General features: G+C 70.5%; 53 protein-coding genes and 3 pseudogenes (2 of these 56 running past the window's edge). 24 read left to right on the forward strand and 32 right to left on the reverse strand.

What is annotated here, in order from left to right:
* Together AB0411_RS12980 and AB0411_RS12985 are read right to left on the reverse strand one after the other, a co-directional pair.
* Positions 1-661 carry the 5' portion of an SDR family oxidoreductase gene (locus AB0411_RS12980; RefSeq protein WP_366417324.1) on the reverse strand. 83 nt of this gene lie to the left of the window's left edge, so 661 of the gene's 744 nt are visible here — the first part of the coding sequence; its start codon is at positions 659-661; its stop codon lies off the left edge, out of view.
* 168 nt (positions 662-829) lie between these two features.
* Positions 830-1,660, reverse strand: coding sequence for a LysR family transcriptional regulator (locus tag AB0411_RS12985; protein WP_366417325.1), 831 nt, complete (start codon positions 1,658-1,660; stop codon positions 830-832).
* Positions 1,661-2,047: 387 nt separating this feature from the next.
* Between AB0411_RS12985 and AB0411_RS12990 the strand changes: the two genes are divergently transcribed.
* A complete protein-coding gene (locus AB0411_RS12990; RefSeq protein ID WP_366417326.1) occupies positions 2,048-2,743 on the forward strand; it encodes an SDR family oxidoreductase in 696 nt (231 codons plus the stop codon).
* 38 nt (positions 2,744-2,781) lie between these two features.
* On the opposite strand, the gene AB0411_RS12995 is transcribed toward AB0411_RS12990, so the two are convergent.
* From AB0411_RS12995 to AB0411_RS13005, 3 genes and pseudogenes are all read right to left on the reverse strand, one after another.
* On the reverse strand, positions 2,782-3,465 hold the full coding sequence (locus tag AB0411_RS12995; protein ID WP_366417327.1) for a hypothetical protein: 684 nt from the start codon (positions 3,463-3,465) through the stop codon (positions 2,782-2,784).
* A gap of 29 nt (positions 3,466-3,494) precedes the next feature.
* Positions 3,495-3,836, reverse strand: a pseudogene (locus AB0411_RS13000) (transposase); the annotation flags it as partial.
* Between the two features lie 9 nt (positions 3,837-3,845).
* Positions 3,846-4,349: a hypothetical protein gene (locus AB0411_RS13005; RefSeq protein WP_366417328.1), complete on the reverse strand. Its 504-nt coding sequence runs from the start codon at positions 4,347-4,349 to the stop codon at positions 3,846-3,848.
* A gap of 306 nt (positions 4,350-4,655) precedes the next feature.
* Here AB0411_RS13005 and AB0411_RS13010 point away from each other — a divergent pair, with 306 nt between their 5' ends.
* Positions 4,656-5,399, forward strand: coding sequence for an FG-GAP repeat domain-containing protein (locus tag AB0411_RS13010; protein WP_366417329.1), 744 nt, complete (start codon positions 4,656-4,658; stop codon positions 5,397-5,399).
* A gap of 332 nt (positions 5,400-5,731) precedes the next feature.
* The gene (locus tag AB0411_RS13015; protein WP_366417330.1) at positions 5,732-6,610 is read left to right on the forward strand and encodes an alpha/beta fold hydrolase; all 879 of its coding nucleotides are present in this window, start codon (positions 5,732-5,734) and stop codon (positions 6,608-6,610) included.
* A gap of 30 nt (positions 6,611-6,640) precedes the next feature.
* On the opposite strand, the gene AB0411_RS13020 is transcribed toward AB0411_RS13015, so the two are convergent.
* The 8 genes from AB0411_RS13020 to AB0411_RS13055 all read right to left on the reverse strand — a co-directional run bounded on the left by AB0411_RS13020 (position 6,641) and on the right by AB0411_RS13055 (position 19,001).
* Positions 6,641-7,990: a M1 family metallopeptidase gene (locus tag AB0411_RS13020; RefSeq protein ID WP_366417331.1), complete on the reverse strand. Its 1,350-nt coding sequence runs from the start codon at positions 7,988-7,990 to the stop codon at positions 6,641-6,643.
* A gap of 52 nt (positions 7,991-8,042) precedes the next feature.
* Positions 8,043-11,930, reverse strand: a complete 3,888-nt coding sequence (locus AB0411_RS13025; protein WP_437041917.1) for a Pls/PosA family non-ribosomal peptide synthetase — start codon at positions 11,928-11,930, stop codon at positions 8,043-8,045.
* A 485-nt stretch (positions 11,931-12,415) separates the two neighbouring features.
* A complete protein-coding gene (locus AB0411_RS13030; protein WP_366417333.1) occupies positions 12,416-13,702 on the reverse strand; it encodes a PucR family transcriptional regulator in 1,287 nt (428 codons plus the stop codon).
* Between the two features lie 205 nt (positions 13,703-13,907).
* Positions 13,908-15,692 (reverse strand): bifunctional 3-(3-hydroxy-phenyl)propionate/3-hydroxycinnamic acid hydroxylase, encoded by a 1,785-nt coding sequence (locus tag AB0411_RS13035; RefSeq protein WP_366417334.1) that lies wholly within the window; start codon positions 15,690-15,692, stop codon positions 13,908-13,910.
* Positions 15,693-15,720: 28 nt separating this feature from the next.
* A complete protein-coding gene (locus tag AB0411_RS13040) occupies positions 15,721-16,641 on the reverse strand; it encodes a VOC family protein (RefSeq protein WP_366417335.1) in 921 nt (306 codons plus the stop codon).
* A gap of 38 nt (positions 16,642-16,679) precedes the next feature.
* Positions 16,680-17,552 (reverse strand): fumarylacetoacetate hydrolase family protein, encoded by an 873-nt coding sequence (locus tag AB0411_RS13045; protein WP_366417336.1) that lies wholly within the window; start codon positions 17,550-17,552, stop codon positions 16,680-16,682.
* A 115-nt stretch (positions 17,553-17,667) separates the two neighbouring features.
* Complete coding sequence (locus tag AB0411_RS13050) at positions 17,668-18,081, reverse strand: lipocalin-like domain-containing protein (protein ID WP_366417337.1); 414 nt, start codon at positions 18,079-18,081, stop codon at positions 17,668-17,670.
* 338 nt (positions 18,082-18,419) lie between these two features.
* Positions 18,420-19,001 carry a MarR family winged helix-turn-helix transcriptional regulator gene (locus tag AB0411_RS13055; protein WP_366417338.1) on the reverse strand — a complete coding sequence of 194 codons (582 nt, stop codon included), beginning with the start codon at positions 18,999-19,001 and terminating at the stop codon, positions 18,420-18,422.
* Here AB0411_RS13055 and AB0411_RS13060 point away from each other — a divergent pair.
* The gene (locus AB0411_RS13060; RefSeq protein WP_366417339.1) at positions 18,988-19,602 is read left to right on the forward strand and encodes a UbiX family flavin prenyltransferase; all 615 of its coding nucleotides are present in this window, start codon (positions 18,988-18,990) and stop codon (positions 19,600-19,602) included. The two genes, AB0411_RS13055 and AB0411_RS13060, sit on opposite strands and share 14 nt — an antisense overlap.
* A gap of 65 nt (positions 19,603-19,667) precedes the next feature.
* The gene (locus tag AB0411_RS13065) at positions 19,668-21,131 is read left to right on the forward strand and encodes a UbiD family decarboxylase (protein ID WP_366417340.1); all 1,464 of its coding nucleotides are present in this window, start codon (positions 19,668-19,670) and stop codon (positions 21,129-21,131) included.
* Positions 21,132-21,403: 272 nt separating this feature from the next.
* Here AB0411_RS13065 and AB0411_RS13070 read toward each other — a convergent pair whose 3' ends face one another.
* From AB0411_RS13070 to AB0411_RS13085, 4 genes are all read right to left on the reverse strand, one after another.
* Positions 21,404-21,655: a hypothetical protein gene (locus tag AB0411_RS13070; protein WP_366417341.1), complete on the reverse strand. Its 252-nt coding sequence runs from the start codon at positions 21,653-21,655 to the stop codon at positions 21,404-21,406.
* A 111-nt stretch (positions 21,656-21,766) separates the two neighbouring features.
* A complete protein-coding gene (locus AB0411_RS13075) occupies positions 21,767-22,285 on the reverse strand; it encodes a DinB family protein (protein WP_366417342.1) in 519 nt (172 codons plus the stop codon).
* A 119-nt stretch (positions 22,286-22,404) separates the two neighbouring features.
* Positions 22,405-22,935 (reverse strand): DedA family protein, encoded by a 531-nt coding sequence (locus tag AB0411_RS13080; protein WP_366417343.1) that lies wholly within the window; start codon positions 22,933-22,935, stop codon positions 22,405-22,407.
* A gap of 22 nt (positions 22,936-22,957) precedes the next feature.
* The gene (locus AB0411_RS13085) at positions 22,958-23,566 is read right to left on the reverse strand and encodes a class I SAM-dependent methyltransferase (RefSeq protein WP_366417344.1); all 609 of its coding nucleotides are present in this window, start codon (positions 23,564-23,566) and stop codon (positions 22,958-22,960) included.
* Positions 23,567-24,563: 997 nt separating this feature from the next.
* On the opposite strand from AB0411_RS13085, the gene AB0411_RS13090 reads away from it, so the two are divergent.
* From AB0411_RS13090 to AB0411_RS13105, 4 genes are all read left to right on the forward strand, one after another.
* The gene (locus AB0411_RS13090; RefSeq protein WP_366417345.1) at positions 24,564-25,466 is read left to right on the forward strand and encodes an FG-GAP repeat domain-containing protein; all 903 of its coding nucleotides are present in this window, start codon (positions 24,564-24,566) and stop codon (positions 25,464-25,466) included.
* A gap of 104 nt (positions 25,467-25,570) precedes the next feature.
* Positions 25,571-25,696 (forward strand): hypothetical protein, encoded by a 126-nt coding sequence (locus AB0411_RS13095; RefSeq protein WP_366417346.1) that lies wholly within the window; start codon positions 25,571-25,573, stop codon positions 25,694-25,696.
* A 121-nt stretch (positions 25,697-25,817) separates the two neighbouring features.
* Positions 25,818-26,099 (forward strand): hypothetical protein, encoded by a 282-nt coding sequence (locus tag AB0411_RS13100; protein WP_366417347.1) that lies wholly within the window; start codon positions 25,818-25,820, stop codon positions 26,097-26,099.
* Positions 26,100-26,488: 389 nt separating this feature from the next.
* Positions 26,489-27,148 carry a YceI family protein gene (locus AB0411_RS13105; RefSeq protein WP_366417348.1) on the forward strand — a complete coding sequence of 220 codons (660 nt, stop codon included), beginning with the start codon at positions 26,489-26,491 and terminating at the stop codon, positions 27,146-27,148.
* Positions 27,149-27,331: 183 nt separating this feature from the next.
* Here the strand turns inward: AB0411_RS13105 and AB0411_RS13110 are convergent, their stop codons facing one another.
* Both AB0411_RS13110 and AB0411_RS13115 read right to left on the reverse strand, forming a co-directional pair.
* Complete coding sequence (locus AB0411_RS13110) at positions 27,332-27,712, reverse strand: hypothetical protein (RefSeq protein ID WP_403147771.1); 381 nt, start codon at positions 27,710-27,712, stop codon at positions 27,332-27,334.
* A 410-nt stretch (positions 27,713-28,122) separates the two neighbouring features.
* Positions 28,123-28,413 (reverse strand): annotated as a pseudogene (locus tag AB0411_RS13115) (ATP-binding cassette domain-containing protein); the annotation flags it as partial.
* 286 nt (positions 28,414-28,699) lie between these two features.
* Here AB0411_RS13115 and AB0411_RS13120 point away from each other — a divergent pair.
* Complete coding sequence (locus AB0411_RS13120; RefSeq protein WP_366417350.1) at positions 28,700-28,924, forward strand: hypothetical protein; 225 nt, start codon at positions 28,700-28,702, stop codon at positions 28,922-28,924.
* Complete coding sequence (locus AB0411_RS13125; protein WP_366417351.1) at positions 28,917-30,005, forward strand: response regulator; 1,089 nt, start codon at positions 28,917-28,919, stop codon at positions 30,003-30,005. The genes AB0411_RS13120 and AB0411_RS13125 overlap by 8 nt, the downstream gene beginning before the upstream one ends.
* A 651-nt stretch (positions 30,006-30,656) precedes the next feature.
* Here AB0411_RS13125 and AB0411_RS13130 read toward each other — a convergent pair.
* The gene (locus AB0411_RS13130) at positions 30,657-31,190 is read right to left on the reverse strand and encodes a DUF1648 domain-containing protein (RefSeq protein ID WP_366417352.1); all 534 of its coding nucleotides are present in this window, start codon (positions 31,188-31,190) and stop codon (positions 30,657-30,659) included.
* 321 nt (positions 31,191-31,511) lie between these two features.
* Here AB0411_RS13130 and AB0411_RS13135 point away from each other — a divergent pair, with 321 nt between their 5' ends.
* The 3 genes and pseudogenes from AB0411_RS13135 to AB0411_RS13145 form a co-directional block, all read left to right on the forward strand.
* Positions 31,512-33,377: an NAD-binding protein gene (locus AB0411_RS13135; RefSeq protein WP_366417353.1), complete on the forward strand. Its 1,866-nt coding sequence runs from the start codon at positions 31,512-31,514 to the stop codon at positions 33,375-33,377.
* 417 nt (positions 33,378-33,794) lie between these two features.
* Positions 33,795-34,883: a magnesium/cobalt transporter CorA gene (gene corA, locus AB0411_RS13140; RefSeq protein ID WP_366417412.1), complete on the forward strand. Its 1,089-nt coding sequence runs from the start codon at positions 33,795-33,797 to the stop codon at positions 34,881-34,883.
* A gap of 7 nt (positions 34,884-34,890) precedes the next feature.
* Positions 34,891-35,098: pseudogene (locus AB0411_RS13145) on the forward strand (cation transporter); the annotation flags it as partial.
* Between the two features lie 197 nt (positions 35,099-35,295).
* Here AB0411_RS13145 and AB0411_RS13150 read toward each other — a convergent pair.
* Positions 35,296-35,856: a universal stress protein gene (locus AB0411_RS13150; RefSeq protein ID WP_366417354.1), complete on the reverse strand. Its 561-nt coding sequence runs from the start codon at positions 35,854-35,856 to the stop codon at positions 35,296-35,298.
* 556 nt (positions 35,857-36,412) lie between these two features.
* A complete protein-coding gene (locus AB0411_RS13160; protein ID WP_366417355.1) occupies positions 36,413-37,081 on the reverse strand; it encodes a DUF4097 family beta strand repeat-containing protein in 669 nt (222 codons plus the stop codon).
* Positions 37,082-37,302: 221 nt separating this feature from the next.
* On the opposite strand from AB0411_RS13160, the gene AB0411_RS13165 reads away from it, so the two are divergent.
* A complete protein-coding gene (locus tag AB0411_RS13165) occupies positions 37,303-38,058 on the forward strand; it encodes a GbsR/MarR family transcriptional regulator (RefSeq protein ID WP_366417356.1) in 756 nt (251 codons plus the stop codon).
* 239 nt (positions 38,059-38,297) lie between these two features.
* Here AB0411_RS13165 and AB0411_RS13170 read toward each other — a convergent pair whose 3' ends face one another.
* A complete protein-coding gene (locus AB0411_RS13170; protein ID WP_366417357.1) occupies positions 38,298-38,888 on the reverse strand; it encodes a TetR/AcrR family transcriptional regulator in 591 nt (196 codons plus the stop codon).
* Between the two features lie 306 nt (positions 38,889-39,194).
* Between AB0411_RS13170 and AB0411_RS13175 the strand changes: the two genes are divergently transcribed.
* Positions 39,195-40,172, forward strand: a complete 978-nt coding sequence (locus AB0411_RS13175) for an alpha/beta hydrolase family protein (protein ID WP_366417358.1) — start codon at positions 39,195-39,197, stop codon at positions 40,170-40,172.
* A gap of 140 nt (positions 40,173-40,312) precedes the next feature.
* Entirely contained in the window at positions 40,313-41,257 is a 945-nt protein-coding gene (locus tag AB0411_RS13180) for an NAD-dependent epimerase/dehydratase family protein (RefSeq protein WP_366417359.1), read from the forward strand.
* Positions 41,258-41,528: 271 nt separating this feature from the next.
* Here the strand turns inward: AB0411_RS13180 and AB0411_RS13185 are convergent, their stop codons facing one another.
* Complete coding sequence (locus AB0411_RS13185; protein WP_366417360.1) at positions 41,529-41,894, reverse strand: GNAT family N-acetyltransferase; 366 nt, start codon at positions 41,892-41,894, stop codon at positions 41,529-41,531.
* A 193-nt stretch (positions 41,895-42,087) separates the two neighbouring features.
* Here AB0411_RS13185 and AB0411_RS13190 point away from each other — a divergent pair, with 193 nt between their 5' ends.
* Positions 42,088-42,939, forward strand: a complete 852-nt coding sequence (locus AB0411_RS13190; protein WP_366417361.1) for an RCC1 domain-containing protein — start codon at positions 42,088-42,090, stop codon at positions 42,937-42,939.
* Positions 42,940-43,356: 417 nt separating this feature from the next.
* Here AB0411_RS13190 and AB0411_RS13195 read toward each other — a convergent pair whose 3' ends face one another.
* Positions 43,357-44,130 carry an MSMEG_1061 family FMN-dependent PPOX-type flavoprotein gene (locus AB0411_RS13195; RefSeq protein ID WP_366417362.1) on the reverse strand — a complete coding sequence of 258 codons (774 nt, stop codon included), beginning with the start codon at positions 44,128-44,130 and terminating at the stop codon, positions 43,357-43,359.
* A gap of 58 nt (positions 44,131-44,188) precedes the next feature.
* Positions 44,189-45,181, reverse strand: coding sequence for a PDR/VanB family oxidoreductase (locus tag AB0411_RS13200; RefSeq protein WP_366417363.1), 993 nt, complete (start codon positions 45,179-45,181; stop codon positions 44,189-44,191).
* A gap of 95 nt (positions 45,182-45,276) precedes the next feature.
* On the opposite strand from AB0411_RS13200, the gene AB0411_RS13205 reads away from it, so the two are divergent.
* The 3 genes from AB0411_RS13205 to AB0411_RS13215 all read left to right on the forward strand — a co-directional run bounded on the left by AB0411_RS13205 (position 45,277) and on the right by AB0411_RS13215 (position 47,608).
* On the forward strand, positions 45,277-45,966 hold the full coding sequence (locus AB0411_RS13205; protein WP_366417364.1) for a TetR/AcrR family transcriptional regulator C-terminal domain-containing protein: 690 nt from the start codon (positions 45,277-45,279) through the stop codon (positions 45,964-45,966).
* Positions 45,967-46,183: 217 nt separating this feature from the next.
* On the forward strand, positions 46,184-46,858 hold the full coding sequence (locus AB0411_RS13210) for a PepSY domain-containing protein (protein WP_366417365.1): 675 nt from the start codon (positions 46,184-46,186) through the stop codon (positions 46,856-46,858).
* A 306-nt stretch (positions 46,859-47,164) separates the two neighbouring features.
* Positions 47,165-47,608, forward strand: a complete 444-nt coding sequence (locus AB0411_RS13215) for a hypothetical protein (protein ID WP_366417366.1) — start codon at positions 47,165-47,167, stop codon at positions 47,606-47,608.
* A gap of 78 nt (positions 47,609-47,686) precedes the next feature.
* Here AB0411_RS13215 and AB0411_RS13220 read toward each other — a convergent pair whose 3' ends face one another.
* Positions 47,687-48,088: a RidA family protein gene (locus AB0411_RS13220; RefSeq protein ID WP_366417367.1), complete on the reverse strand. Its 402-nt coding sequence runs from the start codon at positions 48,086-48,088 to the stop codon at positions 47,687-47,689.
* A gap of 101 nt (positions 48,089-48,189) precedes the next feature.
* Here AB0411_RS13220 and AB0411_RS13225 point away from each other — a divergent pair, with 101 nt between their 5' ends.
* Both AB0411_RS13225 and AB0411_RS13230 read left to right on the forward strand, forming a co-directional pair.
* Positions 48,190-48,573, forward strand: a complete 384-nt coding sequence (locus AB0411_RS13225; protein ID WP_366417368.1) for a winged helix-turn-helix transcriptional regulator — start codon at positions 48,190-48,192, stop codon at positions 48,571-48,573.
* A gap of 309 nt (positions 48,574-48,882) precedes the next feature.
* Positions 48,883-49,281: a nuclear transport factor 2 family protein gene (locus AB0411_RS13230; RefSeq protein ID WP_366417369.1), complete on the forward strand. Its 399-nt coding sequence runs from the start codon at positions 48,883-48,885 to the stop codon at positions 49,279-49,281.
* 191 nt (positions 49,282-49,472) lie between these two features.
* Here the strand turns inward: AB0411_RS13230 and AB0411_RS13235 are convergent, their stop codons facing one another.
* Positions 49,473-50,480 carry an ArsR/SmtB family transcription factor gene (locus AB0411_RS13235; protein ID WP_366417370.1) on the reverse strand — a complete coding sequence of 336 codons (1,008 nt, stop codon included), beginning with the start codon at positions 50,478-50,480 and terminating at the stop codon, positions 49,473-49,475.
* Positions 50,481-50,547: 67 nt separating this feature from the next.
* Here AB0411_RS13235 and AB0411_RS13240 point away from each other — a divergent pair, with 67 nt between their 5' ends.
* Positions 50,548-51,771, forward strand: a complete 1,224-nt coding sequence (locus AB0411_RS13240; protein ID WP_366417371.1) for an MFS transporter — start codon at positions 50,548-50,550, stop codon at positions 51,769-51,771.
* Positions 51,772-51,963: 192 nt separating this feature from the next.
* Here AB0411_RS13240 and AB0411_RS13245 read toward each other — a convergent pair whose 3' ends face one another.
* The 4 genes from AB0411_RS13245 to AB0411_RS13260 all read right to left on the reverse strand — a co-directional run.
* A complete protein-coding gene (locus tag AB0411_RS13245) occupies positions 51,964-52,791 on the reverse strand; it encodes an SCO6745 family protein (RefSeq protein WP_366417372.1) in 828 nt (275 codons plus the stop codon).
* A 388-nt stretch (positions 52,792-53,179) separates the two neighbouring features.
* Positions 53,180-54,571, reverse strand: coding sequence for a PP2C family protein-serine/threonine phosphatase (locus AB0411_RS13250; RefSeq protein ID WP_366417373.1), 1,392 nt, complete (start codon positions 54,569-54,571; stop codon positions 53,180-53,182).
* Between the two features lie 270 nt (positions 54,572-54,841).
* Positions 54,842-54,976 carry a hypothetical protein gene (locus tag AB0411_RS13255; RefSeq protein WP_366417374.1) on the reverse strand — a complete coding sequence of 45 codons (135 nt, stop codon included), beginning with the start codon at positions 54,974-54,976 and terminating at the stop codon, positions 54,842-54,844.
* A gap of 13 nt (positions 54,977-54,989) precedes the next feature.
* Positions 54,990-55,001, reverse strand: the 3' end of a protein-coding gene (locus tag AB0411_RS13260) for a hypothetical protein (protein ID WP_366417375.1). The gene runs 153 nt beyond the window's last position; 12 of the gene's 165 nt are visible here — the last part of the coding sequence; the start codon falls outside the window, past its right edge — the gene reads right to left on this strand; it ends in the stop codon at positions 54,990-54,992.

The raw sequence follows: 55,001 nt of genomic DNA on the forward strand, positions 1-55,001 counted from the left end.
CCACCAACTGCTCGGCGGAGATCATCGGGCCCGCCGCGTCGGCGCCGCCGGGGCGGTCGTCCCAGAACGGCGTCCGCACCCGGCCCGGCGCGATGAGCGTCGTGCCGACCCCGTAACCGGTCGTCAGCATGCGGACGTTCTCCGCCAGTCCGGTCACCGCGAACTTCGTCATCGAGTACAGGTTGCCGGGCGTGTTCTTGACCCCCGCGACACTCCCGACCAGCACGATCCGGCCCTGCGACGCCTTCAGCGCCGGGAGCGCCGCCCGCACCAGCAGTGCGGGACCCAGGACGTTGGTGAGCACCATGCCCCGCCACTCCTCGGGGTCGCCGGTCTCGACGGTGCCGTTGGTCGCGTACCCGGCGTTGGCGATCGCGCAGTCCAGCCGCCCGAACACCCGCACGGTCTCCTCGACCGCCGACGACACCTGCTCCCAGTCCGCCGCGTCCCCCTCGAACGTCAGCAGCCGGTCGCCCGCGCCCTCCTCCGCCGCGGCCTCGGCCAGCACGGCCAGCTTCTTCGCGCTGCGCCCGGTCGCCGCGACCCGGTGGCCGAGGCCCAGCAGGCGGCGCACGGTCTCCGCCCCGATCCCGCTCGACCCGCCGGTGACGAAGGTGACGGGCGCTTCGCTGCTCTCGTTGGACGCGTTCTCGTGGGACATGGTCTCCCCGTATGCCGGTGCGGTGCGCGCGGATGTGCGGCGCCGTCGCTGCCCCGACGCTAGATCGTCCCGGCCCGCGCGTCCATGCCATTGCCGATCACGGGCACGGGCGGGGTCCCCCAGCGGCCACCCCAGTTCCTCCGCGGCTGCCTGCTCGTGGCCCCCGGCTCACTCCTTCTCCGCATCGGCGGAGGGACGGCGCAGGGTTGCGGTGGCGATGTCCAGGAAGTCCCGTACGGGTCCCGTGCAGTTGCTCTCCGGTACCGCCAGGCAGGTCTCGACGGGCAGGGCATCGGTGAGGGGCAGGTGGACGAGGTCGGGGCGGGAGTAGGAGGTCATGACCGTGAGGGGGACGAGCGCGATGCCCTGCCCGGAGGCGATGAGCTCGAACTTCTCCTCCAGAGAGGACGTCCGTCGCGTCCTGACGTCGAGGATCGGCTCACCGTCGAGATCCGCCGACGTGAGTGTGCGACGGCCGGCCAGCGGATGCGTCACGGGCAGGCACGCGACCTTGGTCTCGTGGCCGATCGGGACGGTGCGCAGCCCCGAATCGTCGAAGGGGCGCCGGAGGTACCCGACGTGCGCGCGGCCGTCGCGAAGCGGCGCGTCCTGCTCCCACCAGCGCAGCGGGAAGACATCGATCTCGACCTCGGGGTGGCTCGCCGTGAACGCCCGGATCGCTTCCGACACATGCAGGCCGGGCGAGAAGGCGATGACCAGCCGCTGCTCGCCCCGCTCGGCCTCGTGCACGCGTCGCAGCGCCGTGTCCACCACCGTGGTGATCCGCTGCGCCTCGTCGTACAACTGCCGCCCCGCAGGCGTCAGTTCCACGTTGCGCGTGGTCCGTGTGAACAGCAGGCAGCCCAGCTCCTGCTCGAACGCGCGGATCTGCCGGCTGAGGACCGGCTGCGCGATGAACAACGCCTGTGCGGCCCGGCCGAATTGCCGATGCTCGGCCACCGCGACGAAGTAGCGGAGCTTTCGCAGATCCAAGTCCATGCCTGGAAGGTATCAATCTGCTCGAAAGGGTATTGGACGCACGGCCGAACCCCTCGGAGACTTGAAGCATGATCGTCCTCGCCACTCCGGTGGGCGGGCGGCAGCGACAGCCGGAGCCTGCTCCCTTGGTGGCGGGAGGCTGCTCCCTTCCGGAGGCCCTGACCAGCTGAACGCGGCCCGCTGCGGCGCAACTCCGGTCCGATGCGGCCCCGCTGCGACGCAATTGCGCGGCGGTGCAACTGCGCTGCGGTGCAACTGCGCTGTGCGGCATCCCCGCTGCGGCAGTTGCTCCGCGAGGCGACCGACCCACCGCGCGGCGAACGATCACCGACCTGCGACGGCCGTGAGCCATGCCTCGCGACCGCCTGTGACCACGATGGGAATCACATGACCGACACCCGCAAGACCGCCCTCGTCGTCGGGGCCTCCCGGACCCTGGGCCTCGGGCTCGTTTCCGAGTACCTCCGCCGCGGCTGGGACGTCATCGGTACGGTGCGCGGCAGCCGGCGCACCGGCCTCCACGACCTGGCCGACGCCTCCGAAGGACGGCTGACCATCGAGACGTTGGAGATGACCGAGCCCGAGCAGATCTCGGCTCTGCGCGACCGCCTGACACAGCGCACCCTCGACCTGCTCTTCGTCAACGCCGCCATCACCCGCGGCGACCTCCCGATCGGCGAGGTCCCGACGGACATGTTCACCGAGGTCATGACCACCAACGCGCTCAGCCCGATGCGCGTCGTGGAGTCCCTCCGCCCGCTGGTCGCGCCGACCGGGACCATCGGCATCATGTCCTCCGACCAGGGCAGCATCGCCCTGAACACCCGCGGCGGGCAGGACCTGTACCGAGCCAGCAAGTCCGCGCTGAACCAGCTGATGCGCAGCTACGCCGCCCGCTATGCCGAGGACGGGCGCACGTTCCTGCTCGTCGACCCGGGCTGGGTGCGCACCGAACTCGGGGGACCCGGCGCCGAGCTCAGCGTGGAGGAGAGCATTCCCGGCGTGGCCGAGACGATCGAGCGCCACCGGGGAAAGACCGGTCTCCACTTTGTCGATTACGAGGGGCAGGTCGTGCCCTGGTAGACGCCGTGACGGGGCCCGCTGGGGCATGGCGGCGACTGCTACGTGGAAGGTCGTCCTGACAACCCCAGCACGTCCATCAGATGGTGCTGGGTGTGGGCGTGTGCCTCCTGAGCATTGAGTGTTCCTACATCCAGGCTCAGAACGTGCCATGGGGTCTGTGCCAGGAGACGACAGGTCAGGTCAGCCTCGAAGCGGAGATGTGCGGCGGCGGACGGGAGGTCATGAACAGCCCGAGTACCAGGGGAGCCAGCGAGCTTCCGCACGTACCAGTCTTCCCAGGCATTGCCTTCTCGCTCAACTGCGCGCCGCAGTGCCGCCTCCGGATTATCGTGGACGTATACCACGGTGACCTGGGCCGGCACCACGGCTCGGGCCAGCTCTTCCATGACGTGGACGAGAGCCCCCTCGTCGTGGCCCCATGCCACAAGGGACGGAATGAACGGCAGAAGGGCATCCGTCACCAGGTAGTCCTTGCCCGCCGCGAGTGATTCCGCGACGTAGGCACGAGTGCACTCGACTAAGGTCGCAGGCCGGACGGCGGTAGCCCCACCAGCGAACTCTTCAGCCACGGGCCGGAAGGCCGACCGTGTGAGAATGTCGGCCTCTTCGAAGTGGTCGACCGATGCGCCGACGCTGGTAAGCCACTGGGCCACCGCACCGCACAGGGTGGACTTGCCGACGCCAGGGCTACTACCGATGACGGAGATGAGGTGCATAGTCATGGCGGCAGTCTCGCACCCGTGCGAGGCCTTCACCCGGTGAGCCGTCGGTAGTTGATGAGGGCTGCGGCGATGCCGACGAAGGCGAGGAAGTGTGCGGCCTCGTGTTCGTAACGGCGGTGCAGACGTCGGCAGCCGGCCAGCCAGGAGACGGTCCTCTCGACCACCCGGCGATGGCGGCCCGGCCGCTGTGAGGACTCGATACCCTTACGGGCGATGCGGTGGCGGATGCCACGCTCTCGGAGCCATCTGCGCAGGTGGTCGTGGTCGTACCCGTTGTCGGCGTGGAGTTCGGCCGGGCGCCGGCGGCGTGGGCCGTGACGGGAGCGGATGGGTGGGATGCCGCGGACGAGCGGCTGAAGACCAAGGCTGTCGTCCCTGTGTCAGGGAACCCATCGCGTGCACTTCGTGACCCCGCCACCGTGACCGCAGGCGCGGAACTGGCGGTGGCTGCCGCCGCTCTGCGCGTACGCGACCGCCACGGTGTGCTGGTCCGAACCGCGGTGGACGGTGGCGGAACACCGGTGCCGGCGGCCGCCCAGGCCGGCGTCCGCCCAGTCCAGCCGGACCGTGTCACGAGCGCTCGCACCGGTGATCAGCGCCCAGAGGTAGATCCGGCCGCCACGCCGACCGTCGCGCAGCGACACCGTGGCCCGGCCGACGCGGGTGGAGGTGACCGTTTCCAGGTGGGAGAGGGTGGTCGGGTTGGTGCTGCTCCCACAGGTCAGGCCGGCCCGTGCCGGCGCGGCACCTCCAGCCGGCGGCACACCTGGCGGAGCTGCTGCCGCCGCTTCGACGGGCGCCGGGCCGAGCAGCAGCAGAGTGCCGGCCGCGACTCCCACCGTGAGGCGCCTGAACGTCGTCGTCCCGAGCGTGAACGAGAACACCGCATCCTCCCGAAACCGCGAACGGCCCGAACCAGCCGAACCAACTGGCAGGCACAGAAGGCTAATTGAGTACGGGCGGGAACCTCTACGGCGTGTGGATGAGCATGAGGTGCATCCGGGGGCGCTCACCCCCGTCCCTGGGCCCCGGGTGAGCCGCCTGATGCGGGGAGGAGGGTGAGGGGCTGCCTGCGCCGTCCTGCCCTCCCTCCTGCGCGCGTCACGGTTGTGTAATACAGCGATCCGGGCATGAACGCGGGGGACGGCGCCGGCATCTCACCTGGCAGCAACGACATGAGGAGTTCGCAGATGCTTCGCAAGCGCTTAGGTCTGATCGCCGCGCCGATCGCGGCTGTCGCCGTGTCCCTGACTGTGGCCGGTTCCCCGGCCGGTGCGGCCGGGTTGCCCGCCTCGGGCGGCACGGGACAGTCCGGCAAGGCGGCCAAGCCGGCCCCGTGCCTGGCCGGTGCCACGACGCTGGTCGGCGACCTCGATGGTGACGGTCACGCGGACAAGGTCAGCAACCCGGGTCTGACCGGTACCAAGATGACGGTCCAGTGGGGGTCCGGGAACGGTTCGTTCGGCAAGCCGTACGCCGTCCGTGCCCTTCTCGGCGCGAAGAAGGGGGAGGTCGCGTCCGCCGCGGTCGCCGACTTCCAGCGCGACGGCACTCTGGACATGGTCGTCAACATCGTCAAGCCGGCCGACGGCGACGACCCCTCGACGGCGCGCGTGGCGCAGTACCGTCCCGGTCCCCTCAAGCGGGCGAACCTGGCCTCCGCGAAGGCCCGGCACTCCGACATCGGCGATCACGGCGAGGCGCAGCAGCTCCGGATCGCCAACTACGGCGGTGACGCGTACCCGGACCTCGCGATCCTCAACAACTCCGGTGACGGAGGGCTGGACCGGGACGTGCGCCTGACGAAGCCGGGCAGCGGTCCGGGGAACTTCGACTACGACCTGCAGGTGAAGTACGGCGAGTTCGGCACCACTTCCGAGCCGCCGGCCATGCCCGGCGACGGCTGGAAGCACTTCTACAAGCCCTGCTCCTGACCACGTCGGCGTGACCGGCCCCCTTCGGTGGGCCGGTCCCGGCCCCTGATCCGAGCGGGCCGAACGGATGGCGCCTGACGGGCAGAAGCCCGGGTCGGGCGCCTTTCTTTGCGCTCTTGGCAGAAACGCGGCTGCGTCGCCGAGTACGGCACGAGCACGTCTCTTCGTCAGCGTTGCGCTTGAACCCGGCGGAGCAAGTTCTCGTTGCCGCTGCTGGTCGGACGGAGGGGCTGTCCACCGCGACATCGCTCGGATGGGCGGCAGAGGCGCGCCCGCTTGCTGGAGCGAAAACCCTTTATCGGCAGTGCGGTTGGCCCCTCATAATGGCGATCATGGCTGCTGTCCACGTCGACGATCCCGGGCGGGTCGGTGCGTGCAGGCTTTCTGACGGGCGGTTGCTCGGATGGGCCGAGTGGGGGCCGGCGGACGGGGTCCCCGTGGTGTTGTGTCCGGGAGCGGGGACGAGCCGGTGGCTGGGTTTCGGTGCGGGTGTCGTGCCGGCGCTGGGGGTACGTCTGGTCTCTGTGGACCGGCCGGGGCTTGGCGTCTCCAGTCCTGAACCCGGCCGGGGTTTCTCCGACTTCGCCGGTGACGTCGGGCAACTCTGTGTGCTGCGGGGACTGGGGCGACCGGCTGTGGTGGGGAACTCGCAAGGTGCGCCGTTCGCGCTGGCCTGCGCCGAGGCGGGTGTCGCCTCCGCTCTGGCGGTGGTCTCCGCTGCGGACGAGGTCGCCGCGCCGGAGTTCGCTGCCGTCCTCCCGGCCGACCTGCGTGGTCTCGTCGAGCGGGCCGCGGATGACCCGGCAGGTGCCGAGGCGTTCTTCGCGGGTTTCCGTGCGGAGGCGATGTGGCGCATGGTCATGGGCGGGAGCCCTGCGTGTGACCGCGCGGTGTACCAGGACGACGGGTTCGCGGCTGCCTACCGCAGGGCCCTGGACGAGGGCTTCGTGCAGGGTGCGGCCGGCTACGCCCGGGACACGGTCCTGGCCATGCGGCGCTGGCCGTTCGCCCTCGACGAGATCGCCGTGCCGGTCGACATCTGGTACGGGGAGGAGGACAGCAGCCACTCTCCCGACCACGGAGCGTGGCTCGCCACCCGTGTTCCCGGCGCTCGTCACCATGTCGTACCGGGCGCCGGCGGCTCGCTGTTGTGGACACACGCCGAGGCGATCCTCACCGCGCTCCTGGAGAGGGGCGCCGGGGACACGTAGCCGGTCACACCGCCAAAGCGGGTACGCCACTCAGTTGCGGCCGGGCAGCGGAGGCAAGGAAGGCTTTCGCAGCCATGCGTCGAAGAGTTCGTCCAGGGGAGCCGTCGCGTAGTGCTGGGCGTGTGCGGTGAAGTCGGTGGTGTTCACGGTGCCGTGGCGGTGGAGGGTGGCCCAGTCCCTGAGCATGGGGAAGAAGGCGTGGTCGCCGAGGGCGCAGCGCAGTGCATGGACCGTCAGTCCGCCCCGCTCGTAGAGGCGGTCGTCGAACATCAGCTGTTGGCCCGGGTCGGCCGGCAGCAGGTCCTGTGGGAGGTCGGCCAGCAGGTGGTGCGCGGCGGCGGCGTGGGCGGCCGCCGTTCGGCCTCCGGTGTGTTCCGACCACAGCCACTCGGCGTACTTGGCGAAGCCCTCGTTGAGCCAGATGTGCTGCCAGTCGGCGACCGAGACGCTGTTGCCGAACCACTGGTGGGCCAGTTCATGGGCGATCAGACGTTCCCAGGTGCGGGCGCCGTCGAGGTGGTTGGTGCCGAAGGTGGCCATGCCCTGGGCCTCCACCGGGACCTCCAGCTCCTCGTCGGCGATCACGACCGTGTACTCCCCGAAGGGGTACGGCCCGAAGACCTCCTCGAAGAACTGCATCATGCAGGTCTGCCGGGCGAAGTCCTCGGTGAACTCGGCTAGCAGCCGTGCGGGCAGGTAGGCGGTCTGCGGCACCGGCGAATGCCGTGCGTCCGCCGGGTCCGGGTCGGTGAGCGGCACGGCCGTGTACTTGCCGAGGGAGACGGTCACCAGGTAGGTGGAGGTGGGGGCGGGCTGCTCGTACACCCAGGTGGTGCTGCTGGCCCGGGTGGTGCGGGTGAGCAGTCGGCCGCCGGCGACCGCGGTGTACGGGGACGGTGTGGTGATCGCCAGCCGGTACGCGGCCTTGTCGGCCGGCCGGTCGTTGCAGGGGTACCAGGACGGCGCGCCGACCGGCTGGCTGGCCACCAGCGCGCCGTCGGTCAGCTCCTCCCAGCCCAGGCCGCCCCACGGGCTGCGCACCGGCTCGGGGTTGCCGGTGTAGCGCACCTCGACGGTGAAGGCGGTGCCCGGGGCGAGCGCCTTCGCGGGGCGGATCCGCAGCTTGCCCGCCCGGTGGGTGTGGCGCACGGGCCGGCCGTCCAGCAGCACCCGCTGGATCCTGAACGCGGCCAGGTCGAGTGCGATGTCCTCCAGTGGCGCGGGGCCTGCCTGCGCGCTGAGCCGGGCCGAGCCGCTGAGCCGGTTGGACACGGGCCGGTAGTCGAGGTCGAGCGCGTAGTGGTGAACCCGGTAGCGGGGATCCCCGTGATCCGGGAAGTACGGATCGGGGCCGGGAGCGGAAGCCTGCCGGGGGTTCACCGGTCTCCCTCCCTCCTGGCGCCAGCGGGCCGGTGGCGCATCGTCGCGTGCCTCATTCTCGCCAGGCCGCGATCGGGTTGCCCAGCCACCGGGTGTCGTCCGGGACGGTTTCCGCGCCCATGGCCAACGACGCCGGCCCGAGGGTGCTGCGCGCCCCGAGGGTGCTGCCGGGCAGCACGATGCCGCCGGGGCCGAGTGTGGCGCCCTCGCGGAGCACCACGGTGTTCATCCGGATGATGCGGTCGTGAAAGAGGTGGGTCTGCAGCACACAGCCCCGGTTGACGCTCACCCCGTTTTCCAGGGCGACCAGGTCGGCTTCCGGCAGCCAGTACGTTTCACACCACACCCCCCGGCCGACGGTGGCTCCCTGGGCCCGCAGCCAGAGGCTCATCAGCGGCGTGCCCGGAACCGCACCGATCAGCCACGGCACGGCCAGCACCTCGACGAACGTGTCGGCCAGCTCCGTACGCCAGACGAAGCCGCTCCAGAGCGGGTGCTCCGAGGGGCTGAACCGGCCCACCAGCAGCCATTTGGCGGCGAGGGACACCCCGCAGGCGACGATCCCCGCGGCCAGCAGCACCGGGCCGGCCAGCAGCGCCGCCACCGCCGGCGAGCTGTGTGCGGCCAGGCCGGCCAGCGCGGCCACCGTCAGCAGGCCGAGGGCAGCGGAGAGCAGCACCGGCAGCAGCCGGCACCCTTCGACCAGTCCCCGGGCCCAGACCAGCCGGGCAGGCGGATCGTAGGTCTGGCGAGGGTCCGCGGTGCCGGCCGAGCGCGGCAGGCGCATGGGCGGCATGCCGAGGTACGAACCGTCCTTCTTCGCCTTCTTCGGAGCCGCTGACAGCACCCCCACCAGCCCTCGCGCCGGGACGGCCCGCCCGGGCGCGATCATGCCGGAGTTGCCGAGGAAGGCCCGCTCGCCGATCTCGGCCTCGCCGATCCGCAGCCAACCGCCGCCCAGTTCGTACGGGGCGACCAGGGTGTCATCGGCCAGAAAGGCCCCGTCGCGCACGGTGGTGAGACCCGGCAGCGCCAGCACCGTGGAGATCTCGGCCCGCCTGCCGACCCTCATGCCCAGCATGCGCAGCCAGACGGGGGTGACGAGGCCGGCATAGAGCGGGAAGAGCGTGTCCCGGGCCAGGTCCATGAGCTGGCTGACGGTCCAGGCCTGCCAGCCGATCCGGCCGTGCAGCGGATACCAGCCGGGGCGCAGACCACGGCCCAGCAACCGGACGGCGACGATCAGCAGCGCGGCGTAGGTCAGCCCGAAGGCCAGGGTGGCGGGCATCAGCGCGACCAGTGCCCCGCGTACGGCGTCGCCGAGGCCGTCCCCGGCGTGGACGAAGCAGCCCGCCACCGCCAGTGCCGGCAACACCGCCGGCAGCCGCAGCAGCCCGAGTCCCGGGCCGCTCACTCCGTAGAGCGCCGCCCAGCGGGCCCGGCGCGGGGCACGCCGCTTGGGCCAGCGCCGTTCGGCCCTGCCCAGCTTGACGGCGGGCGCACCGCCCCAGCTCTGGCCGGTCGGCACCCGGGTGGTGACGACGGAACCGGGGGCGACCTGGGCCCGCTTGCCCACGCGGGCGCCGGGGAAGAGCGTGCTGCGGACGCCGACCACCGCGCCGGAGCCGACCTTCACCGCACCGACCACCAGCCGGTCCCCGTCCAGCCAGTAGCCGGACAGGTCCACCTCCGGCTCGACGGCACACCCGCGGCCCAGCTTGAGCATCCCGGTGACCGGCGGCAGGGCGTGCAGATCGACGTCCGGGCCGATACGGGCGCCCAGCGCACGGCCGTATCGGACCAGCCAGGCCCCGGACAGGCAGCCGACCCCGCTCAGCTCGGCGAGCCGCTCCGCGGTCCACAGCCGCAGATGCACGTTTCCGCCGCGGGGGTAGCTGCCCGGCCGCAGCCCCCGCAGCAGCAGCCGCGCCCCACCGGCCGCCGTCGCCAGCCTGCCCGGCGGGCTGAAGAGCAGCAGACCGCCGGCCGCCACCCACCACCAAGAGGCCGTCGGTGCCCAGGGGTAGCTGCCGCACCACGCCAGGACATTGCCCAGGGCCAGCAGCCCGAGCGTCCAGCGCAGCCCGGCCAGGGTGAAGAGTGGCAGGAGCAGCAGCAGTTGCACGAGGCCGGCTCGGGCCGGGACGGGCGTCACCCGGCGGGTGCCGTCGTGCTCGTCCCGCGTGGAACGCTCCAGCAGCCGGGCCAGCTTGCGCAGGGTGGGTTGCCGGTAGATGTCGCGGACGGCGGCGGCCGGGTAGCGGACGCGGAGCAGGGTGGCGAGCTGGGCGGCGGCGAGGCTGCCGCCGCCGATCGCGAAGAAGTCGTCCCGGGCGCCGGTGACCGGCACACCGAGGATCTCGTACCACTGCTCGGCCAGCCACGCCTCGGTGCCGGTGAGCTGGTCGTCCGGTCCCGGGGTGCCGGGGCCGGGGCCTGCCGTCCGCGGCAGCGGCCAGGGCAGCGCGGCCCGGTCCACCTTGCCGGAGGTGCGGGTCGGCAAGGCGTCGACGGGGGCGAGCAACGGCACCAGGGCGGCGGGCAACTGGGCGCGCAGCCGCTCGACGGACTTCGTCCGGTCCCAGCCGTCCTGGGTCACCACATAGCCGACCAGCAGGGGATTGCCGCCGCGTGCCGTCCGGACGGCGGCCGCGGCGCCGCTCACGCCCGGCAGCGCCTGGAGCGCCGCGTCCACCTCGCCGAGCTCGATCCGCCGCCCGCCGAGCTTGATCTGCTCGTCGTCGCGCCCCAGGAAGACCAGCCCGTCCGGCTCGGCCCGTACGAGGTCACCGGTGCGGTAGGCCCGGGGCCAGCCGAGCGACTCCAGCGGTCCGTATTTCTCCGCGTCGTTGTCGCGGTCCAGGTAACGCGCCAGCCCGGCGCCGCCGATGACCAGTTGGCCGCTGCCGCCCATGGCGACCGGCGCACCGGCCCCGTCCACCACGGCCAGCTCCCAGCCGTCCAGCGGCAGGCCGATCCGGACCGGTCCCTCGCCGGTCAGCAGCGCGGCACAGGTGACCACCGTCGCCTCGGTCGGACCGTAGGTGTTCCAGACCTCCCGCCCCTCGGTGACCAGCCGCTCCACCAATTCGGGCGGACACGGCTCGCCACCGAAGACCAGCAGCCGCACCTCGTTGAGGGCCTCGGCCGGCCACAGCGCGGCGAGCGTGGGGACCGTGGACACGACCGTGATGTCCTGCTCGGCGAGCCACGGGCCGAGGCCGGCGCCGTCACGCACCCGGGAACGCGGCACGGGCACCAGACAGGCGCCGTGCCGCCAGGCGAGCCACATCTCCTCGCACGAGGCGTCGAAGGCCACCGAGAGACCCGCCAACACCCGGTCGCCCGGGCCGATCGGCTCCTCCTGGAGGAAGAGCGCCGCCTCGGCATCGACGAAGGCCGCCGCGTTGCGGTGGGTGACGGCGACGCCCTTGGGCCTGCCGGTGGAACCGGAAGTGAAGATGATCCAGGCGTCGTCCGCGGGGCCCGGGCGGCACGGAGCGCCGGTGGCGCCGTTGCCCGTCAGGGCGAGCCGCTGTCCGGCCTCCAGAACGGCGCTCACCGCCGCCTGACCGAACACCAGGTCCGCCCGCTCGTCCGGGTCCTCGGCGTCCACCGGTACATACGCCGCACCCGCCGCGAGCACCGCCAGGATGCAGACGTAGAGGTCATTGGTGCCGGACGGCAACCGCACCCCCACCCGGTCGCCCACCCCGATCCCGGCCGCCGCCAGCCCGCGCCGCAGCGCATCGACCTCACCCGCGAGTTCCCGATAGCTCAGCGTGGCCCGTCCGTCGTCCAGGGCCGGCTCGTGCGGGTGGGCCAGAACGGTGGCGTCCAGGACGTCCATGAGCGTCCGCGGGACGGGAGCCGGGCGCCCGCCGAACACGGCGGGAGGGCCGTCGGCGCGCTCGCCGACGGGATCCTGTCCCCGCACCATGCGCCCCGACACCAGGTCAACCATGTGCTCCCCGTCCTTCGTGCCCGCTTCCACCGCCAGGGCCGCGGCGGGGGCCGGGTGGCGTGCACCTCGTGGCGCGTGGCTGTGCCTGCCCCGCCGCGACACAGCACGCCATGGACCGACCGCGTGAAGGGGGCACAGGTCCACTCGCCCATCCATGCGAATATCCGGCATTGCGTGATACTCGGCGAGGATTATGGGCAAAAGGGTTGTTTTCTATCTGTGGTCGTGTGCTGTGACCGCCTGCCGGCCTCCCTGCCGTCCTCCCTACGGCAGGCCGCTGTGCCCCTCCCTGCGGCAGGCCGCAGGCGGGTCACCCGTTCCCACTGGCCGATCCGCAGACGTCCGGGCAGCCTTGAGGGCGCCGCGAAGATGCCGAGCGCCGTTGCCCCGCGCCGTGGACGTAGCGATCCGGGGCGCCTACCGCCGGGGCCGCCGCCGGGCGCCCCGCACCGCCGGGGTCCTCACCCGAGCAGGGCGCGGGCGATCTCCAGGGCGAGACGCAGTTCCAGGGTGCTGCCTGTGGTGGTGGCTGTGGGCAGGAGCTCCTCGGCGCGTTTGACGCGGTAGGTGACGGTGTTGCGGGCCACGTGCAGAGCACCGGCGGCGGCCCGCAGGCTGCGTCCTTCTGCGAGGTACACCCGCAGGGTGTTGCGCAGCTCCCGTAGCCGGGCGCCGTCGGAGGCCAGGGGGCCGAGGAGGTCGTGTACGAACCAGCGGGCGTGTTCGGGGTCGGCGGTGGCCAGGGCCACCAGGCGGGCTTCGCGGTAGTCGGTCAGCCAGTCGCCGGGAGCGAGCCGGGCGACGCGTTGCGCCTCGCGTGCCCCGTAGTGGCTGCGGCGCATGCCTGACGTGCCGTGGGCGGGTGGGCCGAGGGCGACGTGCACCCCCGGGGAGCGGCCGGTCCCGGACCGTGCGCGGTCGGGGAGGCCGGTGAGGTCGTCGGGGGCGTGCAGCCACAGCCAGGCGAGGGTCCCGGTGGCGGGGATCATGAGGGGCCGGCCGGTGCCGATCGTGCGGGCCAGCGCGGTCGCCGTGTGCTGCAGCCGCTCCGCGGCGGGCAGCGGGTCTTCGGTGTCGTCGCACCACAGCACGGCGGCCAGGTGCGTGCGGGTGACGTCGTAGCGCAGCCGCCGGGTCGCGGCCTCCGGTTCCACCGGGCGGGCGGCCAGCAGGTCGTCGATCGTCCGGCGGCGGGCCGCTTCGTCGCTGCCGCGCCACCGGTCGCGTTCGGCGATGTAGGACTCGGCCATCAGGCTGGCGTGGGTGTCGGCGTGGGTGAAGAGTTCCTCGGTGATCCGGCGCAGCTCGGTGAGGCGTTCGCCGGCCGGTACGTACTGCTCGACGGCCGAGGTCAGTTCCTGGGTGAGCCTGGCGTGGCCGAGCCGCACTCCGCGCAGGACCCGGTCGAGTCCGACGCCCCGGCGTGCGAACTCGCGGCAGCCCTCCAGGGCTTCGTCGGGCAGCGCGCCTCCCTCGCCGCCGGCCTCGGTGAGCAGTAGCCGCAGGGCCGCCAGGACCGTCGACTCGGTGGAGCGACGCAGGGTGGCCAGGGGCGCGGGGCCGCCGCCGTGTTCGGGAACCTGTTCCAGGACCTCCGCGGCCATGGTGTCGGCGGTCTGTACTGCCCACCGGACGGGGCCGGGGCCGAGGACGGCGGTCATGGCGGTCACGGCGGCCGGGGACAGCGCCGGCTCGTGGTGCGGGTGGTCCCGGTCCGGCTTGAGCTGCCGGAGCCACTGCCGTGTCATGAGCGCCTCCTTTCGTTATCCATGGTGCCGGGGTCGATGGCCGCGCCGCTTCCGGCTCACCCGACCCACCCCTATCACCCCCCACCCCTGTCAACGGTCCCTGCCGTCCGCCGGGGAGCGGCTCTCCGCCGGGGCCGGCTCTCGGCCGGGCCGGCCCTCCCTCCCGGTGCGGACGGGAGGGAGGAACGAGCGGAAGGGGGCAGCCTCACCAGCCGGGCGACACCGCAGCGGGTGCCACGCGCTCCTGGGATGCCACGAGCTCCTGCCGCAACGCCGCGACCAGGCCGGCCGCCTCCGCTGTGCAGGGCGCACCGCCGAAGACGTAGTGGTCCGGACGCAGCAGCAGGGCCTTTTGGCCGCAGCGCTCCAGGTGGGAGCGGTAGGTGCCGTCGAGGTCGACGACATCGGCCGGCCCGTTCGCCGTGGGGTCGCCGGTGACCCGCAGAAGGCGGATGCCGAGCCGCTCGCACCAGCCGAGGGTGTCGTCGTCGAGAACGGCCCGTGGGTCCTCGGTGGCGAGCAGGGCGAAGCCGGTGCCGACGGTCTGGTCGAAGAGCCCGGTGCGGCCGCGGAAGCGCACCCGGCCCTGGCAGCCGAGCTGTCCCGCCGGGGCCCTGGGGGTCCCGTCCGCCGCCTGCCGCAACAGCCCTCCGGTGAGGCTCTGCGGGGGCATGTCCGCCAGTGGGTCGCGACCCGCCCGCCGGTCGGCGCGCATCCGCGCGTCGCGCAGGGTGGCGGCCGCGGGGTCGGGTTCGCAGATGATGCCGCCCAGGAAGACGGAGAGCTCGATGGCGTGACGCAGGTGCTGGGAGCGTTCCGTGGTGTAGGAGTCCAGCAGGGTCGCGCCGGCTTCGCCGCGCAGTACGAGGTCCAGTTTCCAGGTGAGATTGGCGGCGTCGCGGATGCCCGAGCACATGCCCTGGCCGGCGAACGGCGGCATCTGGTGCGCGGCGTCACCGGCCAGGAGCAGACGGCCCTCGCGCCAGCTCTCGGCCCAGCGGGCGCGGAAGGTGTAGACGGTGTGCCTCTCCAGGGTGGCGTTGCCCGGGTGCAGGTCCCAGCCGGCCAGCAGCCGCCAGGCGTTCTCCGCGCTGCCGAACTCCGCGGCCGATTCGCCGGGCAGCAGCATGAACTCCCAGCGGCGCCGGCCCGGACCGCCGGAGACGGCGGTGGTGGGGCGGCGGGGATCGCAGAGCTGGAGGTTGCGCGGTGCGAAGACGCGGTCCGCCTCGTGCGGGAGGACGTCCAGCACCAGCCAGTCGTGCTGGAAGCCGCGGTCGGTCAGCGTGGTCGTCATCCGGGAGCGGACGAAGCTGTTGGCGCCGTCGCAGCCGACGACGTACTGCGCGCGCAGTGTGCGGCGCCTGCGGACACCGCCGCGGAGCACCGGCTCGTCCCCGGCGCTCTCGGCGACGGTCAGCGAGACCCCGGCCGCGTCCTCGGCCAGGTCCGCGGCCTCCCAGCCGCGCAGCACGTCGACTCCCGCGGTGCGGTGGGCCTGCGCCTCCAGGGCGCCCTCCAACTGCGGCTGGGTGAAGAGGTTCATCGCGGGCCAGCCGGAGGCTCCGGTGTCCTCGAACGCCAGCCGCAGCAGCGTCTCGCCGTCGGCGTTGCGCCATTCGTAGTCCGCGGCCGGCTCGCTGAACGCGGGTAGTTCGTCCGCCAGGCCCAGCGCGGCCAGGATGCGGGCGACCTCGTGGTCGAAGACCACCGCCCGCGGCAGCGGATAGGGCCGCGGCCAGCGCTCGACGAGTCCGACCCGCCACCCCCGGGCCCCGAGCTGTATCGCAGTGGTGAGCCCGACGGGCCCGGCACCGACGACCAGCACGTCGTAGGTGCCATCGCCGTCCGACCCGGCAGCGCCCGCAAGAGGGCCGGAGCCGGTAACCGGGCCGGAGCCGGCAACCGGGACGGGGCCGTCCGCCGGGGCGGAGCCGTCGGCCGGGTCCGCCCCGCCACCCGCTGCGCAGTCCGTGTGGTTCTCGTTCATGGTGGGTGTCCTCCTGCCGTACGGGTCGTCAGCTCGCGTCATGGGCGCCGGTCATCAGCGCGGCGAGATCCTCGGGTTCTAGGAAGGAGGGCGGGACCGGCGGGCCCCAGCTGTAGAGGGAGCGGGCGTCCTCCCACACCCGGGGCGTCCACAGTTGGTCGTCGACGATGCAGTCCATGTCGGCGAAGTACTCGGAGAAGGTGCCGGCCGGGTCCTTGAGGTACCAGAAGAAGTTCGAGCCGACGTGGTGGCGGCCCAGGCCCCAGACATGGCGTTCGGGGTGGCCCTCCAGCATGCGCGTCGCGCCGCGCCCGACCTCGTCGACGTCGTCGACCTGCCAGGAGGAGTGGTGCAGGAAGGGGAGCGGGGCCTGCTGCACCAGGACGTTGTGGTGGTCGGTCGAGCACCGCAGGAAGGCGGCGCCCGGGACCAGGTCGCTGACCTTGAAGCCGAGGCCGTCGGTGAAGAACCGCTGTGAGGCCGCCTGGTCGGTCGACCCCAGCACCACATGCCCCAGGCGGCGCGGCCGGACGGCGTCCTCGCGCAGGACCGCCGGGGCCCGTCCGTCGGGCCGCTCCGCACGGCCGGGCCCGTTGTACGGCACGGGCGCGGCGGCCGGCTGCACGAGACGGGGCCGGACCTCGACGGTGACGGTCACGTCCGTGCCGGGATCGACCGCGCGCAGGCGGTGCCCGGCGCGGACGTACGGCATCTCCAGGCGGTCCAGGGCAGCGCCGATCCGCCCGAGGTCGTCGGCATCATCGGCCGCGACGACCAGTTCGTCCAGCCGACGGCGGGCGGCGTGCACGATCTTCAACTGCTCACCCCCGTCGGCCGAGGCGAAGCGCCCGCGGCCCAGGGCGGTGAGTCCGAAGTCGGCGTAGTAGTCGTGGGTGGCGTCCACGTGGGGCACGCCCATGGTGATCCGGGCGAGACGGTGCAAGGGCATGACGGCTCCTTCGAAGCAGGGGACGGGAAGGCCGGAGGTCAGACGCCGGGGCCGTCGGGGTAACCCGGGCCGGCGACCAGCCGGTTGCGGAGGGCGCCGATGCCGTCGATCCAACTGTGCAGCTCCTCCCCGGGAGCCAGGAACCGGCGCGGAGTACGGGCGCCGCCCACACCGGCGGGGGTACCGGTGAAGACCAGGTCACCGGGCAGCAGCGGGCAGACGGCGGAGAGCCACGCGATCTGCTCCGCGAGCGGGAAGACCATCCGGCCGGTACGCGACTCCTGCATCGTCGCGCCGTCGACGGCACAGCCGAGCGCCAGGTCATCGGGGTCGGCGAACTCGTCGGGCGTGACCATGACCGGCCCGGTCGGACTGAACCCGGGGAACGACTTGCCGAGCGCGAACTGCGGTGCCGGGCGCTGCAGTTGGATGCGACGCTCCGAGAGATCCTGCCCCAGGGTGAGACCGGCGACATGCTGCCAGGCGTCCGCCGCACGCACCCGGTGGGCACGGGTCCCGATGACCGCGACCAGCTCGACCTCCCAGTCCACCATCGCACTGGGCAGCTCCACCGTGTCGTACGGACCGGCCAGCGAGGTCGGGTACTTGGTGAAGACAGCCGGCCGAGCAGGGGTGTCGAGGGCGGACTCCTCGATGTGGTCCGCGTAGTTCAGCGCGACCGCGAACACCTGGCGCGGACGCGGTACGGGGGCGCCGAGCCGGCGTTCCTCCAGCGGCATCCGCTCGGCGTCCTGCGCGGCGGGTGTCCGCGCCCAGGCGGTGAACTCCTCCCAGCGGTCGAATACGGCCTGCGGGTCGGACGGGAAGCGACCGTCACTGGCCTTCTCGACGTCGACCACCCCCTCCTCGTGGACAAGTACCAGACGATTGCCGAGATTTGCTGTGCGCATGGCGCACCACCTCCAGGAGGAAGAGGGAAGGGGGGAAGGGGAAGAAACGGAAAGCCACGTGCCGCGGGCTCAGCGGCGGTGGGTGCGCGAGGAACGGCCCCCGGCGTCTGCGGAGTCAGCCCCGCACCCTGCGCCACCGCAGGTGCTGACGAGCGCCGTCGTCCGTGGCGGCCGTCAGCACCAACGCGTCCGGCTCGCTGTGGACGGTGCGTTCCAGGGTGACGCCCACCCACGGCCCGTAGTGGCTCGCGAGAACGTGATGCCGCACCGAACCGTCCGGCATACGCTCCCAGCGCCCGGCATACGCCACGGTCCCGCCGGACACCCCCGCCTCGCTGAGGGCTTCCGGCTGCGCCGCGGCCCGGCCGACGACCGCCGGGTCGCTCGTCAGCAGTGCGCTCATCCAGCCGTCCCGGGCATACAGCAGCACCCCGCCGGGCCGGTCACCCAGCGGCCGGGACTCCTTTCCCGCCCGCTCGACCGAGCAGTCCACCAGACGCCAGCCGCCGATGATCTCGTCCACGTTCACATATGCCTCACAGATTCCGTTCCGGACGAGTCCGGCCGGACCGAGCGCACGAAGGCACCACAAAGCAGCACCCGGCCCGACCGGACCGCGGGTGACCGAAGCCGCCCATGTGCTCAGCCAACCGCGGCGCCCGCCTGCCGGCCTCGGCCTGCGAGACCAAAGAACCGGGCCGCTTTTGCGTTCAGTGGTCGCTTCGCGGGGCCGGTGGAGCCGGCAGGGCAGGTGGTATCGGCAGGGCAGGTGGTGCCGGCAGGGCAGGTGGTGCCGACGCTGCGAGATGAAGCAGGGCGAGGAGGGGCGAGGCCGGGCGAGGCGATGCGGCGGAACGTCCCGGCCGTTCAGGCCGAACTCTGTCCGGCACCGCTGATCCACCGCAAGGACTCCATCAGCACGGCGCGATGTGCATCCGGCAGACCGCCGACGACGGCTGCGTCGACCGCTTCGCCGAGGGGACGGATCCGGTCCAGTGTGGCGTTGCCGTCGCCGGTGAGCGTCAGGAGTTTGCGTCGGCGGTTCGCGGGGTCGACCTCGCGGGCGAGCAGGCCCCGGAGTTCCAGGCGGTGGACGAGGGGAGCCAGGGTGGCCAGGTCGATCCCGGTCATTTCGCCGAGCCGGGACTGGTCGATGCCCGGGCACTCGTGGACGGTCAGCAGCACGGCGTACTGCGGCGGCGTGACGTCCCCGACGGCTTCCTGCCACTTCGCGGAGTAGCTCTGCAGGGCGCGACGCAGCAGGTGCAGAGGAGAGCCCGCGAGGTAGGGGGGTGTCTGCGGCGTGGCGATGACGGCCTCCGGGTTTCGTGTGGCAAGCGCGGGCCTTGATTCTGCCAGCCTACTGTGTATCTTCGTGTACGAATGATTCGTGTACGAATGAAGGGTGGGGATCGTGCGGCGACTGGTCGTGGGGATGACGGGTGCCACGGGCGCGATCCTGGGCATCCGGTTGCTCCAGGAACTCCAGCAGCAGCCCGACGTGGAGACCCACCTCGTGATGAGTCGCTGGGCCCGCGCCACCATCGAGCTGGAGACCGACTGGACGGCGCGCGAAGTGACCCGCCTCGCCGATGTCGTGCACGGGCCGGAGGACCAGGCGGCGTCGATCTCCAGCGGTTCGTTCCGCACCGACGGCATGGTCGTCGTGCCCTGCAGCGCGAAGACCCTCGCCGCGATCCGGGCCGGCTACGGCAGCGACCTCGTCAGCCGTGCGGCGGACGTCCACCTCAAGGAGCAACGGCGGCTGGTCCTGGTGGTGCGGGAGACCCCGCTGTCGACCATCCACCTGGAGAACATGCTCGCCCTGTCCAGGATGGGCGTCAGCCTGCTCCCGCCCGTGCCGGCCTTCTACCACCGGCCCGCGAGCGTGGACGACGTGGTCGATCACATCGTCGCGCGCGTGCTGGACCAGTTCGGCCTGGACAGCCGCCGGGCGGTCCGCTGGGAGGGCCCCGCCACCGCCCGTACCCGTCACGCCCGGCCCCTCACCCAGCCCGACAGCGCGGCCCCCGACCGGGCGGTGGGCTGAGCCACGCAAGCCCCCGTCGTGGCGCCCCCTCAGCGCCTCGACGGCGCGGAAAGAAAGGAACCCCCATGGCCCGTATCAAGGACCTGCGCGCCTACCTCGCCGCCCTCGACGCCCTCGGCGACCTGCGCACCGTCGACCGGCTCGTCGATCCCGACCTGGAGGTCGGCGCGATCATCCGCCGCTCCTACGAAACCGTCGCCCCCGCGCCCCTGTTCACCCACATCAAGGGCACGGCACCCGGTTTCCGGCTGCTGGGCGCTCCCGGCGCCCTGAGTTCCGCTCCCGGCCGTCCACTCGCCCGCATCGCGCTCTCCCTCGGGCTCGACTCCACCGCGAGCGCCCGCGAGATCGTCGACGTCCTCGCCGAGGCCCGCACGCGTGAGCCGCTCCCGCCCATGCTGGTCGACAGCGCACCTTGCAAGCAGAACATCCTGCTCGGCGAGGATGCCTCCCTGGCGCGGTTCCCGACCCCGTTGCTGCACGACGGCGACGGCGGCCCGTACGTCAACACCTGGGGCACCATCGTCGCCCGCACTCCGGACGGGTCGTTCACCAACTGGTCCATCGCCCGGATCATGAGGGTCGACGACACCCACATGACCGGCCTGGTGCTGCACCCCCAGCACCTCGCCCAGGTGTGGCAGCAGTGGGCCGACCGCGGCGAGCCGATGCCGTTCGCCCTGGTCCAGGGCGGTGAGCCCGCCCTGCCCTTCATCTCCGGGATGCCCCTGCCGGACGGCGTGGAAGAGGCCGGCTACCTCGGGGCCCTGCTCGGCGAGCCACTGGAACTGGTCCCGTGCGAGACCGTGGACCTTCAGGTGCCGGCGAGCGCCGAGATCGTCATCGAGGGGCACCTGTCCGTGGCACGCACCGGCGTCGAGGGCCCGATGGGCGAGTTCGCGGGCTACCGCCCGAGCGAGACCTCGCTGCAGCCCGTCTACACCATCGAGGCCATCACCCACCGCGACAACCCCATCTGGCCGACCGTGGTCGAAGGCGAACCCGTCGACGAGTACCACACGGCCACCGGCCTCACCCTGGCCGCCGAGGTCCTGACCGCGCTGCGTGCGGCGGGCCTGCCCATCACCTCCGCCTGGGAACCCTTCGCCGGTGCCTCGCACCTCCTGGTGGTCAGCGTCGCCACCGACTGGCGCGACACGCTTCCCGGCCTCTCCACCGCAGACCTCACCCAGCGGATCACCGACGTCATCGCCACCCAGCGCTTCGAACCCCTGATACCCCGCATCTTCGTCCTCGACGACGACGTGGACGCCTCCGACACCGGCGAACTGATGTGGGCGCTCGCCACCCGGGTGCACCCCACCGGCCGGCGGATCGTACGCGAGGGCACGGTGCTGCCCCTGCTCGCCGTGTACACGCCTGAGGAACGGCACACCTCGAACGGGCCGAAGGTCACCTACGACGCCCTGCTCCCCTCCGCCGAGGAGGGCCGCGAACCCCGCAGCTCCTTCCGGTTCATCTTCCCGAAGGAAGTCCAACAGCGGGTGCTGGACCACTGGAACGACTGACCCCGACCGGCCGGCACCTCCGGCTCGGCACACCTCACCGAGCCGGACGAGCACACCAACACGGCGCCGGCTCACACGCAGCCCCCCGTCCCTGTCGAGGGCCGTCCTGTTCCTCGACAGGGACCTGCCGTTGGCGGTGAGGCAACGCCAGCGGCGACGACCGGGCCTTCCTGCCCGGCTCTGCGAAGTCCCGCGGAAAGCGGACTCAGCCGCGCACCCCGCGGACCGCCCCACGACCTTGCCCGCGCCCACCACGAGGACCCCCGTCACCCTCACCGTGGAGAAGGAATCCGGGGTCTGCCGGCCGCCGTGATGTCGTACACGAAGGCCGGGTTGAAGGACTCCTGCCGATGCAGGACCCATGCCAGCGGCAGTGCGAAGACCGCCTCGGCGCAGGCGCTCCAGACCGCCAGTGCACGCGTCCACACCCGCACCGCCCGGATCGCGTCGAGCGTCACGAGGCCGACGAGCCCGGCCAGGACCGGCCAGATCCAGCCCGACCAGAGGCCCGGGGTCGAGCACATCGAGGCGGACGCCGCCGTCGGTCCGGTCCGGTCCCGGACGACCGTGCCGGTGAGGGGCTCACCGGGCGCTCTCGTAGGGCGATGGCCGGACGGGCGGGAGACTCTGCGTGCCTATTCGCCGATGCTGCCGTCAGCGAGTTCGCGGGCGATGTCGAGGTGGCCGGCGTGCCGCGCGTACTCCTGGAGCAGATGGAACAGGATCCAGCCCAGCGCGGGCCGTTCCTCCCCCGGCAGCACTTTTCCACCGAGGGTGGCGGCACGGTCCTCCCAGGATGCTCCGGCAACGATGGCCCGGGAGCGGTCGCACTGCTCCCTGAAGAATGCTCTGACCTCTTCGGAGGTCTCCTCCGGGCCCACCCGCCACTTGCCGCCGCGGCATTCCATATCACCCCAGGGCTCTCTTACCGTCTCGCCGGAAAAGCCCCACTGGAGCCACCGCATCTCGACATGAGCCAGATGCTTGAGCATCTCCAGCGGTGCCCACCCCGAGGGAACCCGACTGCGACGCAACTCCTCGTCGGACAGACCGTCGAGCTTGCGCAGCACCGTGTCGCGGTAGAAGTCGAGGTACTCCGCCATCAGTTCGTCCGGAGCGGAGAGGGACATGGGCGGTTCTTCCATGAATTCCATAGGGCACTCCACTATCACGTAGAGCCGGTGTGGCTCGTGGACCTGTCGCACACACCACTATGTGTCCGGCACATGGCGCGCGGTCCATATCGGACGGTCGACACCGCGACTCCGGCCGGCTACGAGCCCCCGATCGCGGAGATGTGCTGGACGGAGAGGGCTGCCGTGTAGCCCGCGCCGCTTTCGACGCTCGCCCACGCAACCGAGGCCAGGGCGCTGTAGGGGGCGATGCGGCGGTAGGGCAGGCCGGTGACCCCCGCCATGTGTGGGGCAAGGGTCCGCATGACAGGGACAAATCGGAAGAGCAGGAGGGTCTGGCCGGCACGCTTTTCCATAAGGGTTTCGGCCCGTTGCCAGGCGGCGGCAGGAATGCGGCGGCCGACCTTTCCGGTTCGCAGGCGCCTGCCCAGTAGGTGGCCGGTTCGGTGGCCAAGCGCGTCGCCCACCATGACGGCACCGGCGGCGACCGCGATGACCCACAGCAGGTTCATGCTGCCCGTACGGGCCAGGGCTCCCGCGGTGAGCATGAGAGCGAGCGTGGGGACGACGGCCCCCACCAGCAATATGGATTCCGCCACGATGGCCGCGGCCAGCACCGTGTAGGCGGGAGCGGGGGGAATCTGGCCGAGCAGACTGGTGAGGGCGTTCATTGCGGCCTCTCCGGCTGGACGGTCAGCACGCCGCAGAGGCGACAGCATCGATCGGCCGACGCAGTTGCCACACCTCTGCCGGTGGGAGATTTCCCCACACGGTCCAACGGCCGATCGCGTAGTGGTGGTGGTACCGGTTCAGTAGGCCTTTGACGTCGCGTTGACGGCGGGCCTCCGGGCGGGAAGTCAGTAAGGCGCGTACCCAGCGACTGCCGCAATAGGAAAAGTAGGTGAGGGTGCCCCCGGGGCGGAGCAGGTCCAGGTAGCGCCCCATGATTTCCTCGACCTGCTGGGGAGGGAAGTTGGAGAACGGCAGGCCGGAGACGATCACGTCATAGCGGCAGTCGGTGGCGAGCTCCTCGACGAAGAGGTTGTGGACGCGCACCTGCTCCGGTGTTTCCCGCATGTTCGGGTGGCTGCGCACCAGGTGACGCAGATGTGCGGCAAAGTGAGGGTTGGCTTCTACGATGTCCAGTCGGCCTCCACCAGGCACCAGGGGGAGCAGGACTCGGGTGACCGAGCCGGTACCCGCGCCCACTTCCAGGACGTTCGAACGCTGCGACGCTCGTTCCAGCAACGGGGCGGCCAACAGGCTGGCCAGCGACTTGCTGCTGGGGGCGATGGAACCCACCGTGCGATGGTTCCGTATCGATTCGACCAAGAAGGTCCACCCTCCGGCCGCAGGCTGAGTCCGGGCACGGGGAGGAGCAGTGATGTCATTCATGAAGAAAGGGAATTCCTGAGGGGTGCGGAGCGGTCGGGTAGGTCAAACGCCCTTCGAGGGCAAGGGAACGGGTCGTGACGGCAGGGTTCGGGGCAGGGGAGTGTGCTCAGGCGGAAATGCCGGTGGGCCGTGGCTGCTCAGCAATGAGCTTCGGGTCCCCGCAACAGGGGGGTGGCCGTGGTGAATTGTGGTCAGCGCACCTAGGTGCGAGGGCGTGTACAGGTCGGCCACGAAGCGAGGGCTTCGCGGGGGCGGTTCGCATCGCGGACCCGTCATGCCACGACGGCCCGCAGGACACCCGGGGGATCCGGAACAACTGCCGTGCAGAACATGGGGACTCCGGGCATCGGGACGGTGGATCGACCTGCCCATCCTCGAATGCACAAGTCGGCGCCGTCCTCCCCCACAGGGACTCAACGCCGGACGGTACCGCAGTGCCACATCGGCTCCGGCGTCATCCTCTGGAAGGACGGCTGAGGGGAGCGCCGAGGCCCAGCGGGGGAGGGCGTGGGCGGGGTGGTGAGTGGGAGAGCGCCGACGGGTTGGTGGCAGGCGGGGTTTTGGGCGCCGTGCTGAGCAGGGGGCTGGGGCACTCGTGTCGCTTCGGGCTCCGTCGCGCGGGCCGCGCTCCGGGGGATGCGGATGCCCGGGCACCACGAAACTCGCCGCCCTAGGGGATGAGGGGCTGGTGCGGCTTTCTGAGATCCGGCCCGAGTCATCACCAAGGGCGGCTATTCCCCACGGGGTTGCCGTCCTTTTGCGTTGCCCGGGCGGAATTCAGCATTCCACGGCCCACCGCAAAAACCACTGGGACAGATGTGCAAAGATCCGGACAATGATGCGAGCGCTCCCCACGCCTATGCGGAGCGCACCGCCTGATTCCGCATACCTCATGGAGTCATACGTGACCCAGTCCTCCCGGCGGGCCCGCGCCCTGTCGCGTCTCGTCACCACGGCGATTGCCGTCGTCCTGGTCGGTGCCACCGCCGATGCCGCTCTGGCCGCCGCTCCCGCGGCGACCGGTCCGGTGAAGAACGTCGCCCGGAGCGCCGCCGCGGCCGGGCGGCACAAGCCCACCCCGGCCGCGCCGTTCTTCCTCCTCTCCGGGATCCTGCCGTCGGGCCAGATGTACGTCTACATGCCCGACGGGAAGGGCGGCTTCGACGAACGGTCGGGCGCCTTCGCCTGGCCGCACTTCAGGTTCGGGGTGTCGATCGACCCCGATCTGACCGGCTACCAGGACGGTGCGTACCACGTCATGAACGACGGCGCGCTGAATCTCTGGCGCAAGGGGCGTCTCAAGAAGGTGGCCTCCGGCTGGGGTCGGTACAACGTCGTCTTCTCCCCCGGGACCCTGGGCGGCGCCAAGCACCCCGACCTGCTGGCCCGCGACAAGCAGGGTGTCCTGTGGCGCTTTTCGACCAAGGCGGACGGCTCGCTGGCACCGCGCGTCAAGGTCGGCTCCGGCTGGAACCAGTTCACCCAGATCGCCGGCCAGGGCGACCTGACCGGCGACCGCAAGCCGGACATCGTCGCCCGCGACAAGCAGGGCGTCCTCTGGCTGTACAAGGGCACGGGCGATCTGCGGAAGCCGTTCGCCTCCCGCCTGAAGGTGGGTGCCGGCTGGAACCAGTTCAACAAGCTGGTGGCCATGGGTGACGTCGTCGGCGACGGCCACAGCGACCTCCTCGCCCGCGACGCCAAGGGCGACCTGTGGCTGTACAACGGCACGGGCAAGGCATCGGCGCCGTTCAAGTCCCGGGTGAAGGTCGGCTCCGGCTTCAACCAGTACCGCGAACTGTTCTGACCATCCTTACGGGGCGAGGTGTCGCGCTACGTCCAGTAGCGCGACACAGGACCTCTCACCTCTACGCGGCCCGTCCTCTGGCAAGCCGTCTCAGCCTGTGCCGGTTGGCCATGAGGACATCCGTGGCCGCCACCGACCGCTCGACCACCGCAGCCAGGCACCAGCGGTTCTGCTTCATGCCCGACGATGACGACGACTTCGAGCGGGAACGTGCGGCGGACGGAGTGTGATCTCGCATGGACCGCTCCCCCTCCCGCGACGACGCCGAGAGCGTCCGTAGCCCCCCTGCACCTCCCAGCCCCTGATGGCGAGGCGGTGGCGGGACGGTCGCGTCCTGCTCGCGGGGGCCGAGTGAGCGACGGCCGACGGACAGGACTGCTCGACGAAATCGCCGACGGAGGCTTCCGCCTGCTGGTCACCGAGGAGTCCCTCGCCCTGCTGAATCCAGCCTCGCTCGCCGCCCCGGGCGTCACGGTCATCGCCTTCGATCCCTGCGCGGCCGGAGCCGTCGCCTCGCGGGTGAGGTGGACCCAGGGCCCTCCTCCTCGGTTGCCGGACGAACTCGCCCCAGCCCCCGCGGTCCAGAACAGGGCGATCATGCGTGGAGCCAGCTGGACCGCATTGCTGCGGTGACGATGCCGCGTCACTGCTCGAGTCGGTCGAGGCCTCGTTCGAGGGTGTTGCGCTGCTCGTAGATTTCCGGGTCGAAGGCAGGCGCCCCCCGGCCCCTGGTTCCCCGACACAGCCGATGACCTTGCTGGTCCGCCGGGACGGGGATCAGCGTCCGGATACTGCACGTGCGCACGTGCGCAGGTGGTCGCGGAACGGGCGGGAGGCGTACGCGTCATCCGTGGATCCCGCCGATCACGGACTTCCGACCGGGCTTTTCATATTCGTGTTGATCCTGTGGATCTTTGCAGTCGGGGACATGGAATCCGGACGAGGGCGCCCATCTCACTGGGGAACCTGTGTCTGTGCCGTGATAGCACGGAGTAATTCGATTCGAGGGAGGCTACGACCGCATGGGTATCTTCAGCCGTCGCCAGAGCGCGACTATCGAGCCGACGCAGGCGGTTGGCCCCCGTACGTCCGCCCCGGCGGCCGACGGCACCGGAGTCCCGCTCGACCCCGCACTTCGTGCCCTGACCGGGCAATGGACCATCGACCGTCCGCACAGCCGCATCGGATTCTCCGTGCGCCATGCGATGGTTACGACGGTGCGGGGCGCTTTCACCGATTACGACAGCGCGCTGTATTTCGACGGCGCCCAGCCTTCCCAGTCCCGGGCCGAACTCGTCATTCGGGTCGCCAGCGTCGACACGGGCGTGGAGCAGCGGGACGCACACCTCATAGGCACCGACTTCTTCGACGCGCAGCGCTACCCGGAGATGGTGTTCCGCAGCACCTCCACGATCCACGAGGGCGCAGAGAGCTTCCGCATGACAGGGGATCTGACCATCCGTGGCAACACCCGGCCGGTCGAGCTGCAACTCGCCTACCTCGGCTCGGTGGTGGACCCGTTCGGCTATGAGCGAGCCGGGTTTGACGCCACCACCACCATCGACCGCACCGATTGGGGCTTGGTCTACAACCAATGCCTGGAGGCGGGCGGCGCCATGGTGAGCGAGAGGGTACGGCTGCAGTTCGACATCTCCGCGATCCGGTCCGTGCCCCCGGCGTAGTTGCCCGGAGGGGCCCTCCCGGCGTTCCGTACGCCCTGCCCCGCTCGCTCGACGAGGCGCGCGAACTCCGCGGGGCGATCGCCGTTTCCGCCCCGGTCCCGGCGCGGTCACGGCCGCACAGCCCTCCGGCCCCGGCTCGCGCCAGGGCCGGAGGGGCCGGGAGGGGCCCGAGTCAGCGTCGGATCACAGCTTCTGCTTGCCGCCGCCACCGACGTGCTGCATGTTGTTGCTGGTCTTGTTCTCGGCTCCGGTGGTGCCGCCGGCGTCGTCGTTGGTGTTGCCGTTGACGTTGGTCGGGCTACCGCTGTTGCTGTTGTTGCCGGACAGGTGGACGTTCTGCGAGTTGCGGACATTGCCGCTGTTCAGCGGGCCGTTGATGCAGATCCTCGCCCGGTTGCGGCAGCTGAAGCCGGCGTGGAAGCTCGCCACGGTGTCGCTGTTCCACACCCCGTCCCCACGGCCGCCGAACAGTCCGCCGCCGTCCCACGCCTGGGCGGGCGAGGCACCACCGGCAGCCAGGAGCAGACCGCAAGCTCCTGCGATCACCAAATTGACGCGTGGCATGTTCTTCACTGTGTGCTCCTGGACCTCGCAGTTGGTACCTTGCGCCTTGCTACCGGCCGTGCGCCCCTGCACCAAGCCTGAGCAACGGCCCGTCCCGTGTATTCACTCGTACCGATCAGCGAATTCACCGTGACAGCCCTCCGGCTCGTTCCCCGCGGCTGCCGTCCGACGCCGGGTGTCGCAGCCACGCCGTCGGCTGCTGCGGCGAAGGCTCAGCCTCAACGGGCAGCTGGACCAAGGCTGGAAGCAACCCTGCCGCCGACATCGCCGAACTCCGCCGGACTCTGACGAACTCCGCCGTGAGTGCACCCGTTTGGGAGGTCGGCCTGCGGCACTCACGCGACGCGGCGCCTCACGACGAACACGGCGAGAGCGGCCGTGAGCAGCGGCCAGAGCGTGTCCACGATCCCTTCGTCCACCCGGTTCCGTGCGATGCCGTTGCTGCGGGCCAGAGCGGACAGGTGGGCCGCGGCGCTGCGTCCGCCGTGGACCTGTCCGGCGTCGAGGAGGGCGCCCGCGTGGCGCAGTCCGCGCGGACGGCGGTGGAACGGGGCGCCGCGGACGATGGCGGCGCCGGTGGTGGGCGCGTCCAGACCGAGGGGCATCCGCAGCGTGGTGGACTTGCCTGCCCCGTTGGGGCCGAGGAATCCGGTGACCAGGCCCGGCCGCGCCAAATATGGCCTCGGAGAGACGATTGTCAACCGACACGGAGGAACCGAGTTCGCGCATACGTTCGTGTCGCCCACGTTGCGCGGCAACACGACGCCAACGCCATGGGACCTCAGGGCTGTGAGCTGCATGAAGGACGGGTGTCACGCGTGGGTGACCGTGGGCAGCGCACAACTTGGATGCTCTGCACGGGCGTTCCCGACATGCAACGGTGCTGCTGCCCTCCATGCTGTGTGCCAACCGTTCGGCAATCGGCTGCACGGGTGAAACCTCCCGCCCTGCGCGGGGCGGATGGATGGAGATGCCGTGGATCGGCCCTTGCTATCGCTCAGAACGACGTTGGTGTTCCTGCTGGCCGTGCTCGGTGGGACGGTCGCGGCGCTGCTGTCCTGGACGGCCGGCGAAGGCGTTCCGCAGAGCGTGCTCGTCGGGCTCGCCGCAGCAGGCGCGGCGGTGTCGTTCTTCAACCGGCTCATCGTCGCCGAGTCCGAACGAGGCCAGGCCGAGGCGGTCCAGCACCAGGAGGGTACGGAGCGTGGGTGAATTGCGGCCGCTGGGGAGTGATCTTCCGGAGGAGTCGCGGGCACTTGCCCAGGCGCTCCGGGAGCTGTTCGAGGGCCTGGAGGTGTCGGTGCGTCGCTATGCGGCTCGGCGCCGCCGTGACCCCGGCACGCTCTCGCGCTACCTCAACGGCACACGGTTACCTCCGTGGAGAGTCGTCACCGATCTGCTCGCCGACCTAGCCGAGCATCGAGGCACGGCGGTGACGAGTGATGCCGTGGAACTCGTGCGCGAACTCTACAGGTCTGCGGTCGACGCCTGTTCGATGCCGAAACATGCCGTGGAGGTCTTGGAGGAGCAGCTTGCCGATGCGGACCGGGTGTCCCGGCGCTCCAGCGTACGTGGAGATGTGTTGGGCGATGCTCTGCTGGACCGCACGCACCGCATCGCCGACTTGGAAGTGCGGCTGGGACAGCTGGAGGCGGATTGGAAAGTCGAACGCGCCCGCGCCGACCAGCTTGCGGCGGCCCACCCCGACCTTACTCAGCTGCTGGAAGAGCGTGACGCTCTGCAGCAGCAGGTGTTCCAGCTGGGGGAGGAGCTCCAGACGGTGAGGGAGCAGCGCGCGGCCGCCGAAGCCCGTTGCGAGCTGCTGGAGCGGCAGCTTGAAGCTGTCGAGTTGCCGACCGTCGCGCTTCCGACTGCGACAGACACGAGAATGCCCAAGATTCTCGTAGTGGACGACCAGTCCGACAACCTCCTTGCGATGACCGCGGTGCTGGCAACGCTCGACCAGGAGCTCGTTACGGTGAGATCTGGCCGGGATGCGCTCAAAGCTCTGCTGGACCACGACGACTTCGCGGTCATCATCTTGGACGTGCAGATGCCGGAGATGGACGGCTACGAGACCGCCGCCCAGATCAAGCGCCGTGCCCGCAACCGCGACGTCCCCATCATCTTCCTCACCGCCATGGGCACCGACCCTGAGCACACCGCCCGAGGGTACGCCGCCGGCGCGGTCGACTACATCAGCAAGCCCTTCGACCCTTGGGCGCTGCGAGCCAAGGTCGCGGTCTTCACTGCGATCTACCTCGAACGTCGCCTACGCGCGCCATCACCGTGACGCCTTGCATCTGCGCGCCCAAAGCGGCGATCTCCGTGTGCTGCTGACGTCCTGAACCAGACGTTCGATCTTGTGGGCATCATGCGCGCGGATCGCTTCGAGGGCGTCACCGATCTCGTACTCCTCGACGATCCGCTGCGCTCCGGCCTTCACCGCCGGGTGCGTGGCTGCCCCCTGCCTCGCGCCGGAGATGAGGCGCTGGGCGCCGGCTTTGACCTTGCTGCCCCTGAGTCGGACCGGGGGAGGGGACGCGTCGGACTCTCCGGTGTACTCGGGCCCCAGGTTCTACGGTTGCGCAGTAGAACCCGCGGGATCCCGTGCCTCGCTTTTCCTTGTCCCAAGGTCCCTCAGCGGCCGGGGTGCTCTCCCACCGCGAACCGGTACGAGGGATTCTTGGGGCAGTACCCAAACGGCCAGCTTCCTTCTCTGCCCGGGCCGAGGCTCATGGGGTGCGGTTTGCTTGCCCTGACACACGGGCCAGGCGTGGCCGTTCTTCGATTTCCTGAAGGCCACGGACGTGAGGCGCCCGGCTGGCCTGCCGCTGCCGTGCTCTTCCCGGATGGGTGCTACGAGATCGGCCTCCCGGGAACGTCTGTCTGGTTCGGGGAGTGCGGTGTGGGCAGCCATTGCGATGGCGTGGGGAATTGAAGCTCAGTGGGCAGGTGCTCGGCGGTCGCGGATGGCGGACGCTACCGTCAGAGCGGTCCCGGCGAGTACCGGCGCGGTCATCGCGGTGAACAGCCAGCCCGATACCGCTCGCTCTGGCACCGAGCGCCACAGGACTGCGCAGCCGACCAAGAGCGAGATGCCTATGCAAGCGTTGAGCCCGAGCAACGCCCGGGCGGTGCAGAGGGCGGAGGCGCGTGTGCGAGGCCTGTTGAACGACGACCTCACCAGCGCGTTGCCGAAGGGCGCAACGCTGTCCGGGAGTTCGGCACATGGAGTCACCCGCAGTGTCAGCTCCGCGCAGGCGGTCAGCAGAACAGTGACGCCGATGTGTACGAAGACGAGCACGAAGGCGCTACCGATAGACCGGTTCGTCCAGGCGTCCACTCCATCGGTGCCGATGTGCTGCGGTATCCGGCTCGGCAGGTGCGGATAGCGGACGATGCCCCAGACGGCCAGTGCGGTCAGGAGAGCAGCGTTGGGGAGGAGCCACAGGCGTACGGGAGAGGACAAGACCATGCGTCGATTGTCCGGCGAACGCGCAAGGGTGGGTACCGCTTTACGGCAGTGACCGGTCGGAGCGTGGTGGTGGCCGGGCAGACTCCGGCGCCTGCCGTTTCCGCAGCCGACGCCTGACGCGACGAACCCGGCGCCTCTTACGTGCCGCCCTATGCCAGGCGGTCCTGCGGCAGAGCCGGGCCGCTCCGAGCCGGTCGCCTATACGCAGCCTTGACGGCGAACTGTTGTGCGCACAGGAACCGGACGTGCCACCCGGTCAATCTTGATGATGTGACGTCAACTCTTCATCCGCGTAGGCCAGTAGGACGGCTCTCCCGGCACATGGTGATCTGCGGCGACGACGGGCTCGCACATCGCCTGGCGGTGACACTGGATGCGGTGTGCGGTGAAGCGGTCACGGTCGTGCTGCCCTCGCGACGTGAGGGGCATGCACCGGAGATCGCCGCGCTGCACCGTGATCCGCAGTCGACGGTCGAACTGTTGGTGGCCGCCGGTCCGGACGAACAGACGCTGCGTGCCGCGGGGGTGGAGCGGGCCGCCGCGCTCGCCCTCACCTACCGCGACGACCAGGTCAACGTCACCGCCGCTCTGCTCGCCCGCACCCTCAACCCGACCATCCGCCTGGTCATCCGCATGTACAACCGAGAGCGTGGTCAGCACCTCGAACGGCTTCTGGACCGCGCCGTGTCGTCGCTCGGCCGGAACGAGGACATGGCACTGGACATGTCGACCACGGTGCTCTCCGACACCGACACCGCGGTGCCCGAGCTGGTGGCCGCCGCCGCGGTCGGCCGGGGCCACACGCTCCAGGTCGAGGGACAGGTCTTCCGCGGCGTGGTCCGCCCCGCCCGGACTCCGCCTCACCCTGCCGACCTGGCCACACTCGCCGTGCTGTCCGGCGCCCACCAGGATGACCCGGCCAGCGAGGACAGCCCCGAGACCCCGGGCGAAGAGGGCACCCAACTACTGCCCGACACCTTCACCTCCTACCACTGCCAGTTCACCCACGGACGGCTGATGCTGGAAGAGGTCACCCATCACCACCCGCCCGAGCCCCCGCCCCGCGCCCGGCGCGGCTACGGCACCTGGCTCCGGGACCGGCTGGCGCATCTGCCGTGGACGGTGTTCCTCTCCCGCGAGGTCATCGCCGTCTTCGGTGCGCTGGCCGCGATCGTGCTGGTGCTGGCCGGTGCCACCGCACTGGCCGAGCCCGGACCGCTGTGGAAATCGCTGTACCTGCCCCTGTTGGACATCTTCACCATGGGCGACCCGGCGACCGACGAGTCGCCCGCCCGCCGGGTGCTCCAGCTGATCGCCGGTTTCGTGGGCCTGGCCGTACTGCCGCTCGTGGTCGCCGCGACGATGAACGCGACCGACGCATTCCGCAGGGCATCGGTCGGGCATCCGCCGGCCGAGGGCCTGGCCGACCACATCGTGCTGGTCGGACTCGGTAAAATCGGCACCCGCGTACTGGCCCAACTGGGGACCACCGAACATCACGTGGTCGTGATAGAACGCGATCCCGGCGCCCGCGGCGTAGCCCTCGCCCGCGAACTCGGTGTTCCCCTGCTGTTGGAGGACGCCGGCGCCCCCGGCGTCCTCGACCGGGCGCGCATCCGCCAGAGCAGATCGCTGCTGGTGCTGACCCGTGACGACGGCGAGAACCTCGACATCGCCATGGCCGCCCGCGAGAGCAATCCCGAGGTGAGGGTGGTGATGCGGCTCTATGACGACGACTTCGCGGCCACCGTCTCCCGTACGATGCGCGCCTCCTATCCCGACGCCACCACCCGCAGCCGCTCCGTCTCGGCACTCGCCGCGCCCTCCTTCGCCGCCGCCATGATGGGCCGCCATGTTCTGGGCGTCATGCCGGTCGAGCGCGGCTCGCTGCTCTTCACCACCGTCGATGTCGGGGGTCACCCGGAGCTGGAGGGCCGCTCCGTCCATCAGGCCTTCCGTGAGAACGAATGGCGCGTCCTGGCCGTCGGTACCGCCGTCGAGCCCTCGTCGCCCGGCTCGACGGACACCCTCGGCAGCCTCCGTCTCGACCGTCCGGGGTTCAACTGGCGCCCGCCGCACGGCCGGATCCTGCGCGCCGGCGACCGTGCGGTGGTGGCCTCGACCCGGCGCGGCCTGGACTTCCTGATGACGGGAGTGCAGCGGCACCCAGCAGACCCGCGTACGTGAACGGCCCTCGGCTTCCTGGGCAGCCGCCACGCGGTCTGCCGGACGTCCGGCAGCGGTCGCGAAACGACCGTGGCGGGAAGGTCGGGCCGGGCCGACGGTGACCGGCGGCAAGGGGAACCGGAAGGGTCATCGTCATGCCGCCACCGGGGTGCCCTCGGCGTCGAGGCCTGAGGGACCGCTGGCGGAGGGGGAAGCCCTTGAGGGGGAGGTACGGCACGTTCCTCGCCCTGGGGCGATCATCATGTGGATCACGATCATCGTGGTGTTCCTCACGCATGATCCCGGCGCCGGCGCGCCGTGGGCGACCGGCCACAGGGCAGGTGAGGCCGGCTGCAAGGGGCGCCGGGCGGCCATGACCCAGTACTCCCCGGGTAGGCACACTGGCGGCCGTACCACCCTGTAGGAGCCAGCGTGTCGATGATCCACGACCTTCGTCAAGCAGTCCGCATCCCGAGTGTGCGCCCGCGCGCCGTGGACCTCAGCCACCCGGCGCGGTCCCCGCTCGGCAACTCAGTCGTGAACTGCGTGGTCTACGTGGACGGTGTGCGCCAGGTCGGGGACTGTCCGGCGCAGGAGGCGATCGAGCGGGTCCGCAAGACCGGCCATGGCTTCGTGTGGATCGGACTGCACGAGCCGACACAGGACGAATTTTCCGGCATGGGGGAACTTTTCGGTCTGCACCCCCTGGCGATGGAGGACGCCGTTGACGCCCACCAGCGGCCGAAGCTGGAGCGCTACGACGACACGCTCTTCACCGTCCTCAAGACGGTTACCTACGTCGAGCACGACCAGCTCACGGCCACCAGTGAGGTGGTGGACACCGGGGAGGTGATGGTCTTCACCGGACCCGACTTCGTGATCACCGTCCGGCACGGCGGGCACGGCTCGCTGGGGCCGCTGCGGGAAAGCATCGAGTCGATGCCCGGACATCTGGCCAAGGGGCCCTCCGCCGTGCTGCATGCCATAGCCGACCATGTCGTCGATGACTACCTGGCGGTCACGGCTGCCGTGCAGAACGACATCGACGCGGTGGAGAGCGATGTCTTCTCGGATCATCGCGGCGGCGCGGACGCCGGCCGGATCTACCAGCTCAAGCGTGAACTGCTACAGCTCAAACACGCCGTGGTCCCACTGGACCGGCCCCTGCAACTGCTCGCGGAGCAGTCGACGCAGCTGGTCGACGCCGACATCCGGAAGTACTTCCGCGACGTCGCCGACCACCTGGCCCGGGCCAACGAGCACATCACCGCCTGCGACGAGCTGCTCAATTCGATCCTTCAGGCCAACATTGCCCAGGTGACCATGTCCCAGAACGAGGACATGCGCAAGATCAGTGCCTGGGTCGCCATCATCGCCGTGCCCACCATGGTCTGCGGGGTGTACGGAATGAATTTCGACTACATGCCCGAGCTGCGCTGGACCTACGGCTATCCGCTCGTGCTCGCGGTGATGGCCGGCGCCTGCTTCCTGATGCATCGCGGGTTCCGCCGCAACGGCTGGCTCTGAAGGCCCGCTCGGCCTGCTCCTCAACGCCACTCTTGGCTCGTCGTGGGCCGACCCGATCGCCGCCCTGGTCATCGCGGCCATCGCGGTCCGGGAAGGTCGTGATGCCTGGCAGGGCAAGGGGTGCTGCGCACCTGCTGCTGCCGGGACGTCGGCCGCTTAAGGATCAGGAACCGGCTCGTTGCGGCTACCGGCCGGGATGTGACTGCTGCGACTGATCGTGGCGTTGAGCTGCAAGGCTGTCTTCTCCGTATCCCGCGCATCGTGTGGTCCCGCCGAACGCGGCACCGCTTGCCTGCCGTGCCAGCGGATCAGCCGGAGTCTCTCCTCTGTGTCTCCGGCTTGTGCCGCACCCTCGTCGAGGTCCTGCCACGGCGCGCGATCCGATCACCGCGGCCGGCTGCGGGTGGCAGGTTCAGTCCGCCAACTCCCGGGCATCGAGCGGTAGTTTCCATGCATTGCGGCGGTGCGCAGCCTCGAGTGAGTTCTGCAACGGCGATGGGGGCACGGCCAGCACCGGGCAGCAGGCGCGTGCGAGGCAGTACCGGGCGACGGAGGGCCACATCGCCCGACGCAGCCTGCCGCGGGCTCCGGCCCCGACCACCAGGAGATCGTCGGGCTGGTCGGCGGCCGCCAGCAGGGCATCGCCAGGTTTGCCACGGATGACTAGGCACCTCAGTGGCACCTCGGGCCCCGCGCCGCCGAAGGCATCTTCGAGCGCGCTCAGCAGGCGCTCATGCGCCATCCGGCGCCACGCAGCCATCGGCGCCGGGCATGGCCCGCCGCGATGGGAAATCTCTCCACCTGGAGGCTCCCAGGCCAGTACGGCCCACAAATCCGCACTGGTGACGCGGGCCTCGGCGGCGGCCCGGTGCAGTGCCGTCAGGCTCCCCAGCGAGCCGCTCACGCCGGCCACGATGCGCCGGCCGCCGGGTGCGCCCATGGGGCCACGCTCCTCGTCCTGTATCACGTTCATGTCGTGTTTCATCGAAAACCCACTGACAGGGCGAGGGAGACTTGTTGGCGCTTCCCTGACGAGAGCAGGGGAGTCTCTGACGACTCCATGACGAGAACACGCGGGGCCGGTGGGCACCGAACAGCAGGGGGCGGTGGCCCAGGCCCCGTCATTGGCGAGGTGGGGCACTGCACAGCCGGTGGCCACCGCCGAGTCGCACGTGTCACGGCTGCTCTCCAGACAGGGCGCCCGGGACCGCGGCCAACTCGTCATCACCGCCTATGAGAGGGGGCTCGTCACGGTGCCTGGCTGACGGCGTCCCAGACTCCCGTGGTGAAGCCGGAATCGGCGATCTCCTCGATGGTCTTCGCCAGGTCCCGACGATCCTGCCCGGAGAGGGTGAGGCACATGGCTGTGCTCCTTCATGGTGGCGTGGGTGGTTGTTGCGGTGAGGGGTGTGGCGGCCCAGGGCGGCAGCAGTGGGGTGGTGCCGCCCTGGGCAGGGGCGTGAGCGGGTGAGCGCTCCAGGGCGATGGCCGTGCAGCATCCGCTGTGCGGATGCCTTCCGGCGCGGCGGTCAGAGGCTGCGGGCGGTGATGTTGCCGTAGGCGGTGGTCGCATGGATCGTGAGGTCAGCGGTGCCGTCGGTGTTCTTGAGCGCGTTGTGGATCCGGCCGTAGGCGGTGCCGGCGTCCAGGGCGGCGGAGACTCCGCGGGCGGCCCCGACCGAGATCTCGCCGTGTTCGGTGCGCAGTGTGACGGTGCCGTGGACGGCTTCGGTGACGTGGATGTCGCCCTTCTGGGTGCTGATCTGGGCGGGGCCGCCCAGACGCCCTACCGAGACGTCGCCGGCGGCGAGGGTGAGGCGGGCGCTTTTGGTCTCGTCGAGCTTGACCGCGGCCTGCGCGCCCTCGAATGTGACGTCGCCGAGCCGTCCGACGCCCCGGAACTCGGAGAGCGCCGCCTTCGCCTCGATGGGGGAGCCGGCGGGCAGTTGGACCGTCACCTCGACGGACCCGGAGGGGCCGAGGATCCGGTTCTTCGCCGCCAATGTCTCGATCCGCAGGACGCCGTCGCCGTATGCGACTCTGGTCTGCTCCGCGGCCTTCACGTCGCGGCTCTTGGAGGCGTCGGCCGGCAGGACCTCGACCGTGGTGTCGGCCCGGTCGGCGGCGATGAATCGGATGTGACCCGCGGGGATGTCGAGGACGACGGAGACCGGGGCGGGGGTGTCGAACTTCTGCATCGTGCGCTCCTTGGTTCGTTGTTTCTGATGAGGAAAACGCTACGTTGCGTTCAATAGGTAGGCAACGAGTGTGTTGCGAGAGAATGGCATTAATGCAGGTGAAGGCCGTAAAATCGTTGCAACGATATCCGTGCTAATGCAACGAAACGAGTGCTCTCCATTGCAATGAATTGAGAGTGAACGCTATCGTGGAGGCAATACGAACCATGAAGGAGGCGGCAGTGCCGGGAGGCAGGCTCACCCAGCAGGAGCGCCAGCAGATCGCGTTGGGAGTGGCCGACGGCCTCGCCTACGCGGAGATCGCCAGAGGCCTCGACCGTCCCACCTCGACGATCACGCGTGAGGTGATGCGCAACGGCGGCCCCACCGCCTACCGCGCCGACCTCGCTCACCGTGCCACCGAACAACGCGCCCGCCGCCACAGGCAGGCCGCGACCCGGGACCCGAAGGCGTACCCGCAGGCCCACGGGCGCGACGCCGAGGCGGTGCGCGCGTACGAGGAGACGTTCACCACCGTCCTCATACAGTCGGGTACGCCCAAGATGATGGCCCGGGTGCTGGCCTGTCTCACCCTCACCGACACGGGCAGCCTCACCGCGTCCGAACTCGTCCAGCACCTCCAGGTCAGCCCGGCGTCCGTCTCCAAGGCGATCGCGTACCTCGAGAGCCAGGGCCTCGTCCGCCGGGAGCGCGACGCACGGCGCCGCGAGCGCTACGTGGTCGACGACGATGTCTGGTACGAGTCGATGATGGCCAGCGCCCGCGCCACCGCCCACCTCGTGGCCACCGCGCGGCAGGGCGTCGGGGTCCTCGGCCCCCACACCCCGGCCGCCACCCGCCTCGAAAACATCGCCCGCTTCGCCGACTTCGTCTCCGAGAGCATCGCCCGCGCCGCCGAGCAAGCCCGCGACCTCCTCCACGCGAAGCCCGAGACGGCCCCGGATCGCGCCGGCACGCCGCGTTCGGATCGCGCATAGCCCCAGCCGTCTCGATGCTCACGGCTGTGTCGTCTTGGTGCTCCGACGCGCCGCGTTCGCCCTTTCCTCGCCCGGGCCGGAGGGGTTCGGCGGCCAGCGGCCAGCGGCCACCAGTCACCGGCCCCATGCGCTGCGCGGCACCTGACGTTCCCGGACCGGAGGAGACGTCATGCGGCAGCGCGGCGGGCGGGTCCGCCCGACGTGTCGTCGGGTGGCTGCCGGCTATGTGCGGGTCGCGTTCAGTGCGGTTGGCGCAGTCCTTCGACGAGGTGTGCGACCAGTCGGCGCGCGTCGTAGCGCGGGTCGCTCTCGGCGCCGATGCAGAGGTTTCCGATGCCGCGCAAGAGTTGGTAGGCGTTGAGGTCGGAGCGGATCTCGCCGGAGGCGGTGGCGGCATCCAGGAGCTGGGTGCACACCGGTAGGAGGCGTTCGAGGAAGTAGGCGTGGAGCGCCTCGAAGCCGGTGCCGTCCCCCTGCATCGCGGCGGCCAGACCGTGTTTGGTGACCAGGAAGTCGACGAAGAGGTCGACCCATTGCCCCAGGGCGGCATGGGGGGTCGTGCTGGTCGCCAGCAGGGTCGGGCCGGCTTCGGCACAGGCGTCGACCTGGTGGCGGTAGACGGCGATGACGAGGTCCGCGCGGGTGGGGAAGTGGCGGTAGATCGTGCCCATCCCGACGCCGGCCTTGGCTGCGATGTCGCGTACCGGCGCTTCCACGCCCGAAGCGACGAAGACCGAGGCTGCCGCCTCCAGCAGGGTCTGCTGGTTGCGCCGGGCGTCCTTGCGCTTGGGCCTGGCTGAGGTTCCCGGGCCCTGGCCGCTGTCGTTCACCGCGGGCACTCCTTTCGTGACGGGTCTTGCGAAGCGGAACAGTGTTCCGTATCGTTAGCGGAGCGATGTTCCGTTTCATTCATGATGGCAGACGGCGCGTGCGGTCGGCCAGGCCGCTGACGCGCTACGTGCCACCTGGGCGGACGAACACGCGACCGTCCGTACCAGGCGTCGACGCGGCTGTGCAGGAGACCTTCGCCGAAGAAGCGCTCCCCGGTCCCCACTCGGCGCCCGGCCTGCGGCGCCATCGAACGCAGGCCCCACCGAACCCAAGAGTGCGACGGCCCTTAAACGGAAGGCGTTTCCATGTCCGACGAGAAGACCGCGCATGCGCAGAAGATCGCGAACGTACCGAAGACCGCGAACGTACGGAAGACCGGGAGTGCGCCCCTCACGGTGATCTCCGCGAAGCCGGTGGTCCTGTCCGCCCCGGGCCGCGGTGAGGACCTCCAGGTCCGCGTTTCCGCCCCCGCGACCGGCGGCGATCTGCCCGTCATCGTCTTCTCGCACGGTTCCGGCTCTTCAATGCACGGCTACGGCCCGCTGGCCGACTACTGGGCCGCCCACGGCTTCGTGGTCCTGCAGCCCACCCACCTCGACTCCAGGACACTCGGTCTCCCTGCCGAAGACCCCCGTACGCCGCGGATCTGGCGCTTCCGTATCGAGGACCTCAAGCGCGTGCTGGACGGACTCGACGTTCTGGCGGCTTCCGTGCCGGGCCTCGCTGGGCGCCTCGACCGCGACCGCATTGCCGTGGCCGGCCACTCCTGGGGAGCCCAAACGGCGAGCACGCTGCTGGGGGCCCGGATCCTCGGCTCCGACGGCGTACCCGGAGAGGACTTGTCCGACCCTCGCATCACGGCGGGCGTGCTCCTCGCCCCGCCCGGCCTGGGCGACGACCTCACCCCGTTCGCGTCCGAGCACCTCCCCTTCATGAAGCCGCACTTCGACACCATGACCACACCGGCACTCATCGTCGCCGGCGACAAGGACCAGTCCCGCCTGTCGAACCGCGGACCGGACTGGTCCACCGACCCCTACACCTACAGCCAGGGAAGCAAGAGCCTGCTCACGCTGTTCGGGGCAGAGCACTCGCTCGGAGGAATCCCCGGATACGAGGTCGCCGAGACGACGGACGACAGTCCCGCACGCGTCGCCCTGATCCAGCGGCTCTCCACGGCCTTCCTCCACAGCGCCCTCCACCGCGAGGACACCAGCTGGAAGGCGGCTGTCACCGCACTGGAGGAAGACCCCGATCCGCTGGGGACGTTGCGGAGCAAGTAGTCGGTTCGGCCCTGCGCACCTGCATGCGCTTCCACCTGTTTCCAGCTGCGTGTGTTTCCGCAGCCCCCGGCGGGTGTGCGTCGGAATCGTCGCCTCGCCGCCACTCCTGACCTTCACGATTGCTACCGGAAGGACACGTCATGATCCTCGTCACCGGAGGTCTCGGCTTCATCGGCTCCCACACCGTGCGCGCGCTGCTCGACCTGGGCGAAGACTGCGTCGTGGCCCAGCGCCGTACCCGTGAACTCCCGGCCGTACTCGCTGGAGCGCGGGTGGCGGTCGAGCAGGCGGACGTCGCCGACCGCGATGCCCTGCTCGCGATCGGCGAACGCCATGACATCACGGGCATCGTGCACCTGGCGGGGTCCTATCCCTGGCCTCCTGTCCCTCACGCGCCGGTCGCGGCGACCCGGCAGGCGCTCGACGGGCTGCTGAACATCGTGCAGGCAGCGCAGGAGTGGGGTGTGCGGCGGCTGGGCGTCGCCAGCACGATCGGGGTCTACTTCGGCGCCGAGAACGACGGACCGCTGCGCGAGGATGCCCCCTTGTCGATGAGCGCACCCGTCTCGATACCCGCCTTCAAGAAGGTCGGCGAACTGCTGGGCGGATTCCTTGCCGACACCACGGGCATCGACATCGTCAACTATCGGGTCTCCGGCACCTGGGGCCCACTCGGCCATCCCGATCCGTTCTTCGCTGCGCCCGCCCTCATCCACGCCGCCGCCCGCGGCACCGCCCCGGACCTCTCCCACCTCCTGGGTCCGGCCTTCGCCGAGGACGGGCTCGACCTCACCTACGTGAAGGACACCGGGAGGGCGATCGCCCTGCTCCAGCTCGCGGACAAGCTGAACCACCGTACGTACAACATCGGTTCCGGCCGCGCCACGACCAATGCCCAGCTCATCGAAGCGATCAAAAGAGTGGTTCCGGACGCCCGGGTCGCCCTCCCCGCCGGAGGCGACGCACGGCCCCTGGTCCTCGACACCAGTCGCCTGAAGGAAGACACCGGCTACCAGGCCGAGTACGACACCGAGCGAGCCGTCGGCGACTACCTGGCATGGCTGCGGGCAGGCCATCAGAGGTGAGCCGTAGCTATCCCGACCGCATGGTGATGGCCGCTGTCGGCACCGGTGGCCGCGAGGTGCCGGCCGTCGCCATCCCGGGGGGCGAACCTGCAGGACAGCAGGCCTTGATCCCGCTGGTCGAGGGCATACCGCCGATCCGCTCCCGCCGCGGCCCGCGACATCGCAGGCTCGGTGCCGACCCCCCACCGCCGCTATGAACGCAAGGGCTGAACACTTCCTCGCCGTCAACAGCATTGGCGGCGACCTCACTTGCTACCGCTGTCCACTGCCCTCACCCTTCGGCCCTCAACATCATGAAGGTCTCGGGGTTCGGTACCGGGACGAAGCCGGCCTTGGCGTAGACCCCGTGCGCGTCGAGGGTCGACAGGAGGACGCGCTTGAGCCGATAGGGGGCAAGGCGGTCGCGAACGGCTGTCGCCAGCCACGTCCCCAGTCCCTTGCCGCGGTGGGCAGGAGCAACGTAGACGTCACAGAGCCAAGCAAACGTGGCGTGGTCGGTGACCACGCGAGCATAGGCAGCCTGGTCGCCGCCGGCGTCGTGGACGGCGAAGTTCAGCGAGCCGCGCACCGACTCTTCGACGGTTTCCCGGGTACGCGCCAGGGCCCAGAACGCGTCCGTCGAGAGCCACCGGTGCACCAGTTCCGCGTCGAGGCGATCCGGGTCTGTGGGCCATACATCGGGAGACTCGCGGCGACATCCACCAGGCCTTCACCACACTCGGTTGTGCCGTCGTCTGCCGGCGACGACTGAGGATCCCGCTCTGATTCCAGTCCGAAAAAGTAAGGTGGAATCCCATGTCGCGCACTCGCGCCGAGCACAAGGAGGCGGAATGCTCGCTGACTCGTCGGCGCTGGCGGCCGGAAGGCGTCATTCGGTCGGACGGTGCCGGGACGGCACCGTTCTCGCCGTGGGCAATACCGCAGCCGCTGAATGTCGTGTCGAGCGATGGGAAGACGTCGTCGCGGTGGCAGCCGGAAACGTCCATACCGCGAGGAACACGGGCAGGTCTCATACGGTGGGACTCCGGTCGGACGGCACGGTGCTGGCGACGGGGTGGAATGGCGAGGGGCAATGTGATGTCGCCGGATGGCGAGGCGTCACGGCCGTGGCCGCAGGCTGGCGCCGCACGCTCGGGCTACTCGCGAACGGTCGGGTGCTGGCAGTTGGCCGGAGTTCGGAAGGGCAGTGCGACGTGCAGTCCTGGCGCGAGATGGTCGCCCTCTCGTGTGGTGACTGGCACTCGGTCGGTGTCCGGTCGGACGGTTCCGCAGTGGCCGCGGGGAGCAACCGACGCCGGCAGTGTGCCGTTGAAGGGTGGCGTGACCTAGCCGCCATTTCGGCCGGGTATCTCCATACCGTCGGCCTCAGAGCCGACGGGCGGGCAGTGGCGACGGGAGACCGGGCAACCGGGGCGTGCGAGGTCGATGAGTGGGAAGACGTGGTGGCACTCGGCGCGGGCAGCTACCACACCGTCGGGGTCACCGCGTCCGGACGGGTCCTCGCAGCGGGAGACAACAGTTACGGCCAGTGCGAAGTCGGTGATTGGCGCGACATTGTCGCCGTGGCGGCCGGTTCAACGCACACCCTTGGCCTGCGTGCCAACGGCACAGTCGTGACCGCAGGGAACAATGCCGACGGGCAGTGCGAAGTCGATGCCTGGTCCGGAGTCCAGCTCCCCTAGGCCTCAGAGCCGCCCCGACGCGAACTGACATGCCGTCATGTACGAGGCCGGAGACCTCCTTCTGATTCCAGTCCGAGGGCATCGAGCCCGGGACGGAAGGCGACTCCTCCTCCCAGGTGGCCACGACACCGAGGTGGCCACGACACCGAGCCGCGCCGCCGCGCGGGGGAGCGGGCCTCCTCCTCATCCACCCGGGTCGATCACGACGGTGACGCTTCACAGCATCATGATCAACAGGGGTGCCCCAGCTCCTGCCCCATCGGAAAGCCCTGGCGTCGGGCCGGCGTGGTGAGGCACGTCAAAGAGGCGGGGGAGACCAAGGGCATCGCAGCCCGCGTCACCTCGCGTGGGCGAACTTCGAGCTGACTGCGCGTTCCCGGCGCTGAGGTGTGAGCGCGCCGGGCAGCTTCCTGCGCGTCAGAACAGTCCGTTCCGGTAATGGTGTTCGGCGATCGTTTCCAGGGAGCTCAGCTCGCTGCCGAGGTTCGCGGCCATCTTTTCCGCCATTTGCGCGGTGACCTGGGCGTAGAAATTGCTGCCGAGCGTGAGGGAGTCGGCCAGGCCCCGGGGGTCGTTCTCCCAGAGTCGGGCGCGGATCACGGCTTTGCCGCACTGGAAGAACGCCTCGCGCACCTTGACGATCGTCGCGAGGACAGCGGGTTTGCCCTCTGCTCCGAGCCGCTCCAGCAGGCCGGGGTCGTCGGTGAGGAACGCGTCGCCGTTCACCCGGACCGTTTCGCGTACGCCGGGGACGAAGAAGACCATGCCCACGGCCGGATTGCGGGTGATGTTCTCAAAGGTGTCGGCAGTGCGGTTGCCCGGACGGTCGGGGACGGCCAGGGTCCACGGGTCCAGCACCCGGACCGCACCCGGCGGGTCGCCTTTGGGACTGGCGTCCACGGCCCCGCTGTCGTCGGCGGTGGCCAGGCAGAAGAACGTGCTGTGGGCGATGAAGCGGCGCATGAAATCGCCGAGGAACGGCTCCTTCTTCTCCGCGATGAAGGGCTCCGGGTACCCGAGGATCTCCCGGACGCGCGCCATGTCGATGGCGCGGTAGGCGTCGGCGGCGGTGTGTTCGGGGGCGGGGCCGCGGAGGTCCCATACCTCGACGGCGGTGTCGGCGGTGTTGCCGGAGAGGGCGTCGGACGGGTCGTCGTCGGCGGTGTGCCGGGTGGCGGTGGCCGGGTCCATGGGGCGCTCCTTGAGGGACGGGCGGGTGGTCCGGTGTTCGCGGCCGGTGGGTGCGGAGTCAGACATCGAGGACCAGCCGGGGGGTGCGGGCCCGGGAGACGCAGAGGTACATCCGGTCGCCGTTCTCCCGCTCGTCCTCGGAGAGGATGTCGTCGCGGTGGTCGGGAACGCCTTCGAGCACCTTGGTCTCGCACGTGCCGCACACTCCCTCGCGGCACGAACCGGCCACCGGCAGGCCCGCGTCGGCGAGCGCGTCCAGGACGCTCCGATCTGCCGGTACGTCCACGGTTCGGCCGGACCGGGCGCAGACCACCTGCACGCCGGCGTTGCGTGTGCTTTCCCTGGCCCGCGGCCTGAACCGCTCCATGCGTACGGTCCCCTGGGGCAGATGTGCGGCCGCGTCCGTCACGGCGTCCAGCAGCGGTTCGGGGCCGCAGGCGTAGACGGCCGTGCCCGGGTCGGTCTGCTCCAGCAGCGCAGCCAGCGGGATGCGCCCGGACTCGTCCCCGGGGTAGAGGCGGACGGCATCGTGGTGGGGTGCCAGCTCCTTTCGGAAGGCCATGGAGGCGGCGGAGCGCCCACCGTAGACGAGGCTCCACCGCGCGCCTGAGGCGGCAGCCTGACGCACCATCGGCAGGATCGGGGTGATGCCGATGCCGCCCGCGATGAACAGGTAGGAGTTGGCGGGCTCGAAGCGGAAGTGGTCGCGGGGTCCGCGGATCCGCAGGAGCTGACCTGGCCGCAGGAACGAGTGCACGTACTCCGATCCGCCACGGCTCGCGGGCTGGCGCCGCACCGCCACGCGGTACCCGGACAGGTCGTCGGGAGAACCGCACAGCGAGTACTGCCGGACGATGCCGTTGGGCAGCACCAGCTCCACGTGGGCGCCGGGCCGCCAGGCGGGCAGTCGCCCGCCGTCGGGCCGGGTCAGCAGCACGGAGACCACTCCGGCGGCCTCCCAGCGGAGCTGCCGCACCATCACCGGGATTTCCTGCGGCTCGGCCTCCGGGGCCGGTGGTTGAGCGGCGGCGGGCACGGTGCTGGTCGCCATTCCTCCTCCTTCCGACGGGCTTCTCGTGGATTACCCGAGAAACCAGTAACAGTGTTAACAACGGTGGAAATGAAGCTAGTGATAACATCGTTAACATGTCAATGCAGGGAAGTAGTGGCGCCGGGACGCGCAAGGGCCCGATCCGTGCGGACGCCGTGGTGGACACCGCGTTGGCCCTGGTCAACCTCGGTGGCCTGGAGTCGCTGACCATGCGGCGCCTGTCCGAGGCCCTGGCGGTCCAACCGCCTGCCCTGTACCGGCTGTTCCGCGACAAGGACGCACTGGTGGACGCGATGGCCGACGCGGTACTGGCCGCCGCGCTCGGCCCGCTCCCCGAGGCGGACTGGGAGACCCGCGTCGGCGTGCTGGCCGGACGGCTGCGGGCAGCCATGCTCGATCAGCGCGACGGGGCCCGCATCGTAGGCGGCGCCTACACCACCCGGCAGCCCACCCTGACGCTCGCCGACTCCTTTCTGGCCGCGATGACGGAAGCGGGCTTCACCGGAGAGGCCGCGGTATGGGCCACCAGCACCGTCTTCTCCTACGTCCTGGGCGAGGCGCTGGAACAACAAGGGCGCACCGAGGTGGACCTCGACGAAGTGCAAGCGACGCTCTCCGCCGAGGACTACCCGCACCTGGCCCGAAGCCCCATGCCGGCCCTGCTCGACTTCGACGCCAGATTCGCGTTCGGGCTCCGGATGCTCACGGCGGGACTCCGGGAGGGAGCGCGTACCTTCCAGCCGGGTGGAACCGGCCCTGGAGGGGAAGCTGTGCGTGCCGACTGACCCCGTGTGGCCAAGTCGTGGTCGACCAGTGGGCCGCCTGCGGCGTCCGTGGAGAAAACGGGGCTGCAACTCCGCCCGTCCCGGGGCCGGAACCTGAAGAGCGCTTCAGGACTTCAGGGTGCGTTCAGGTTCCGTTCGGCACTGTGGTGAATGTCGGAAGGGCGCGACAGGGCCCGCCGACGGAACGAAACGCCACACGATCCGGAGGAACCTCCCCATGAAGGCCACCGTCAAGCGCACGCTCGCCCCCCGCGCCGTCGTCCTCGCCACGGCCGCTGCCGTCGCACTGATCGGCGGTACGGGTGCCGCGACCGCCTTCGCGGACGACGACGGCCCGGCCCCGCAGTCCTCGGTCCGGCTCTCCCAGAGCGAGCGTCACTTGGACGACGCCGCCAAGGACCGCGCGCAGGTCAAGGCCGACAAGGTCAGCCAGTCCGAGGCCACCGCCAAGGCCCTCAAGGCCGTTCCCGGCACCGCTACTTCCGCCGAACTCGACAACGCGGACCGCAACGGCTCCCTCGTCTGGGAGGTCGACGTCCTCGGCAAGGACCGCAAGAGCCACGACGTCACCATCGACGCCGGCAACGGCAAGGTCCTGAACACGCACACGGACCGCGACGACGACGCCGCCCAGGACGCCGCCGAGACCCAGGCCCTGGTCAAGGCCGACAAGATCGGCCACGGCAAGGCCACCGACACGGCGTTGAAGGCCGTCCCCGGCACCGTCGTCTCGTACGGCCTCGACGACAACGACCGCAACGGCTCCGCCGTCTGGGAGGTCGACGTCCTCGGCAAGGACCACAAGAGCCACGACGTCACCATCGACGCGGCCAGCGGCAAGGTCCTGGACCAGCACGTCGACCAGGACGACCAGGACGGCGACGAGGACTGATCAGACACCAGGCCGCCTGCCTGAAGCCCCGCCGCATCCTTCGACGCCGGTCTGGAAGCCGTCGCCTTCGCGGGGTCGCTCATCGGCCCGACCACGTGCCACTTCGCCGGAAAACACCGGCGGTCGAGCCGCGGAGCGCACAGCGGCCCGGCCCGGCAGAGAGCTCACTGGCCAACTGCGGCGCCCAGTACACGCGGTGACTGGGCGCCGCAGTTGGCGGGGACCTCACGAGGCGCGCTCAGGGGTTCGGATCAGGTGGGTCGCGTGAGGAGGAACCGACCTTCCCCCTGCGGTGTCCTGGCAGGCATGGCAAAGCTTGCGTTTCTGATCCTGGCCTTCGGGCCGATCTTGGCGCCCTGTGTGTTCGTGATCGCCGCCGTGGTGCTCGTCTTACGGGTCCACCAGCGGCTACCGGGCAGGGGGTGGCACCTGCCGGGCGTCGCGACGTGCGCCCTGGTCGCGGTCCTGGCCGGTGCGGCTGCGTTTGGCGCGTATGCGTGGGGCGTGATGTCGGGGTTCTACGTCCTTGACCCGGATCAAATGTGTGCGGCGCAGGGAGTACGGGGCGATCACATCGTGACGCGGGAGACGCTGCCGGTCAGTGCGCGCTGCGTCACGTCGGACGGGGTGGAATCCGAGCTGGTGCCGGGCTGGGTCAACCCCCTGATCTATCTGGGGCTCACGCTGCTCATGTTCGCCCTGGTGATGGGAGTCCTCGCGGCCCTGCGCCGACGCCCCGGCCCGAGGTGAAGCAACTCGCCGTGCCCGTCGCACCCTCCGGGGATCCGGACTCGGGCCCGGTCTCATGAGGCCTGGCTTTGGGCGAGCTCAGGCGGGCAGTTTGGTGTCGACGACGAAGCTGATCTCGATGACCTGGCCGGGGAAGGTCAGTTCGGTGACACCGAGAACCGTGCTGGCCGGGCGGTGGTCGCCGAAGTACGCCAGGTTGCCCTCCGCCGTCGCCGCGGCGTTCTGCCGCAGGTCCACCACGTACAGAACCTGCGAGACGACCTGCTTCCGGGTGACTCCGTAGTGGTCCAGGACCCTGTCCACGTTGGTGTAGGTCTGCGTGAGCTGGGCGGCGAAGTCGTCCGCGTGGAGGAACTCGCCCGCCTCGTCGAGCGAGAGCTGTCCGGAGACGTGGATCAGCTCGCCGGATTTGATCGCCTGTGAGTAGCCGAAGTCGCTCTCGGCCGGCACGTTGTAGTGGAAGACATCGATGGTGGCCATGGTGCTCGCCCTTCCGGTTTGCTCTCTTGTAGTTACTCGGAAACTGTAGGAGAGTCAGGGTTGACCTGGAAGAACGCACGTTTCGGTGACTGAGGAACCTGATGGTGACCAAGCAACTGCTCAAGGGCCTGCCCGAGGACGCCGACCTGAGACGCGCGGACTCCCTGGCGCGGGAGATCTTCTCGGACGTTGCCAACAAGTGGGCGTTCCTGATCATCGAGGCACTCGGCGAGCGCACCCTGCGCTTCAGCGAAGTGCGGAACGAGGTCGAGGGCGTCAGCCACAAGATGCTCACCCAGAACCTGCGCATGCTGGAGCGCAACGGCCTGGTCGACCGGAAGGTGTACCCCACCGTGCCGCCGCGGGTCGAGTACACCCTTACCGAGCCGGGCCGGGCCCTGCGCGCCACGGTCGACGCCATATGCGGTTGGACCCACCAGTACCTCGGTCACATCGAGGACGCGCGCCGTCACTTCGACGCCTGACGGGCGCACGGCACCACCCTCTCGTTGGCGGTTCCTTGGCCGATCTCGAGTCGATGGCCACCAACTCGGCCTGCGCTGCACCTGATTTCGGGCTGCCGAGCCGTCCCCATGCACTGCGGCCCTTCCTCGTGAACAGCCACGAGCTTCGAGATCACCAACTGCTGCCCGAACCGGCAGGCAAAAGCTGCTGCTTGAGGTGCACGAGCCGTGAGGTCACCGATGGATCACGAGGCCGTTAGGTCACCGATGGATTCCGAGAACAGGCCGGAACGACTGTTCGATCATGAGGGAGATGAGGGAGATGAGGGAGTGACGCATACGGCACACGCGACGCCCGCGCCCGAGTGGGTCCTGAAGTTCATGAATGCCATCGACACGTTGGAGTTCGATGAAGGCTTCGCGCCGCTGACCGAGGACACCGACATGTTCTTCGGCACCGCACACGTCCACGGCGTCGAAGCCATCAAGGCGTTCTTCGTCAAGATCGACGAGCCGCTGATCATCACTCACAAGATCCTGGAATTCTGGGCCACGGGCGACGGCGTCCGTCTCCTGCGCGGAGAGGCCACCATGGCCAAGAAGACCGAACCCGACCGCGTGGTCCGCGCCCCGTTCATGCACATCTTCTACCTCGCCGACGAGGAGACGATCCGCGTCCGTGAACTGCGCATCACCGCAGGACCACTGCAGACCGACACGGTGATGTGACCGACTTCCACCAGTCGTTGCTGCCGCTGGCCGCCTCGACCTCGACCTCGCCGGGGATCGCACCAGTCGACTGCCGCACGAGAGACGGCTGAGGGGGTGCCACGCGATCAAGCGGCACCCCCGTGCTGCGAGGTCCGTTGCCGCGGCGGCCGCGCAGCAGCCGGAACTCCCGTCGGAAGTACCGCGGTTGCTCACTGGTGGATCCCCGGCTCCGGTTCCCGGTCACCGGTACCCGGCCCCGACGCCTTCACGAGCACCTCTCCGGCGGCCGTCCGCACGTAGAGCACCGACCGCCCGGACCGCCGGCGCGCCACCAGCCCCGCGTCCAGCAGCACCCGCAGGTGCCGCCCCACCGACCCCAGCCCCTGTCCGGTGACGGCGACCAGCTGGGTCGTGCTCATGGGAGTCCCGAGCAGCACCAGCAGTCCGGCCCGCGCCGTCCCGATGAGTGCCCCGAGCCCGGCCGGGACGGGGCGCCGGGCGTGGTCCTCGGCGAGCACCCCGAGACACGGGTACACGACGGCGTACCGCTCCCGTTCCTCCCACGACACCCATCCGGCCCTCGGCGTCACCGGCATGAACATCAGCTCGGCCCCGGCGGCGATCTCCCGCGGCGGATAGGCGTTCAGGTTGACCTGGAACCGGCTCTCCCCGAGCCACCGGATCCCGGGCCGAAGAGAGTCCAGCACCGCTGCCCAGCCGCCCTGGCTCACCTGCGCGGTCCGCGCGACCATGTCGGCCTCCAGGACGCGCCGCCGACGCTCCCAGTACGGCCGTACGGTCTGTTCCCAGACGTACGTCAGGAGCGCGGTCGCCCGCTCGGGAAGGTCGTCCCGCTCCAGGGCGGCGGGGAGCGGCCCCCGCAGGGAAACGCGGAGGTCGGCGCGCGCCGCTCCGGCCCCGGCCGCCCGCACCCGGGACACGGTCTCCTCGAAGCTCTCCCCGACGCACGAGGTGGGGCAGATGAAGTCGGCGATCCAGGACGTGCCGAGTGCCGCCCGGACCAGCAGCGCGGTCACCGGGTCGGCCGCGAGGCGCGCGCGGTAGCCGGGCAGGTGCGCGCGCAGCCAGGTCTCCTCGCCGGGATGGGCGCCGGTCCCCGCGTGCAGCAGTTTCAGGCTCGCGAAGGTCTCGGCGAACGGCGAGAGCACGAAACGGCTGCGGGCGAGGGTGTCGGTGTCGATCTGCCAGAGGCCCATGCGTACGACCTTTCGCGTGTCGGCGAAACAATAAACACGACCCCCGGCCGCTCCGAGACTTCGACGCATGCGCAGCTACCGCTCCCTGTTCCGCACCGCGGAGTTCACCCCGTTCCTGCTCTCCTTCGCCGTCTTCGCCGCGGCCCAGACGATCGGCAGCCTGGCTCTCGGCACGCTGGTCTTCCGGGCCACCGGCTCCCCCCTCTTGTCGGCGGTGAGCATGTTCGGCCCGCAGCTGGCGCAGTTGGCGGGCGCCGCGTTCCTGCTCTCGGGCGCCGACCGCCTGCCCCCGCGCGCGATCCTTTCCGGCCTCGCCCTCGCCTTCGCGGCCGGCACGGCGGTGCTGGCGCTGCCCGGCCTGCCGGTCCGGGCGGTCTTCGCCGTCGTACTCCTGCAGGGCCTGGTCGCGTCGCTGGGCGGGGGAGTGCGCGGGGGACTGCTGAACGAGATCCTGTCCAAGGACGGCTATGTGCTGGGGCGTTCGGTGTACAACATGCTCTGGGGTCTGACGCAGGTGGCCGGGTTCGCGACGGGCGGCGCCCTGCTGGCGCTCCTGTCCCCGCGGACCTGCCTGCTCCTCGCGACGGCGCTGTACCTCACGTCGGCCCTCGTCACCCGCCTGGGCCTCACGGCCCGCGCACCGCGCTCCGCCGGCCGCCCGTCCGTCTCGGCGACCTGGCGCACCAACGCCCTCCTGTGGTCGTCACGCTCCCGCCGCCTGACGTACCTGGGCCTGTGGGTCCCCAACGGCCTGGTAGTCGGCAGCGATTCGCTCTACGTCTCCTACGCCCCCGGAGCCGCCGGCACGCTGTACGCGTGCGGGGCACTGGGCATGTTCGTGGGCGACATGGCGGTGGGCCGGCTGGTACCGCCCGCGGCGCGCCCTCGGCTCGCGACTCCGCTGCGCCTGCTGCTGGCGATTCCCTACCTGTTCTTCGTCCTGCAGCCGGGAGTGCCGCTGTCGGCCCTGGCCGCCACCGTCGCCTCCGTCGGTTTCGCCGGGAGCCTGGTCCTGCAGGAACGCCTGATGTCCCTCACCCCCGACGACCTCGCAGGCCAAGCCCTCGGCCTGCACGCCACCGGCATGGCCGCCCTCCAGGGCCTCGGCGCCGCCCTCGCGGGCACGCTGGCCCAACTGACCTCCCCGGCCACGGCGATGACGTTGATGGCGGCCGGATCGGTCACCGTCACCCTTGCCCTCGCGGCGTGGGGAAGGCGCGAGGAACGACGGTCCGCCGTCACCGGCACACGTGCGGGAGTTCCGTCGGCGCCTGCCGCCGCGGACCAGTGAGCCTTCTCCGGAGATTCCCTCGGCCGTCGTCGGCGACCTTGCGTTTCCGGTCCGATGGCACTGCGGACGGGCCGGGGTCTGCTGGAGCGAGAGCGGGAGCTGCCTACGTGGTCGAGGTCCTCGGGCGCGAACACCGGGCCGAGAACGCGCCGTACCCGACGGCGGGCGCCTCGTCCCCTCAGTCGCCGCTCGTCACTGCGACCCCGCGGCCACCAGCGTCGCGGTGAGGGGTTCGAGCTCGGCGACCAGCTCGTCGAGCTCGGCGGGGGACAGGGCGTCGTACGGCGGGGCGGCGAGCTCGTCGGTGAGGGCTTCGATGCGTTGCTTGGTCTCGCGGCCGGCGTCGGTGAAGCGGCCGTCGGTGTCGACGAGCCCGCGCTCGCGCAAGCCGTCCATGACCGCGGCCAGCCGCTCCTTCGGCAGGTGATGGAGGCGCCCGAACGACTCCGGCGGGTGGATGCCCTTCGCCAGCGCGTCCAGCACGTGGGCCTCCGCGCCGCCGATGCGCGCGCCGACGAGAGCGGCGACGTGCCCGTCACAGCGGTGCTCGCGCAGCATGGTCGCGGAATGCCACAGCCGGGCGACCGGGTCGCTCGGCACCGGAAGGGCGCGCATCCCGGCGTACATCACCCGGCCTTCCGTGGGCGCGTTCGTCGCGGCTTTGGTGGTCAGGTCGGCGGCGCGCACCAGGCCCGGGGAGCCGGCCAGCTCGTCGCCGAGGATCCGCCGTACGGAGGCCGCGCTGCCCCGCTCCCGCGCGGCGACGGACGCCTCGGGCGGGATCGTCTCCCACGCGCTCGGGATGTGCCGCGCGGTCTCCCCGTCGGCGAAGCTGTAGAAGGCCGCGTGCACGACCTGCGCCGGCACCCGCCCCAGCGGCGCGGCGCGGCTGGCGAAGTAGCCGTCCCAGTAGGTGCGGTGGCCGAGCGCGGCCAGCTCCTCGTTGCACTCGTCGGCGAAGTAGGTGACCAGGCAGATCGGCTCCAGGAGCTCGAACATGCGGCGGGCGGTGTGCGTCATGGCCCCCATCATGCCTGCGGTCGCGCCCCGTGGAGCGGTACGGGCCGCTGGATCAGTTCCTGGGTGCGGCAGCCGGACCTCCGACCCTCCGGTGGCTCGACGAGATCCTGATCAACGGCCGGCAGCATGGCGCTATGCCCGGCCGGAGTGACGAGACCAGGTCTGTGCCGAGCCGCCCCTCCAGGACATTCCGTTGGAGGACGGTGCTGTCCCGCGCCGCGATGAACGGTTCTCGCCTGTCCGGGAACGGCCGCTACTGCGAGACTCATGCCTCGCACCGGCACCGGAATCCCTCGACCACCCCGTCGCGCGCAAGGGTGCGCGGGATGTTGCACCGGAACGGACAGGTGCCCTTGTGGTGAACGCGGTGGCGGGCCCGGGGGCGCCTTCAGGATGTGCTGGTCTGCTTGTTGTCGGCCCTGCGGCCGGTGTAGGGGGCGTTGGGGGCGGGCCAGTCCAGGCACAGAACGGTGGCGTCGTCGCGTGGGTCGTGGTTCGAGAGTTCCAGGACGGTTTCGGTGAAGAGGCGCACGGCGTCGCGGGGGTGCCAATCGCCGGTCTGCCCGAGCAGGTTGCCCAGGTCGGCTTCGGTCCCCCGGGGCTCCAGCATGCCGTCGGTGAGCAGGAGCAGCCGGTCGCCTTGACGCAGGTCGAGGCTCTGGAGGCGGTAGCCCGGGTTCGGAGTGACGCCGAAGGGCAGGTCGACCAGGGGAGTGAGCTCCTCGACCTGCCCGTCGCGCAGGCGCAGCGGCCAGACGTGGCCGGCGTTGACGAAGGTGGTCTGGCCCGTGTCGAGATCGAGGCGCAGCAGTTGTCCGGTGGCCATGACCTGGCCACCGTGCCGGATGACGGCCTGGCGTACCTGTTCCGACTGGGCGTCGAACGCCTGATGTGCTCGGTCGGCGTAGTCCGCGACGGCCTGGTGGGCATCCTGGGCCTGGTCGAGAAGGCTGCTGCCGGCCCGGCGGGCGTTGCGCAGGGCTCCGACGACCATGGTCGCCAGCAGAGCCGCCTGTACGTCGTGCCCCATGGCGTCGGTGAGGGACAGGTGCAGGGCATGACGATCGAGCGTGTAGTCGAAGGTGTCCCCGCCGATGTCGGCGGCCGGCTCCATTGCTCCGGCGACGATGAACCGGCCGGTGTCGCAGGTGAAGGAGTCGGGGAGCAGACGGTGCTGGATCTCGGCGGCCAGCGACAGGCGTGTGGTGCGACGGCCCCATTCGTACAGATCGGTGAAGCGTCGATTGACGATCACTACGTAGGCGAGCGCATGGGCGGCATCGACGATGAGTTGCCTCGTCTGGTGGTCGGGGCGGTCAGGTACCGTCAGCTCCAGCAGGCCGATCGCATCCCCGCGGTCGGACACCGGCGCGATGACCTGGACGAGGCCCGCTCCGCCCGCTCCCGACCCCTCGACGCTCGCCACGTGGACCTGCTGGGAACGGACCACTCGCTCGTAGACCGAGCCGCGCAGCTGGATCCGCCGCGGCTGTGTCGGCCCGCCCTCCGCGGCGGCCCCGGTCAGCCGTACGACGGCCTTGCCGCCGAGGTCCGTGATCAGGAAGGACACCTCGGTCGCGGCAAGCCTTCTCGCCAGCAGCTGGGCCAGCACGGAGACGGCCGTCTCCGGGGGCGCCGACTCCACTGATCTCAACAACTCGCCCAACCACGCCCGCTCGTCTGCCACGCGGCGTTCCTCCTCGGCGATCTCGACCGACCAGTCGGCGGGTCCCCGGCCAGGACCGCTCGGGACGACATATCCCTCACGGATCGGAGACATTTGTCCATTTATGCGGAGAATATCTCCTTCGTGGCGGTAATGGTCGCAGCGTGGCGGGCCCCGAGTCGGCCGGGGCCGGACGGACCGACCGGATCGCGGTGAGCGTGGATTCCGCGGTGTGCCGTGGGCCGGCCCGGCAGCGGCTGCCACGCTGCCTGCGGTGGACCCGCTGATCCCTGCGCTCAGGAGTGCCACGGCCTGTAGCGGGTGCGCGCCGAGCCCCGGATGTGCGCATGCATGGCGCAACCTCGGCTGACACGGCGCATCGACTCAGGGATCCTGGAGGCGTCCACCGGGGCTCACCGGTCCTTGGCCGGGCGACGAGCTCGGCGGCGGTCCGCCGACGCGGGGGAGATCGTCGTACGTGCCGTACTCGACCTTCTCGACCACGCGGCCGTGTTCCATGACGGTGAGCCGGTCAGGCGGGTGC

This window comes from Streptomyces angustmyceticus, from assembly GCF_040701845.1.
In the GTDB taxonomy this organism is placed as follows: Bacteria; Actinomycetota; Actinomycetes; order Streptomycetales; family Streptomycetaceae; genus Streptomyces; species Streptomyces angustmyceticus_A.

What these genes read in the sequence shown, in the direction of transcription:
- AB0411_RS12985 (WP_366417325.1), bottom strand. Translation starts at nt 1,660, where the DNA reads ATGGACTTGGATCTGCGAAAGCTCCGCTACTTCGTCGCGGTGGCCGAG.
- AB0411_RS12990 (WP_366417326.1), top strand. Translation starts at nt 2,048, where the DNA reads ATGACCGACACCCGCAAGACCGCCCTCGTCGTCGGGGCCTCCCGGACC.
- AB0411_RS12995 (WP_366417327.1), bottom strand. Translation starts at nt 3,465, where the DNA reads ATGACTATGCACCTCATCTCCGTCATCGGTAGTAGCCCTGGCGTCGGC.
- AB0411_RS13010 (WP_366417329.1), top strand. Translation starts at nt 4,656, where the DNA reads ATGCTTCGCAAGCGCTTAGGTCTGATCGCCGCGCCGATCGCGGCTGTC.
- AB0411_RS13015 (WP_366417330.1), top strand. Translation starts at nt 5,732, where the DNA reads ATGGCTGCTGTCCACGTCGACGATCCCGGGCGGGTCGGTGCGTGCAGG.
- AB0411_RS13025 (WP_437041917.1), bottom strand. Translation starts at nt 11,930, where the DNA reads ATGGTGCGGGGACAGGATCCCGTCGGCGAGCGCGCCGACGGCCCTCCC.
- AB0411_RS13030 (WP_366417333.1), bottom strand. Translation starts at nt 13,702, where the DNA reads ATGACACGGCAGTGGCTCCGGCAGCTCAAGCCGGACCGGGACCACCCG.
- AB0411_RS13035 (WP_366417334.1), bottom strand. Translation starts at nt 15,692, where the DNA reads ATGAACGAGAACCACACGGACTGCGCAGCGGGTGGCGGGGCGGACCCG.
- AB0411_RS13040 (WP_366417335.1), bottom strand. Translation starts at nt 16,641, where the DNA reads ATGCCCTTGCACCGTCTCGCCCGGATCACCATGGGCGTGCCCCACGTG.
- AB0411_RS13045 (WP_366417336.1), bottom strand. Translation starts at nt 17,552, where the DNA reads ATGCGCACAGCAAATCTCGGCAATCGTCTGGTACTTGTCCACGAGGAG.
- AB0411_RS13060 (WP_366417339.1), top strand. Translation starts at nt 18,988, where the DNA reads ATGACGGGTGCCACGGGCGCGATCCTGGGCATCCGGTTGCTCCAGGAA.
- AB0411_RS13065 (WP_366417340.1), top strand. Translation starts at nt 19,668, where the DNA reads ATGGCCCGTATCAAGGACCTGCGCGCCTACCTCGCCGCCCTCGACGCC.
- AB0411_RS13070 (WP_366417341.1), bottom strand. Translation starts at nt 21,655, where the DNA reads ATGTGCTCGACCCCGGGCCTCTGGTCGGGCTGGATCTGGCCGGTCCTG.
- AB0411_RS13075 (WP_366417342.1), bottom strand. Translation starts at nt 22,285, where the DNA reads ATGGAATTCATGGAAGAACCGCCCATGTCCCTCTCCGCTCCGGACGAA.
- AB0411_RS13080 (WP_366417343.1), bottom strand. Translation starts at nt 22,935, where the DNA reads ATGAACGCCCTCACCAGTCTGCTCGGCCAGATTCCCCCCGCTCCCGCC.
- AB0411_RS13105 (WP_366417348.1), top strand. Translation starts at nt 26,489, where the DNA reads ATGGGTATCTTCAGCCGTCGCCAGAGCGCGACTATCGAGCCGACGCAG.
- AB0411_RS13110 (WP_403147771.1), bottom strand. Translation starts at nt 27,712, where the DNA reads ATGCCACGCGTCAATTTGGTGATCGCAGGAGCTTGCGGTCTGCTCCTG.
- AB0411_RS13130 (WP_366417352.1), bottom strand. Translation starts at nt 31,190, where the DNA reads ATGGTCTTGTCCTCTCCCGTACGCCTGTGGCTCCTCCCCAACGCTGCT.
- AB0411_RS13135 (WP_366417353.1), top strand. Translation starts at nt 31,512, where the DNA reads ATGGTGATCTGCGGCGACGACGGGCTCGCACATCGCCTGGCGGTGACA.
- corA (WP_366417412.1), top strand. Translation starts at nt 33,795, where the DNA reads ATGATCCACGACCTTCGTCAAGCAGTCCGCATCCCGAGTGTGCGCCCG.
- AB0411_RS13150 (WP_366417354.1), bottom strand. Translation starts at nt 35,856, where the DNA reads ATGAACGTGATACAGGACGAGGAGCGTGGCCCCATGGGCGCACCCGGC.
- AB0411_RS13160 (WP_366417355.1), bottom strand. Translation starts at nt 37,081, where the DNA reads ATGCAGAAGTTCGACACCCCCGCCCCGGTCTCCGTCGTCCTCGACATC.
- AB0411_RS13175 (WP_366417358.1), top strand. Translation starts at nt 39,195, where the DNA reads ATGTCCGACGAGAAGACCGCGCATGCGCAGAAGATCGCGAACGTACCG.
- AB0411_RS13180 (WP_366417359.1), top strand. Translation starts at nt 40,313, where the DNA reads ATGATCCTCGTCACCGGAGGTCTCGGCTTCATCGGCTCCCACACCGTG.
- AB0411_RS13190 (WP_366417361.1), top strand. Translation starts at nt 42,088, where the DNA reads ATGCTCGCTGACTCGTCGGCGCTGGCGGCCGGAAGGCGTCATTCGGTC.
- AB0411_RS13195 (WP_366417362.1), bottom strand. Translation starts at nt 44,130, where the DNA reads ATGGACCCGGCCACCGCCACCCGGCACACCGCCGACGACGACCCGTCC.
- AB0411_RS13200 (WP_366417363.1), bottom strand. Translation starts at nt 45,181, where the DNA reads ATGGCGACCAGCACCGTGCCCGCCGCCGCTCAACCACCGGCCCCGGAG.
- AB0411_RS13205 (WP_366417364.1), top strand. Translation starts at nt 45,277, where the DNA reads ATGTCAATGCAGGGAAGTAGTGGCGCCGGGACGCGCAAGGGCCCGATC.
- AB0411_RS13210 (WP_366417365.1), top strand. Translation starts at nt 46,184, where the DNA reads ATGAAGGCCACCGTCAAGCGCACGCTCGCCCCCCGCGCCGTCGTCCTC.
- AB0411_RS13215 (WP_366417366.1), top strand. Translation starts at nt 47,165, where the DNA reads ATGGCAAAGCTTGCGTTTCTGATCCTGGCCTTCGGGCCGATCTTGGCG.
- AB0411_RS13220 (WP_366417367.1), bottom strand. Translation starts at nt 48,088, where the DNA reads ATGGCCACCATCGATGTCTTCCACTACAACGTGCCGGCCGAGAGCGAC.
- AB0411_RS13225 (WP_366417368.1), top strand. Translation starts at nt 48,190, where the DNA reads ATGGTGACCAAGCAACTGCTCAAGGGCCTGCCCGAGGACGCCGACCTG.
- AB0411_RS13235 (WP_366417370.1), bottom strand. Translation starts at nt 50,480, where the DNA reads ATGGGCCTCTGGCAGATCGACACCGACACCCTCGCCCGCAGCCGTTTC.
- AB0411_RS13240 (WP_366417371.1), top strand. Translation starts at nt 50,548, where the DNA reads ATGCGCAGCTACCGCTCCCTGTTCCGCACCGCGGAGTTCACCCCGTTC.
- AB0411_RS13245 (WP_366417372.1), bottom strand. Translation starts at nt 52,791, where the DNA reads ATGACGCACACCGCCCGCCGCATGTTCGAGCTCCTGGAGCCGATCTGC.
- AB0411_RS13250 (WP_366417373.1), bottom strand. Translation starts at nt 54,571, where the DNA reads ATGTCTCCGATCCGTGAGGGATATGTCGTCCCGAGCGGTCCTGGCCGG.
- AB0411_RS13255 (WP_366417374.1), bottom strand. Translation starts at nt 54,976, where the DNA reads ATGGAACACGGCCGCGTGGTCGAGAAGGTCGAGTACGGCACGTACGAC.